Below are 56,441 nucleotides of genomic sequence, written 5' to 3'. Positions count from 1 at the left end.
TCGACGACGGGACCATCGCCGGCTCATCGCACTTCACGCCTGACGGCAAGATTCTCGTGACGGTGAAGGCCGGCGTGGAGATGTGGCTGTTCGATTCCGCGACGGGAAAGGTCATCGACGGCCCCCTACACGGGTACAACCCGCTGCCCGGGTACGACCTGGAGCCCGTGGTGCCGGTCGAAGGGAGCCGGTCCTACCTGATCCGCTGGAGTCGCCCGAGCGGTTCCCTGGCGGTCAGACGGCTGTGGGGAGACCAGCGCACCTTCATCTTCACCGGCGTGCTCGCCCAGCACATCGCCGGCGGTGTGCTGGCAGGCGTGCTCGCGAACGGGAAGATCCGGCTATGGAGCCTGGATGACGGCAGGCTGCTCGGCTCCATCGACACCGGTGCCCACGTGGCAAGCGTCGCCCTCAGCTCCGACGGGCGGAGCCTGCGCCTGGACAGGGGCGGCCCCAGCATCGAGTACTGGGACGTCAGGCGACGGGTCCGCGTGAGCTCCGTTGAGATGACGCAGGACGTGAGCACATGGTTCGTGCCCGGCGCGCGGACGGCGGTCGTCACGGAGACGAGGATCGACGGCGGCTGGATCATCACCCGCCTCATCGACCTCGACACCGGCGAGACGAAACCTGCCGCCATCCCCGCCGACCGGGGCACAATGAACTTTCGAGGGAACCAGGTCGCCGATCGATCCGCCGACAAACGGACAGTCGAGGTGTGGGATCTCGCCACAGGCCGGCGGTTCACCCTAACCGGCCACACCGGGGAGATCTTCAGCGTGCGCTACAGCTGGGACGACCGGCTGCTGGCCAGCCTGTCCGCGGACGGCACCATCCGCCTGTGGCCCGCCCCGGGCTGAGCGTCCTCCCGCCGTTCCAGATGACCCCGACCTGCTGGTGGTAGGCCCCGATCGCCGGCAGCCGGGTCGGCTCCTCGGTGGGTGAGTCGAAGAGGCGCAGCTCGAAGTCGCCCTCCTCGGGGCGAACGCCGCGCCCAGCTCAATCAGCTCGTCCAGGGCGTCAGGCTCGCCGAGCACGATCGACGGAAGCTGCCGTGGTGCGCCATCGGATGCCCGTTGACGGACCCGTTCGCCGGTGACGGCCCGGTAAGGGTCACGACCGCCAAGGGCATCCGCCGGCCGCCGGCGTCGCGTCCGCCTCCAGCCGGGTGCCTCACATGGCTAACGTGCCTTACAACCCCTGAATACTCGTCAGGCACGTTCCCGGACCACCCACTTGCCCAACATGCCTGACGGCTGCGAGCGACCCAAGATAACGATTGTCCCATGTGCCAGGCGCCCGCGGGCAGCGCCTGCCGGACCCGGGGCGGCAAGGTCGCCCCCAAGTACCACACGCCCCGCTTCATGCTGGCGCCCCAGCTCCGGGCCGAGCTGGAGGTGCGGACCCCGCCCGGGCGCGGGCCGGGCCGCGCCTGGCAAGCGGGCCCGGCGATCGAGGCCGCGCTGCCGACCGCCGCGGCGAAATCGACGCGGGTCGGCTACGCCCGCTGCAGCACCGCCCAGCAGGAGCTGCAGAGCCAGCTCGACGCCCTGGCCGAGGCGGGCTGTGAGCCGGTCTTCGCCGAGAAGATCAGCACCCGCGTCAAAGTGCGGCCGGAGTTCGCCAAGGCGTTGGAGTACGCGCGCACCATCAAGCGCGCCGTCCCGCACCAGCGGTTGATCTTCACCGTGCACGAGATGAAACGCCTGGGCTGCGGGGCCGCCGAACTGCTGACCATCGCCGAGGAACTGCGCCAGCACGACATCGAGCTGGAGCTGCTGACCGGCCCGCTGCAGGGCATCTACAACCCCTCCGGGCACGGGGCGGCCTTGTTCGCCTTCTTCGCCGGGATGGCCGAGTCCGAACGCGAGTACATCCGGGAAAAATCGCTGGAGGGGCAGGCCTCAGCGCGCGAGCGGGGCCGGCACGGCGGACGCCCGAAGGTGTTCGACGACGACATGATCGCCTACGCGCGGTCGCTGCGCGAGCGCGGCGTGGCCGTGCCCGACATCGCCCGCAAGCTGGTCATCCCCACGGGTAAGAACACGGGCAAGCACCCGTCCGTGGCCAGCGTCTACCGGGCGCTCGCCGACCGTCCGGCCCCGGGCGCGGGTTGACGCCCGTGGGCCTGGGCGGTGACGAACGGCCCGGGCATCCGGGGGCTACGCCGATGTGGCGGGAAAGTGGCGGTCCAGGATGTCGGCCAGCTCCGGAAGGGTCACGAACCCGCCGCCGCGGCGCAAGCGCTCAGCCCGGATGGCGACCAGTTCGGCCAGGGCCAGGGTGACGGGATGACCGGCCTGTTCGGCGGGCAGTGCCTGCAGGGCCGCCTCGAAGCGGGCCAGGACCCTGGGGAACACCTGCCGGGCCCGCTCCTCCTCCTGCAAGACGCGCTCGCCCCGACTGGAAGCGATGTTTCATAGGTGTTCGTTATGAAAGACCGCGCCAATCCACACAACCGAGAGCGTAGGCAGGACTGCTGACGAATTGAGGTCAGTAGGCGAGTTCTCCGATGCCGCCATCGACGCGCAGGACGGTGCCGGCGGTGTAGGCGGACTCGTCAGAGGCCAGGTAGACGGCCGCTTTTGCCAGTTCGGTGGCGGTGCCGATGCGATGCAAGGGCACGGTCCGCCGCAGCTCGTCGTACAGGGCGGCCTGCCGCTCGGGGCCGAGCGAGGCGAACGTGTCGGTGAGGGTCGGCCCCGGGCTCAGCCCGTTGACGCGGACGCCCCGCTCCTTCAGCTCGTAGGTCAGCCCGCGCGACAGGGACAGCAGACCGGCCTTGGCGGCGCCGTAGACCGCCGCGTGCTCGTGCCCGACGAAGGCGGAGACGGAGCCGACGAGGATGACGGACGCCTGCCGGGACAACAGCGGCAGCAGGGCCTTGATCAGGAAGAACGGCCCCTTGAGGTTGGTGGCGACGAGCCGGTCGAACGCCTCCTCGGTCCATTGCTCGATCGGCAGGTGGGTGACGTCGGCGGCGTTGCTCATCACGATGTCGAGCCGCGGCCACTCCTGCCGCAGCCGCGCCGCGAGCGCCGCCTGGCCGGGCACGTCTCCGGCGTCGCTGACGATGGACAACACCGGGCCGTCCAGCTGCCGGGCGGCCTCATCCAGCCGTTCCCGCGAGCGGCCGGTGATCGCGACAGCCGCTCCCTCGGCGAGGAACTGCCGGGCACTTTCCAGCCCGATGCCGCTCGTCCCGCCCGTGATCAGTGCGCGCTTTCCTGCAAGACGACCCATGGGACTCGTTCTCCTGACTCGCGCCAAGGCGCGTGATTGTGGTGATGGTGACGGGCCATCCCCGCCATCGTGAGACACCCGCCTGACGCCGGATCCCTCACCGCGGACGTGGCCCTGGCCGTCGTGTCGGGGGTCAGATGGCGGTACGGCCGCCGTCGGCGGCCACGACGGCGCCGGTGACGTAGCTGGCCTGGTCGCCGGCGATGAAGGCGATGACCCGGGCGACCTCGGCGGGGTCGGCGGCGCGCTTGAGCGCGGTCGTCAGTCCCATGCCGCCGAGGTCCGGACCCATGGCCGCCACCACCTTGGAGGTGGTCATCGGGCCGGGCGCCACGGCGTTGACGCGCACGTTGGAGGCGGCGAATTCGGCGGCCCAGGTGCGGGTCAGGGATTCCAGCGCTGCTTTCGTGGCGCCGTAGACCGCCATCGGCGGCATGCCCAGGCCGGCGGCGGTGGAGGTGACGTTGACGATGCTGCCGCCCCCGCCGGCGGCCATCTTCGGTGCGAGCCGGGCGACCATGATGAACGGTGCGCGCACGTTGACCGCGAAGGCGGCGTCGTAGGCGGTGAGGTCCTGGTCGGCGGTCGTGCTGAACGGGACGACGCCCGCGTTGTTGACCAGGATGTCCACCGCCCCGGCGTCGTCGGCCAGCCGCCGCACGGCCTGCGGGTCGGCCAGGTCGGCGCCGATGAAGCGCACGGTGCCGGTCGCGCTCTGCCGTACGTCGACCACGACCCGGGCGCCGCGGTCCGGGTCGGTGCCGGTAATGATCACGTTTGCCCCACTGGCGGCGAGAATCTTCGCCGTGGCGTGCCCGAGCCCGCCGATGGCACCCGATCCGGTGATCAGCGCCGTCTTGCCGTGGAAGTCCATGGGGTCCTGCCTTTCTCCGCTGGTGCGCGAGCGCGCCAGCAACTTCTATGCAACCGTTCAATAAGTCGCCCGGCCATCAACGTACAGACTTTTGTGTGAGCGGTCAAAAAGTCGTAACCTGGAGCTATGGCACGCACAGGACGCCCCCGCGCGTTCGACAAGGACCAGGCCCTGGAGCGCGCGCTGCTGCTGTTCTGGTCCCGGGGCTACGCAGAGACCTCCGTCCAGGACCTCGTCGACGCGCTGGGTCTGGAGCGAGGCAGCCTGTACGGCGCCTTCGGCGATAAGCGGCAGTTCTACCTGGCGACGGTCCAGCTGTACTGGGACACCTACGAGCGCGAGCTGATCACGGCTCTGGAGTCCGGGCCGGTGCTGCCCGCACTGCGCGAGGTCCTCGCCAACCCGGCCCGGGCACAGGAGCACGCCTCCGACGCCGGCGTTCCGCAAGGGTGCATGATCGGCAACACCACCGCCGAACTGGTCCCGCAGGACGTCGAGGCCCGCGACATCGTGGCCCGCTCGCACGCCCGTTTCACCCAGATCGTCGCCGACGCCCTGCGGCGCGCGCAGGCCGGCGGCGAGGTCACCCGTGCCGCCACCCCCGAGGCCCAGGCGCAGCTGGCGCTGTTCACCGTCCAAGGCCTGTCCCTGGTCTCCCGCGCAGGACTCGACACCTCCGCCGCGCTCGCCGCCGTCGACGCCCTGATCAACGCCCTTCGTGCTTGAAGAGCATCATTCCGGCGAGGTTGTTTTCATTCCGGGATCCACTGGTCTCGTCCGGTTCGACACCCCAGACCTGATCGCGGACGGTGGCCTAGGGTCGGTGGTGCGGTCTGCCCACGCTGGTCGGACAGTACGGTCTGGCTGCGGCCTCGAACGACGGCACCGGGGCCTTCTCCGCGGCGAAGGTGATGTCGCTGGTGGGCGTCATGGTCGCCGACAGCATCGATGACATGCACCGGCCACGGCATGCACGGTGCGATGGGCAGTCTGTTCTCCGCGCGGCTCGCTGATCAGCGGAACCGGATGGAACGCCGGATGCTGTTGCAGTATCCTCCGACACCGCGACGGAGGCTCGACGCGATGCGCGGCCATCGTCACCTCCGGAGCCCATCATCGTGTCCCCAAGTTGGCCACGGGGTGGGGATCGCCCAGGACAGAGGACGACTACCCCTTTGTCTGGTACTGCCCCGCCAACGCGCCGTGCCTGCGACGTCTCAGGAGGATGGAAGAGCGCGGAGTGATCACCGGCTACCGGGCAATCGTCACCCGCCGACGACATGGAAAGCGTGATCATCCCCGACCGCGGCCACTATCCGGCCGAAGAGGACCCGAGGAGATGCTGGCGGCCCTCAAACCATTCCTGATGGCCCCGCCGCTAGGCGATCTGCAAGGAAGGGGTGGCCCGGCCGACGCGGTCCTTGGCCGCGAACCTGCGCGCACGTCGCGGTTTCGCTGTCGTATCGGAGCGGTTCCGGAGCCTACGACTGCGCCTCGCGGCCGGCCTGGGCACGATTCGGCCGGCGGCTCCCGCGACCGGCGGCTGGAGGGGTGCGCAGCCGTAGGCGCTCCCCCTGCGGTCCGAACATGATCAGATACTCCACCGGTCCGCCGAGTCCGGCGTTCGCCACCCCGTGGGGGATGCGGGTGTCGAACTCGGCGACGTCCCCGGCGGTCAGGATGAGGTCTTGGTCGCCGAGCGCGAGCCACAGCCGCCCGTACAGGACGCACAGCCACTCGTGGCCGTCGTGGGAGACCTGACGGGGCCGCGCGGGCGGGTCCTCGAGAGCGGGCAGGACATGCTTGTGGGCGTGCAGGCCGCCGACGTACCGGGTCAACGGCAGCACCGCCTTGTCATCCCCGAAGCTCAGCGGCGCCCTAGCGCGCGGCTCGGCCGCGGGGGTGGGTGCCGTGCCGGCCAGCTCGTCCAGGGAGACGCCGTACTCCTTCGACAGCTGCAGCAGCACCTCCAGGGTGGGCTTGCGCCGGCCGGTCTCGATCCGGGACAGCGTGCTGGTCGAGATGCCGGTCGCGCAGCTGACACCGGCGAGCGTCGCGCCGTGGTGCTCACGCGCGGCCCGCAACCGTGGCCCGATCGCGGCCAGCGTGCCGTCCACGTCGTCGCCTGCCACCTTGCCCGCTCCTTCTTGCCGTGCCGCTCCACCGCTCTGTCCTGTGAGTTTGCCAGAATGGCAAGCCTGGTCGCGTCGGGCGGGTGCCGCGCAGCAGGATCGATGGGTAGCCGCACCCGCCCGCGAACCGAGGAGAAGCCCATGCAGCCCGAGCCGACCGCCGAGCTCCGCCACCGCACCGTCGAGGCCCCGGCCGGGCGCCTGCACCTGGTCGAGCAGGGCACCGGCCCGCTGGTCCTGCTCGTGCACGGCTTCCCCGAGTCCTGGTACTCCTGGCGCCGCCAGCTCCCGGCCCTGGCCGCGGCCGGCCACCGGGCGGTGGCGATCGACGTGCGCGGTTACGGCCGCTCCTCCAAGCCGAAGGCGATCGACGCCTACCGCATGCTCGATCTGGTGGAGGACAACCTCGCCGTCGTGCGCGCCCTCGGCGAGGAGAGTGCGGTGGTCGTCGGCCACGACTGGGGCTCCAGCATCGCCGCCGCCTCGGCCCTGCTCCACCCCGACGTCTTCCGCGCCGTCGGCCTGCTGAGCGTCCCTTACGCACCGCCCGGCGGCCCCCGCCCCAGCGAGATCTTCGCCCAGATCGGCGGCCACGAGCAGGAGTTCTACGTCTCCTACTTCCAAGAGCCCGGCCGTGCCGAGGCGGAGATCGAGCCCGACGTCCGGGGCTGGCTCGCGGGCTTCTACGCGGCCCTGTCCGCCGACACCATGCCTGCCCCGGGCGAGCCCGACCCGCACTTCGTCACCCACGGCGGCCGGCTGCGCGACCGCTTCCCCCCGGGGGTCCTCCCGGCTTGGCTGAGCGAGGACGACCTCGACGTCTACGCCGGGGAGTTCGAGCGCACCGGGTTCACCGGTGCGCTTAACCGCTACCGCAACATGGACCGAGACTGGGAAGAGCTCGCCCCGCACCGTGGAGCCCCGATCAAGCAGCCGTCCCTGTTCATCGGCGGCGCCCTGGACGCCTCCACCACCTGGATGTCCGACGCCATCGACGCCTACCCCGCCACCCTCCCCGGCCTGTCGGCCTCCCACCTCTTGGACGGCTGCGGCCACTGGATCCAGCAGGAGCGCCCCGACGAGGTCAACCGCCTGCTGACCGACTGGCTCGCCACCCTCCGGGGCTGAACCGGGCGGGCGGGAAGCACACACCCCCAGGAGCTTGAGCAGGGTCACAACCGCGCCCGGCGTACGCCAGGCGCAAGCGCCCAAGAGTCGGGGGTCAGAGAGATTTGGAACGGAATCCGGCGTTAACGGGGTTCTCCCAGGTCAGCGACTCCCTGCCGATGCGGTCCTCTGCACGTGGTTAACGCCGGATTCCGTTCCATCGCTGGTAGAAGGTTGGCGCTGATAATGATCATGGTGCGGGAGGCGGCCCTGAGTCTCGATGTGTTGAAGGTACGGCGGGCAGATGGTGCCGGTCTGGGACGATCTGAGGCATGGCGCGTGGTGATGGTGGCGGCAGGGACGGCCGGGGCGAGCCCGAGTGGCGGCCGGTGACCGACGTGGACATGATGACCGCGGTCGTCCTGGAGCAGCTGGGCGCAAACCGCGATCAGTTGCGGGCCTTGGAGCCGGCGCGGCTGCCCCGCATCTGCTGGACGACCACACCGTTGAGCGGATCAAGCAGGTGTTCGGGGTGCAGCGCGATGACATGTGGCTGTGGGTCGAGACCGGCGAGCGCTGGCAGGCCCAGGACCTGAACGCGGCCGAGGCCGCGAAGGTCGACCAGTACGTCGCTGCGGTGGATGCGTTCGCGGCGAGCTACACGGTCATCCTGGCGCTGGCCGATGAGCTGGCCGCGGGCACGATCGAGGCGACGCTGGCCAAGTCGGACCTGGAGCTGGGCGTGGAGGCATTGGCGGGAGCGCTGGCCCGGCAAGGCGAACCCGTTCCCGGACGCGTCGCCGGTGCAGGTCCGCCACCCGCTGACGGCCAGCGACACCGTTGAGACGTCGTGGCCGTGGCTAACGGGCCTGGTGATGGGAATGGTCGCCCCGGGCGAGTAGGACACCGTGGTGATCGATGACCGCTTGGTGGCGGGCTGGACGCCGGCGGGAACCCGGTGTACTCGGTCTGCCACCGGACGGCCGAGGCGATCCGCCTGCAATAGCTCCCGCGTTCAGTCGTTCCCGGCGTTGATGGGCCGGACCCGTCAGGTCGCGCTCTGCTGGTCGTGGTCGCGCAGCATGCGCAGGACGGTCGCGGCCGAGGGGTGACGGCCCCTCTTCTTGCCGCTGGTGATGACGAGCCGGGCGGCGATGTCGCGCAGGCTGAGGTCCTGGGCGCGCAGGTGCAGGGCCATGGACAGCATGTTCTCGTCGGTGACGGCGGCGCCGCCGATGTGTTTGCCGCGGGCGCGGGCGGATTCGTGGCCTTCCAGGGTGCGGTCACGGATGTACTCGCGTTCCATCCCCGACAGGGCCGCCAGTACGGTGAACACCACGCCCGAGGGATCATGGGAGCCTTGCAGTTCGCCGGTGAGGAACTCCAGCCCGATGCCGGCCGCCTTCAGTTGCTCGGCGAGGGCGGCCAGATCCAGGCCGCGGCCGAGCCGCTTGTGCTCGTGCACCACGAGGGTGACCGCCACCCCGGCCGCGCGCAGTTCCCGGGCCAGGGTGACGGCCTTGTCGAGCTCGGGCCGGATGGTGGCCCGGGTGGAGATCTTCTCGGCGAAGACGCGGGTGACGCCGGCGGTCTGGAGCGCGTCGAGCTGGGTGTCCAGGGACTGACGGACGGTGGAGGCGCGGGCGTAGCCGATCCGCGCGTGCCCGGCGGGCTCGGCGTCGGCCGCGGCCGGGCGGGGCAGCTGGGCCCACGCCGTGCCCGGTTTGCGGAGGGCAGGGGTGGGGACGTTGAGCGCCTTGGCGAACGCGGGCGCGAGCCGGAAGCGGGGGGTGTGGTACTGGATGGCCACCTTGCCCCGGCCGGTGCGGCAGGGCGATCCGGCGGGGGCGGCGCAGGAGGTCATCGGGCAGTCGTGGGCCTCTACGCGCAGGAAGTCATCGTCGTGCACCCTGAGATCGTTTCATAGGAGTGTTTCAGACCACCACCCGTTTGCATCGACTTATGAAACAGCGCTCGCCCTGGACGCGCCCGGCCGGACGCGGTGTTTCATAGGTGTTCGCCTATGAAACAGCCGCATGCGGACGGCTATCCCGCGGCGGGGCCGCGGCGCCCCCTAGGACGGGACAGACGTGTCGTCCACGGAAGTCGCGGTCGGGCGCGCCGTTGACGTGCCTGGCGGTGGCTTCGGTGATGCCGCCGCCTGGGATTGCTGCGGCAGTCAGCCGAGGTAGAAGTCCTTGCGGGCGGTGACGAACTCCTCGACGGTCAGGGGCCGTTTCCCGGTGATGCGTTCGACGTCGGTGGTCGCTCTGTCGTAACGGTTCGCGTGGTGCAGTTGTGCCATGGTCGCGATGTGCTGCTCGGTGTGCTGTGGCAGGCCCGCCTTGGCGAGTACCTCGGTGCGCCACTGTTGCAGGGGGACGTCCCGGTAGGTGACCGTGCGGCCGAGCGCTTTGGAGAATTCCTGGGCTACTTCGGTCATGTCGAGTGTTCGTGGTCCGGTCAGCTCGTACACCTTGCCGGAGTGCTCACCGGGATCGCGCAGGATGGTCGCGACCACCTGGGCGACGTCGTCGGCAGCGACCGGCGAGGTGCGTCCGGTGCCGAACGGCAGGGCGAGGGTGCCGTTGGCGCGGATCGACTCTGCCGCGAGGGCGGTGAACAGCGGGTTGTCGAGGAAGGTCGTCGGGCGTACGTGCACCACGGGCAGGCCCGACCAGTCCAGCACCTGCTCGGCCAGCCAGTGCAGCCTTTGCTGGTGGGATTCCTCAGTGCTGGTGGCGGTCATCTGCGACACCGTCATCTGCGACATGTCCACCAGCAGGTCGAGTTCGCCGTGCGCCTTCGCGACGGTGGCCATGACGGTCGCCGCCAGCAGGTGGTTTGGGGACACGCTGAGCCCGAAGTACGTCCGGCGGACGCCGTCGAGCGCGGCCGCCACCGTTTCGGGCCGGGTCAGGTCCCCGGTGACGACCTCGGCGCCCAGGGCCCGCACCTCGGCCGTGCGGTCGTTCTCGCGGCGGGTCAGGACGCGGACCGGCACGTTGTGCGCGCGTAGCCGTTCGGTGACGAGGCGGCCGACGCCGCCGGCGCCGGTGACGAGAACGAGGTCGTGGTCAGTCATCGGTGGGCTTCCTTTTCGGAGGTGTTCGCCTCGGCCAGGGCTTGGCCGAGGCGCGGGTGTGGTGCGTCCTGGTGCGCGAGGTCGCCGCTCGGGGTCTTTGCCGAGCCGCCGATGGTCTCGACGAAGGCCGCACTTGTGGGGTGGGGGGGAAGACCTGCGTGGCGCGGGTGATGGCTGTTGTCAGCGGAGGAAGAAGTTGAGGAGGGCATCGGTGCGCTTGTTGAAGGGGGCGCGCAGCAGGCGGGTGGCGTTCCAGCGTCCTTGTGTGTAGATGCCCTTGGGGTGGCTGAGGGTGCGGAATCCTTCGATGCCGTGGTATTTGCCCATGCCGCTGGCGCCGACGCCGCCGAAGGGCAGGTCGTCCTGGGCGACGTGCATGAGGGTGCCGTTGATGGTGACGTTGCCGGAGGTGGTGCGGTCGAGGACGTTGCGCCGGTCGGGGCCGTCGCCGCCGAAGTAGTAGAGGGCGAGGGGCCGGGGCCGGGCGTTGACGTAGTCGATGGCGTCGTCGATGGTGCGGTAGCCGAAGATCGGCAGGATGGGTCCGAAGATCTCCTCGTGGGCGATGCGCATGTCGTCGGTGACGCCGAGCACGACAGTCGGCGCGAGGGTGTGCGGACGGTCGGCGGCCTCGTGCGGCCGGTGGCCGACCTCGATCACCTGGGCGCCGTGGGTGCGGGCGTCGTCGAGCAGGCCGGTGAGGACTTTGTATTGCTTGTCGTCGACGATCGAGGTGTAGTCGTCGCTGGTCGGGCCGTCGGGGTAGGCGGCCTTGACGAGCCTGTCGAAACTGGCGATGAAGGTGTCGATCTCGGATTCGTGCACCAGGGCGTAGTCGGGGGCGATGCAGGTCTGCCCGCCGGACAGCAGTTTGCCGAAGACGATGTCGGAGACGGCCTGATCCGTTACGTGTCCCTTGGCCACGATGGTCGGGGACTTGCCGCCCAGTTCCAGGGTGACGGGGACGAGGTGCTCGCTGGCGGCCTTCATCACGGCCCGGCCGACCTCGGTGCTGCCGGTGAAGACGAGATGGTCGAACGGCAGGCCGGAGAATGCGGAGCCGTCGCCGCTGACCATGGTGACCTGCTCGGGCGGGAACAGCTCGGCGAGCATCGCCGCGAGCACCGCGTTCGTCGCCGGGGTGAGTTTCGAGGGTTTGAGCATCACCCGGTTGCCGGCGGCGATCGCGGTGACCACGGGCACCAGGGACAGGTTGACCGGGTAGTTCCACGGTGAGATGACCCCGACCACGCCCAGTGGCTGGTATTCGATGCGGTTGCTGCCGAAACGCAGCAGCAGGTCGATGCGGCGGCGGGTCGGGCGCATGAATCGGCGCAGGTTGCGCTGCAGGTAGTCGATGTTTTGCACGACGCCGACGATCTCCATGAACGCGGTCTCGTGGCGGGAGCGGTGTCCGAAGTCGGTGTTGATCGCTTCCTCGATCGCGCCGCGCCGGGCGATCAGCGCCGCCTTGAACCTGGCCAGATCGCTGCGGCGCGCGGCCAGGGAAGGTGCGCCGTCGCGCAGGTAGGCGGCGCGCTGCACCTGCAGGATGTGCTGGAAACGCTCCGCGTCGGTGGGCTGGGCGGTGACGTCGGTGACGGTCATGACGGTGCTCCTCAACGGTTGGTGCGGATGGCAGTGGAGGGCTGGGTGTGCGGGCTGTCCTCAGCGGTTGGTGCGGGCGGCGGCCGGCTGGGGGCGCGAGCGGCGGGCCGCCCAGCCCATGATCCGGACCATGGTGCGGCGGGGCAGGAGCTTGCTGGCGACGGCGAGCGAGCGGCTGTTGGTGATCACCGACGGCGGTGCGGAGCGGCGGTCGAGCGTGTCTAGGGCGATCTTGACGACCTGCTCGGGAGTGGCCCGTTTCGTGCCGTAGTCGGCGGACTGGCTGCCGGCGGCCTCGTAGAACTCGGTCTTCGTGGCGCCCGGGCACACCGCCAGGACGCGCAGGCTGGTGCCGCGGGCCTCTTCCCACAGCGCTTCGGTGAAGCTCAGGACGAAGGCCTTGGTGGCGCCGTAGACGCTCATGTACGGGTTCGGCTGGAAGCCGAGCAGGCTGGCGACGTTGATCAGGATGCCGTTGCCGGTGGCGGTCAGCGGGCCGACGTAGGCACGGCTGAGGTCGACCAGCGAGGCGATGTTCAGCGCGATCATGCTCTGCAGCCGGTCGGGGTCCTCGTCGGTGAACGCGTCATGGGTGCCGAACCCGGCGTTGTTGACCAGCCCGGTCGCGAAAATGCCACGGGACTCCAGTTCGGCGCGCAGGGTGCGGCCGGCATCCGGCAGGCCCAGGTCACGGGCGACGGTGGTCACCGTGACGCCGTGGGCCCGGGTGAGCTCGGCGGCCAGGCTCTCCAGGCGGTCGGCCCGGCGGGCGACCAGGACCAGGTTGGCGCCGCGACGGGCGAGCTGGCGGGCGAATTCGGCGCCGAGGCCGGAGCTGGCGCCGGTGACGATGACGGTCTGGCGGCGGTAGTCGATTCTGCTCATGCCGTTCACTCTACGCACCAAAATGCACGGAGTGCAAATAGCTGCATCGTGTGAGATGACGTACCATCGGTGCATGGCTCAGAAACCGACACCTCTTCGGGAACAGACCCGCTCCGTGGTCCGCTCGCTGCTCGCCCGGACCGCTATCGAGCTGTTCGCCGCCAAGGGCTACGACAACACGACCCTCGAAGAGGTCGCCGCCGCCGCGGGCGTCTCCCGGCGGACCCTGTTCAACTACTTCCGCAACAAGGAAGACCTCGCGCTCAGCAGCCTGGCCGAACAGGGTGAACTGATCGCCGCGCGCCTCGCCGAGCGCCCGGCCGGCGAGGATGCCTGGGCGGCGCTGCGCGCGGCGTTCCAGGTGCTTGAGGAGATCGACATGACAGCCGAAGGGCGCCTGGAGTTCATCACGCTGCTGTTCGGCAACGATTCCCTACGCGCCGGACACGCCGAGAAGCAAGCCCGCTGGCAAGACCTGTTCGCACCGCTGCTCGAGCCCCGGCTGCACGACTCCGACCGCCGCACCCTGCAAGCCCGCGCGATCGCGGCCGCGGCGATCGTCTGCCTGCAGGTGGCCAACGAGGAATGGGTACGCCTGCGCGGACAGGCCGACATGTTCGACCTCTACGACACCGCCGTACAGGCCATCCGCCGCCCCGCCTGAAACCGGCCGCATCCAGCTCCACCATGCCTCCGGCCCACCACCGCGTACCGCAGGAAACCCCACAACGGATCAGTGCCCGCGCACCGCGCGGACCCTGACCGCTTCCCGGGGTGCGCCGCAGCGTGCAGACCACTTCGCGCATCCGTGCAGACGACTTGGGAAACCGACAACCGGATTAACGATCTTGGTTGTGCTCTGGATATCGGGACCGTTTCAGGGACGTTGGTGTGCGGGTCGTGCAGTTCCCGCGTGGCGCGTTCCCGCTCGCGCGCCACCAGCCGGGTCAGCGTGCTGATCCCGGGCAGCAGCACGTCGTTCTGCCGCAGCCAGCGCACCGCGTACTGGAAGCACGCGGTGGGGCCGTCGCCGGTGTTCCAGGCGTGCGCCCGCACCTTGCCCGCCAGCTCGGCCTCGGCCGAGGCGAAGTCCTTCAGCCCGAACGCCTTGGCGATCTCCCAGGTGTGCTCCAGCCGCGTCTTGTCCCGCTCGGTGTAGCGCTTCACACAGGACGGATCCTCGATCTGCAGTTGGGCGGCGACGACGTCCAGGACCTCGTTCGGCACCTCCAGCGGGTCGGCCAGGAAGCACCCCAGGTAGCGGACGGTCACGAGCTGGAGGGCGAAGCCGCAGCGGATGTGCCGGCCGCGATGCCCCTTGATGAGGGCCATGTCCTCGTTGTCGAGAAAGAAGATCTTCTCCATCTCGGCCCGGGAGGGCGGACCGTCGTAACTGCCGTACTTCGCCGCTTCTGAGTCGCTCAGGAAGTCGACAGGCATGCACGCAACGTATGACTCATCACACACAGCGTCATCAGAGCAACACAATCGTTACTAAGTGCTACCTACCATGACAGTAAGTAGATCAATGTCGCGCTGTGAAACCGAACGGAATCCGGCGCGGGGCCGCGTTCGGAGGCAGGGAAACGCTCGGCTCGCTGACCAGCGGGAACCCCGTTAACGCCGGATTCCGTTCCAAATCTCTCTGACCCCCGTGACCAACCAGGTGCGCGCCTACGACCTGCTGCGCATGTTCGCCCGAGGCGGGCGCCCGACCCCGCTCGGGCAAGCGTTCGCCGAGTACGGCCGCATCGACAAGACCCTGCACCTGCTGTCCATCCTGGACCCGATCGACGACACCTACCGGCGCAGACTGAACAAGCAGCTCACCGTCCAGGAATCCCGGCACCGGCTGGCCCGCAAGATCTGCCACGGCAACGGCGGGAAGATCCGTCAGGCCTACCGCGAAGGACAAGAAGACCAACTGGCGGCTCTTGGTCTTGTCGTCAACGCCGTCGCGCTGTGGAACTCGAAGTACCTGTCGGCCGCCGTCGACCAGTTGCGCGCCCACGGCATCCCGGTCAAAGACGAGGACGCCGCCCGGCTCAGCCCGCTTGGTCACGCCCACCTCAACGTCCTGGGCCGCTACGCCATCGCCTCCTCCGCGCCGGCCGAAGGGCTGCGGCAGCTCGGCGAGAGACCCGACGTGCCTGAGGGCGACAGCGGAGTGGACGAGGAGGGGGTGTAGCGGCCAGGATCGCGGCCAACAGCCGGCGTCCTTGTCCTGAGGCTTTCCTCGAGCTGGACGGCGAATCGCCCGTCGTGCCCGGCCTGGCTGCGCGATCCTGTCCTTTTGGCCGCTCCTTCGAAGGACGCGTGGCTGGCTGAGGCGATGCCCCAGCGTGGGACGAGCCGCTCCAGCGGTGTCTGCGGGCAGATCCCGGCCGGTCAGTGGGTGTCTGGTCTGGGAATATGGATGCCCGCGGCGCGGAGCTTGGCCTCGACGATCGCGACCCCCTGGGCCGTGGCCGATCCCTGCTGTTCGCCGTGGTGGGCGATCAGGTGGTACCGGGACGCGGCGTCGGTGCGGGCTTGCAGGCCGGTCACGATCTTCAGGTGTGCGGGGTTGGCGAGGAGGTGGTCGGCAATGGCGGTGGCGAGTTCGGCCAGGCGTGGGTCGTCCGGCTCCCATGCCGTGGCTTCGGTGGCCTGCTTGCTCAACGCGACGAAGCGGGGGTCGTCGAGGGCGTGCTCGACATGGGTGAGGAAGTCGTCGAAGCCCTCGGGGACCAGGGCCCTGGCCAGTACCCAGCCCTCCCTGGTGGCCGCCACCTGCTCCGCGGGAAAGCCGAGGCCGGACATCCGCACCAGCAGCGCCACGGCGCGGTCGGGCAGCAGGGCCCGGTCTCCGTCGGCGAGCCGGTGCAGCATGTCACGGCGCGCGATCAGCTCCTCGATCCGTTCGGTGAGCTGCCGCTCGACGTCGGCGAGCGCGGCGGCGAACTGGGCGGCGTCGGCGTCGAGCAGGGGCCCGACTTCGGCCAGCGGCACCCCGGCGGCGGCCAGCGTCCGGATCTGCACCAGCCGCAACAGCTCGGCCGATCCGTACCTGCGGTAGCCGGAGCTGTCGCGTTCCGGCTCCTTGACCAGGCCGAGCTTGTGGTAGTGGCGCACCGTCTTGACTGTGACGCCGACGAATGCCGCCGCCTGCCCGATCGTGACTCCGTTCATCGGCAGAATTCTGCCTTGTGCCCGAGCTCGGCGACCAGGCGGACCGCAGCCGTGCATGTGGCCCCGGTTCACGTTCTCCCTGATGCATGACCCGGAAGGGGTCGCCTCTGGAGGTGTGCGGGTCACAGGTGTTCAGCGCGCCGGCCGGGCCGGATCGGCCTGCTTGCCGCAGAACACCTTGTTGACGAGCTTTTGCTGAGCGTTCGGGAACGCTGTCGCTATGGACATGGCGGCGTCGTCCACCCAGTTCAGTACGGCGGTCAGGGTCTTGCTGCCATCGGGCGTGCTGTACATCAGCGTCGCGGAGCCGACGTTGCCGCCGTTGTGGGTGATGACAGTGCCGCCGCAGTCGGTTTTCTGGACGAACACCCCCAGCCCGTAGTCCATGTTCGGGATGCCCGTGGCGTGCGGGGTGAACATCTCGGCCAGCAGTGCGGCCGGCAGGAGCTTGCCACCTACCAGCGCGGAGATGAACGTGTGCAGATCCTGGGTGGTCGAGATCATGTCACCGCCGGTGGAGACCCAGGAGGGGTTGTAGCGGGTGATGTCGATCGTCTTGTGCTGGCCGTCTTCCTCGTAGCGGTAGTAGATGTGGGCGTGCGGCGCAGGAATCTCCGGCGAGGCGTTCGGCACCACGGTGCCCGACAGCCCGAGCGGCCCCAGGATCAGCCGCTGCATCTCTTCGGCCAGCGAGCGGCCGGTGACCTGCTCGATCAGCAGCCGGGCCAGCACGTAGTTGGTGTTGGCATAGCTCCAGCCCGTGCCCGGCTCGAACCGGGCCGGCTTGGACAGCGCCAGACGTACCAGTTCCTCAGGCCGGTAGGTGTGGAACCGGTTGTCCACCCACTCCTTGCCCGTGGTGCTGTAGGGCACGGGGATCCCGTGCACGATCGCCCCATCGTCGTACACCTCGCCGGTGAAGTTGAACAGCCCGCTGGTGTGCTGCAACAGCATCCGCACCGTAATCCGCCGATCCAGCCCGAACTCGGGCAGGTAGTCGGCCGCCAAGGTGTCCAGCTCGATCTTGCCCTCGGCCACCAGCTGCAGCACCAGGGTCGCGGTGAAGGTCTTGGTGTTGCTGCCGATCCGGGCATGCCCGTTGACCGGCGGCTTGGCGGTCCCGCCCAGCTCGGCCACCCCGGCGCTGCCGACCCACTCGCCCCGCTCATCGTGTACGCGCAGCGACACCCCGAGGAAACCGGACTCGACGATCTCCTCGATCGCCTTGTGCAGCTCCGGGCGATCCTGCCCGGCCGCAGCTGCAGGCAGGGTGCTCTTGTCCTGATCGGAACGGGTGATCGTCATGGTGGTTTGCCCTTCGAAGTTGTTACATCCGGGTCGGCGTCTCGCCGCTGCGCCGAGCTTCCACCCTGACCCAAGGTCAACCTCAAGCGTGATCTAGCTCACAGCTGCATTGGGGTTCGAGACAGCTTTGGGAGCAGGACGCCGTCCCCCGCTGGGTGACAGTCGCATCTCGCGCGGGAGGTCCGGCGGGTGTTCCGTAAGGCGATCCCCCACCGGAACACCCACCGGCCGAGACAGCGCCCCCGGTCAGGGTGTTCCGTATAGGTGTTCCGCGAACTGTTCCGGTGAAGGCCCCCTATCCGGAACACTGGAGCGCGTGAACGGAACCCGCGTCGGCTACGCCCGCTGTTCGACCGACGAGCAAGACGTGATCATCCAGACCGAGCAACTCCTGGCCCTCGGCGTCTCCGATGACCGGATCTACATCGACCGCGGCTTCTCCGGCACCACCCGCCGCAACCGCGGCGGCCTCGACCAGGCCCTCGCCGCCGTGTGGGACGGCAGCGTCTTCACCGTGACCACGTTCGACCGGTTCGCCCGCAACATGGCCGAGGCCAACCAGATCCTGACCGACCTGTCCGGCCGCGGCGTCCTGTTCGGCCTGGGCGCGTCCGTCTACGACTGGACCGACCCGTTCGGGCGCCTGTTCCTGCAGACCCTCGCCATGGTCGCTGAGTTCGAGGCCAACATCGGGCACCTGCGCACCCGCGAAGGCATGGCCCTGGCCAAGAAGAACGGCAAGCTCAAAGGCAAGCAACCCAAACTGCCCGAACCTGCCCGCCGCTCCATCCGCCGTCGATACGCCGAAGGCGAGGTGTCCCTCGCCGACCTGGCCACCGAGTACAGCGTCGGACGCTCCACCATCCACCGCATCATCCACGGGCCGGACAGCCCCAGGTAGAACGCAGGATCACCATCTACTCTGCCCCTCGCCGTAGCTATAGGAGTTCCGGGCCGTTCCGGCGGCTCGCCGTTCCACCGGGTGCCGACCCTCGCGCGCTCTCGCCGCTGTGTGCCGGTGACCTGACCGGGCTGGCCTCGGCGCTGCTGTTGGTGCCGACCCATGACCCCCGTTGGCCGATCACGGCCGCCGGGACGCCCGCGCGGCTCACCGAATATCCCGGTGCGGGACACGCGTTCCTCAGCATGCCGGGCGTGGCGCCCCAGGCGGAGGCCGCGCGGACGGAGATCCTCGAGTTCCTCCGAGCCTCCCTCGCCGCGTGACCCGAAAGGGAGGACACCTCATGAGCGGCTGGCCGTCACCCCTTACCTGGTCGTGTTGTCCGTCGTCGGGGCGCTCGGCACAAGCGCCGGGCCGGCCGGGCTGCTCACCACGGACACCTCCGGCGACACCGGCCTGCCGCCGATGCTGGGCTGGGCCGGGATGGCTCCCTGCGTGGTAGGTCTTCTGGAGGTCATGTTGTTGTGGAGAAGGAGACACAGTGAAGCGCATCGGCATCATTGGGGTAGGCGAGATCGGCCGGGCCATCGTGGCGGGCCTGTGTGACGGGGCCGGCAAGCCCCCGGAGGTGTTCCTCTCCCCCCGGGGAGCCGGCACGGTCGCGGAGCTGTCCGAGCGCTACGAGAACGTGCAGGTGTGCACCGACAATCAGGAGGTGGTGGACCGCTCCGAGGTGGTGATCATCGCCGTACGCCGCCTGGACCGGCACGAAGCACTGGCAGGGCTGCGGGTGGACGGCGACAAGGTGGTGGTCAACGTGATGGCCGGCGTCGGCAACGACGACCTGCGCCGGACACTCGCCACCGACGCCCCGCTGGTACGGGCCATCCCCCTGCCCGCCGTCCGCGAACGCCGCTCCGTCACGGTGACGTACCCGTCGCACCCGGTGGTGGACTCGCTCTTCGAGCACCTGGGCGGGGTGCTCCCGGTCGCGGACGAGGCGGCCTTCAACGTCTTCTCCGCACTGACGGGAACGCTGACCACCCACTACTCGTATCTCGCCACGCTCACGTCGTGGGCCGTCGATCACGGCATCGACTCCGACGACGCGGACCGCTACGTTCGCGGCCTCTTCCAGGGGGTCGGCCGTTCCCTGAGTGACGAGACCCGGTCCCTGCACCAGCTCGCGGCCGACCACGAGACCCCGAAGGGCAGCAACGAACGCATCCGGACCACGTGGTTCACCCCTGCCAATTCCGGAGCCCTCAGCAGGGCCCTTGATGAACTCCTTGCCGATCTCTGAAGCAGTCCCGTGAGTTGACCGCTGCCCCGGATCACCCCTCAGCGCCGGTCGCCACCAGCTCGCCGGCGAAGTGGCACGCGGCCAGTTGCCCGCCCGGTGTCTCGGCGAGCAGCGGCTCCTGTTCGGCGCAGATCGTCCGCTCCGGATGGGTCAGCGGGCCGATGGGGCAGCGTGTACGGAAACGGCAGCCCGACGGCGGGCTCTTCGGGCTGGGCAGGTCGCCGGTGAGCACGATGCGTTCGCGGCCGCGCACCGTGGTGTCGGGCACCGACGAGGACGACATGAGCGCGACCGTGTACGGATGCTGCGGGGCCGCGTAGACCGCCTCGACCGGGCCGGTTTCGACGATCTTGCCGAGATACATGACGGCGACCCGGTCGGACAGGTGCCGCACGACCGAAAGGTCGTGGGCGATGAACAGGTAGCCGAGGCCGAGCTCGTCGCGCAGCGACTCCAGCAGGTTGATGATCTGCGCCTGGATCGAGACGTCCAACGCCGACACCGGTTCGTCGCAGATCAGCACCTTCGGTTCGACGGCCAGCGCGCGGGCGATGCCGATGCGCTGGCGCTGTCCGCCGGAGAAGGCGTGCGGGTAGCGGTCCAGGTGCGACTCGTTCAGGCCGACCCGCAGGATGAGCGCGTTCGCCTCCGCTGCCCGCTCGGCGACCGGCACGCCACGCATGTCGAGCGCCTCGTCGAGCGACTGCCTGATCGTGCGGCGCGGGTTGAGCGACGCGTACGGGTCCTGGAACACGTACTGCACCGTGGAGCGCAGCGCCCGGGCGCTGGCCGGGGAGAACGCGTCGACGCCGTCGGATCCGACGCGGACCGTGCCCGCGGCCGGCCGGTTGATCCCGACGACCGTCCTGGCGAGCGTCGACTTGCCGCACCCGGACTCGCCGACCAGGCCCAGCGTCTCTCCGCCGGCGACCGTCAGGCTCACCCCGTCCACGGCGTACACGGGCTCCGGCCGCCCGAGCAGGCTCCTGCGGCCGGAGGCGACGTCGACCCGGAGGTTCTCGACGCTCAGCAGCGGGGTTCGCGCCTGTTCGGCCCGCGCGGCCGGGTCGGCGGCGACGAGCGTGAGCGGAGGTATGGGCGCGCCCTCATGGGTCACCCAGCATGCGGCGGCATGCCCTGCCGTGGCCAGGGGCAGCAGCTCGGGAACCTCGGCGCGGCAGCGGTCCTCGGCCAGCCGGCAGCGCGGGTGGAAGGCGCACCCGGGCGGCAGCGCGGCCGGGTCCGGCGGGGCGCCGGGGATCGCCGGCAGCCGGTTCCCGCCTGCGGTGTCCATCCGCGGCATGGCCTTGAGCAGGTCGGCGGTGTAGGGGTGCTCCTGCCGCGCGAAGATCGTCTCGACCGGTCCCTGCTCCACGACCCGGCCGCCGTACATGACGACGACGTCGTCGCACATCTCGGCGACCACGCCCATGTCATGGGTGATCATGAGTACGGCGATGCCCAGCTCGTCGCGCAGCTGCCTGAGCAGGCGCAGGATCTGCGCCTGGATGGTGACGTCCAGAGCCGTGGTGGGCTCGTCGGCGATCAGCAGCGACGGCGAGCTCGCCAGCGCGATGGCGATCACGGCGCGCTGGCGCATGCCTCCGGAGAACTGGTGCGGGTAGTCGTCGATCTTGCGTTCGGCGTCCGGGATCCCGACCTGCCGGAGCAGTTCGAGTGCCCGTGCGCGGGCCGCGCGCTTGCCGGTGCCGTGCACGGTGAGGGCTTCGACGATCTGGGCGCCCACGGTCAGGACCGGGTTGAGGGCGGACTGCGGGTCCTGGAACACCATCGCGATCTCGGCGCCACGGATGCGGCGCATCTCCTCCTCGGACAGCCCGAGCAGGTCGCGGCCGCCGAAGCGGATCTCGCCGGCGGCGATCCGGCCCGGTTGGGGCACCATCCGCAGGATCGAACGGGCGGTCACCGACTTGCCCGAGCCGGACTCGCCGACCACGCCGAGGATCTGGCCAGGTCGCAGGGTGAGATTGACGTCGTTGACGGCGTGGACGATTCCCGCGCCGGTCGCGAACTCGGTGCGCAGCCCGCGGACCTCGAGCAGGGCGTCCGCGTCGGGACGCGCCGAGGCCGCCGGCGCGACGCCGTGGGGGTGGGTGGTCATTTCCGCAGCACCGCCTTGTTGAGCGCGTTGGACAGCAGGGTGAACGCCAACGCGAGGAGCAGCAGCACCAGGCCGGGCCCGAGCACGTACGCGGGGTGCACCTCGATGTAGCGCGCGCCGACGTTGAGCATCGCGCCCAGCGACGGGACGGGCGGCTTGATGCCGAGACCCACGATGCTCAGGCCGGACACGATGAAGATCGCGACCACCATGTAGACGGCGGCGCCGACGACGATCGGGTCCATGATGTTCGGCAGCACGTGCCGTACCAGCACGGTGCGCTTGCGCACGCCGAGCACCTTGGCGGCCAGCACGTACTCGCGTTCCTGCTCGACCTGGAGCCCGGCCCTCGACAGCCGCCCGAACCCGGGCAGGCCGCTGATCAGCACGGCCACGAACAGCGAGAGCCAGCCCGTGCCGAGCACGAGGACGACGCTCATGCCGAGCACCAGCCCCGGGAAGCCGAGGATGATGTCGAGCGCGCGCTGCATCGCGGCACCGAGCAAGCGCGAGACCACGCCGGTGAGACCCATGAGCGTCCCGACGACGGCGCTGACCGGCACCGCGGTCAGGATCAGGCTCAGATCCGTACGAAGGCCGTAGACCGTACGGGCGAGGATGTCGCGGCCCAGCTCGTCGGTGCCCATCCAGTGCGCGGCCGAGGCCCCGGCCAGCGAGTCGCCGCTCTGGGCGTCGTACCCGCCGGGGAACAGGACCGGCGCCAGGAGGGACACCGCGACGAGGGCCAGCAGCAGCCCGGCGCCGAACGCGCCGCGCGGGGTGCGCAGCGCCGTGAGGTACTGCCTCAGCGCCCCGCCGCCGGGCCGGCGCGGCACCGCCGGCACGGGTGTTTCGGGTGCGGTGACGGTGGTGGTCATGGTTTCACGCTCCCAACCTGACGCGGGGATCCAGGACCGCCATGGCGATCTCTGTGAGCAGCTGCACGACCACGGCGATCAGCACCGTGCCGACGATGATCACCTGTACGAGGTTGTAGTCCGCGCTGAGCACGCCCGACACCCCGAGTTGCCCGATCCCGTTCCTCGCGAAGATCATCTCGATGACGACGGCGCCGGCCAGCATGTCGCCGAACCGCATGCCGATCGTGACGGCGGCGGGCCCGAGGCTGTTGCGTACGACGTGGCGCAGGGTGATCAACCTTCGCGGCACGCCCTTGGCCACGGCGAGGTCGACGTAGTCCTGCCGCCACGCGTTGTCCATCGAGGACTGGACGAGCATGGCGACGTGGCCGCCCATCGGCACCGCCATCGCCACCGCGGGCAGTATCAGGTACTGCACGCCGATCACCGGGTCGTCCAGCACCGCGACCTCCCCGCTGATCGGCAGCAGGCGGAACACCACCCCGAACAGGATGATCAGCAACAGGCCGAACAGGAAGGGCGGCATCGCCAGGAGCACCGTGTTGCTCGCGTCGGCGGTGAACCGGGACAGCCGCGAACGCGCCGACCCGGCGAAGATGCCGAGCCCGAGCGAGACCACGACCAGGAGGATCGTGGCCGCGACGGTCAGCTCGAACGTGCTCTCCACCCTGCTGCCGATCAGCTCGGCGACCGGGCGCTTGAACTGCAGCGACTGGCCCAGATCGCCGGTCAGCAGCCCGCCCATCCAATGGACGTACTGCTCGGCCAGCGGTCGGTCCAGCCCCATCTCGACGCGGATCGCCGCGACCTGCTCAGCCGTGGCCTCCGGCCCCGCCGCGATGGCGGCCGGATCACCGGGAGCCAGGCGGGGCAGGAGGAACGCGATGGCGGTCGTCGCCACCAGGACGAGCAGGACCGACGGCAGGCGCCGGATCAGGAAATGGATCATGCTCGGCCCCGTTCACCGGGTGAGGTAGGCGGCGCGCATGGAGCGGCCGTAGCGGCTGACCAGGACGTCCCGCGCGGCGTCCGCGCGCACGACCGTGGCCGGCACGATGGCGATGGCCTGGAGGAACGCGGCATCGAGGAAGTACTGCGAGAGGTCCTTCAGCCGCTGTGCCGTCTCGCTCTCGTCGGCGCTGTCGATCAGCGCCTGCGCCCGCTCGCGGTAACCGGCGTCGGCGTAGTTCGAGGTGTTCTTGCCCGGCCGCAGGTCCGGATATCCGTACAGCGAGAGCGCCGGCGGCAGCTTGGCCACCGCGGTCCAGGTCAGGAACGCGGGCCCCAGCTTGCCGGCGATCCTGCGCGGCTCGAACTCCGCGGGCGGCAGCTCCAGCGCCGACGGTTGGAGCCCGACGTCCGTCAGGTTGCGGGTCACGATCTCGATCACGTTGCGCGGCACCGGCAGCGCGTGGACGGCGATCTCGACGCGGGCCCCGTTCGCGCCGGCGGCCTGGATCATCTGCTTCGCGCGGTCGGGCTGGTAGGCGTAGGTGGCGGCCAGCTCCGCGGGGTAGCCGGTCGCGTCCTCGCTCCACGGCAGGCTGGTCGTCGTGCCCACCCCGCCGAAGACCTGCTGGTTGATGCGCTGGCGATCGATCGCGTAGCCGATGGCCTGACGTACCTCGGGCTTGTCGAAGGGCGCCTTGGTGACGTCGAAGCCCAGCGCGTACACGAGCCCGTGGTTGAGGTCGAGGTGGAACTTCTTGTCGTCGACGACCGTCTTGGCGTCCTGGATGTTGAGCCCGTTCGCCAGGTGCGCGCGGCCTGAGCGCAGCGCCGCCAGCTGGGCGGTGGAGTCGCCGATGACCGTGAGCTCGATGCCGTCGAGGTAGGGCAGCCCCTGCTCCCAGTACGCGTCGTTGCGCGTCATCTTGATCTCGGTGCCGGCCTTGTAGCCGGACCACAGGAACGGTCCCGTACCGATGACCTTCGACCCGTCCACGATCCCCTTGTAGGTCTCGCGATCGATGATCGGCGTCGAGTCGAGGATGTCCAGCACCACTTCCTGCAGCGGCCGCGGCGAGGTGATCGTGACCTCGTGCTGGCCGGTGGCGCTCGCCTTCCAGCCCTTCATCGCGCCGGCGAGCGTGGCCAGGCCGTCGCCCGCCATCTCGCGTTCGATGGTGAACACGACGTCGTCCGCGGTGAAGGCGCGGCCGCTGTGGAACTTGACGCCCTCGCGCAGCGACAGCACCAACGTCCGGTTGTCGTCGCGCAGCTCCCACTTCGTCGCCAGCAGGGGCTGCGGCTTGTTGTCCTGGTCGACCATGACCAGCGTCTCCAGGACGTTGCGGTTCCAGAAGATGTTGCCGGGGCGGCCGGTGAAATAGGCCGCCGGGTCCGGCGGCGCGGCGACCGTGGCGACCAGGGTCCCGCCGCGGGCCGGGCCGCTCGTCGCGCCTGCCGTCTTGCTCTCGTTCACCGCGGAACGGCATCCGGCCAGGCCGGCCGCGCCGAGGACGGCCAGCCCGCTGAGGAGCGTCCGGCGCGACAGGGCCGAAGCGCCGGGGATGGAATCGACATGGTGATTACTGGGGTACATCGCTGCACCACCTCACTTACTTTCTCTCGGGCCGGGGGGAAGACCCGGTTGATCACTCCTCGTGAACCTTGATCGACGTCGTGCCACGGATGTCCGCGCAGGAGAATCCGATGGAGACATCGAACGTTCCAGGCTCGACCGCCCAGTCGTGTCGTGCCGCGTCCCAGTGCTGGAAGGCCTGGGGCGGCAGCGGGATCTCGGCGGTGAGCGTTTCGCCGGGTTCGCCGCGCACGACGGCGAATCCGGCCAGCCAACGGGCGGGGCGGTCGACGCTCGACCCGGGCCGCGCCAGGTAGACCTGCAGCACCTGCTTGCCCGGCCGCGAACCGGTGTTGCGCACGGAGACCCGTACGGCCATGTCCGGTCCGCTGTGGACGTCGACGAGCTCCCAGGTCGTGTAGCCGACGCCGTGCCCGAACGGGTACGCGGGCTCGGCCCCGGCGCGCAGCCACGCGCGGTAGCCGACATGGATTCCTTCGCCGTACTCCAGCCGGCCGTCGGCGGGGGTCGTGTCGAGCACCGGCACGTCTTCACCCTGGGCCGGCCACGTCATCGGCAACCTGCCGCCGGGCTCGGCGTGACCGAGGAGCACGTCCGCGAGCGCGGCGCCGGACTCCTGGCCGCCGAACCACGTCACGAGCACCGCCGCGACGTCATCGCGCCACGGCAGCAGCACGGGGGCGCCCGCGTTGACCACGACGACGGTGTTCGGGTTCTCCGCCGCGACCGCCCGCACCAGGTCGTCCTGCCCGTCGGCCAGCGACAGGTCCGCTCGGTCGAAGCCTTCGCTCTCGGTCTGCGAGCTGGTGCCGACCACGACGATCGCGACGTCCGCGGCCCTGGCCTGCTCGCGGGCGACGGCGAGCTCCTCCGCCGCGGAGCGCCGCGGCGCCCGGCAGCGGATCGCGACGGCCGAGCCGGCCTTCGGCATCCGCTGCCGCAGCAGCACGTCGACCGGTCTGCCTGCTTCGAGCGGTACGTCGAACGTGCGCATGGGCGGCGTGAGGATCTCCGCGCCCGGGCCGTCGTGCGACGGCCGCACGTCGTCGTCCAGCAGGGTCCGGCCGTCGATGGCGAACACGATCCGGCCCGCCCCGCTGAGGCCGAGCTGCCACGTGCCCGACACGTCCGGGACGATCCGGGTGGTCAGCTCGACAGTGGTCGCCCCCGCGGGCACATCGGCGCCGAGCCGTACGAGAGCGGCGCTCTGACGGTCCTCGCGCGCCACCTCGGCGCCAGCGTCGTCGCGCCAGCGGATCAGCACGGCCGAGCCGAGCATCTCCGGCGGCACGGGGGCGGGGTCGCCCTCCAGGTAGCTACCGGCGGTGTAGGTCACCTGTACGCCAGGGGGCAGCGCGGCTACGAGCCCGTCCAGCGGGGACACGACGTGGGTCGGCCGCACTTCGGCGCTGCCGCCGCCCTGGATGCGCGGGCTGCCGGCCAGCTCACCGAACACGGCGACGCGGCGCAGGCGCTCCGGTGTGAGCGGCAGCAGATCACCGGAGTTGTGCAGCAGCACGGTCGCGTCCGCGCCGGCCGCGTGCAGCTCGCGGCGTACGTCGACGGTGACGGGCGTACGGGTCACCGGCACCGAATCGAGAGCGCCGAGCCGGGCGGCGAGCCGCAGCAGGTTCTTCACCTTCACGTCCACCGCGGCCTCGCTGACCAGGCCGTCGGTGACGGCCTGCACCAGCGCGGCGCCCCACGGTCCGCCGGGCCCCGGCATGGTGAGGTCGAGACCCGCTGAGGCGGCGGCCACCGAGCGGGTGGCGTGCCAGTCGGACATGACGAGCCCGTCGAAGCCCCAGTCCGCGCGCAGCGGGCTGTCGAGCAGTTCGTGCTCGGTCATCGCGGTCCCGTTGACGGCGTTGTACGACGCCATGACCAGCCACGGCCGTTCGTTACGGACGATGTGCTCGAACGGGGCGAGATACACCTCGCGCAGCGTGCGCTCGTCGAGGCGGATGTCGACGGTGGCGCGTTCGGTCTCCGAGTCGTTGGCGACATAGTGCTTCACGGTCGCCGCCACGCCGTGCCGCTGGAGCGTTCCGACCAGCGCGCCGGCGAGTTGAGCGGTCAGGAGCGGATCCTCCGACCACCACTCGAAATGCCGGCCGGCGAGCGGGCTGCGCTGGAGGTTCGCCGTGGGGCCCAGCACCACGTCGACGTCCTTGCGGGTGGCCTCCGCGGCGAGCACGCGCCCGGCCGCGGCGGCGCGGTCGACGTCCCAGCTCGCCGCGATCGCGGTCGGGCACGGCAGGCACGCGGACGGGGAGCCGTTGTCCCATGCCGGGCCGCGCACTCCGGCGGGCCCGTCCGACACGTTGATCGCGCGCAGCCCGACGGCCGGCTCCGCGTACGTGCGCCAGTGGGACGACCCGGTCAGCAGCCGCACCTTCTGCGGGAGGTCGAGCTTGCCGACCAAGGTGTCGAGGTGCTCCTCGAGTCCGTCGTTCACCGGTCCTCCTTGATGATGAGTCGCTCGAGGTAGGCGGCCATGCGTCCGGGGAGGTCCATGGTGGGGTCGAGCAGCCACTGGATCTGCAGCCCGTCCATCACGGCGATCATCTCGCCCGCCAGGACGACCGGGTCGAGCGCGGCGGGAAGCCGGCGCAGCTCCTGGTCCCGGCGGATGCGCTCGGCCACGCGCTCACGGACCCGGGCGTAGCGGCGCAGGAAGAACTCGCGGGCGGGGTGGCCCGGCTCGATGCTCTCCGCGGACTCCACGGCGTACAGGCGCATCGCCGTCGGGTCCTCGACGTTGTGGCGGCACAGCGAGATCAGCGCGTCCACGACGGACATCTCCTGGAACATCGCGTCCATGTGGTCCCGGCTGTCCTCGTCACGCCGTTCGAGGGCCGCGAGCAGCAGCTCTTCCTTGTTCTTGAAGTGGTGGATCAGACCGGGCTGGGAGATACCGACCCGGGCCGCGATGTCGGCGAGCGAAACACCGCGGTAACCGCTGTCGCCGAACATCTCGGTGGCGACCCTGAGGATCTCCTCCCGCCGCACACCTGGCGGCCTGCGGTTACGCACCGACGGTGCCACTCCTGACAAGAGATTCTCCTTGCGTTCGCGGTTTCGGCAGACCTTACCGAGTACTCGGTAAGGTACGCTACCCCCCAATTCAGTAACGGGAGAATGACCATGACGTATCGCCCGAATTTCCTGGTGGTGGTCGCGGACCAGCTGAGGGCCGACGCAGTGGGCGCCTTCGGAAACCCGTCCGCGCGCACTCCGAACCTCGACCGCCTCGCCGCGACCGGCACCGCCTTCACCAACGCCTACGCGCAGCACCCGGTGTGCTCGCCCAGCCGCGCGTCGTTCCTGTCCGGCTGGTATCCGCACACGGCGGGGCACCGCACGTTCGGGACGCCGCTGCGCGCCGACGAGCCGAACTTCCTGCGCACGCTCAAGGAGAACGGCTACCACGTGGCCTGGGCCGGGGATCGCGGCGACACGTTCGGGGCCGGCGCCACCGAGCTCAGCGTCCACGAGCACGGCTTCGGCACGCGGCCGACCAGCGGCCGATGGGCCGGCGGCACCAGGCCGGCCACCGAGCTCCCGCGGCTGGGGTCCGACGTCGATCCGGACCTGTGGGACCGCCTCTACTACCACGGCCGCGTGGTCGACGACGGCGACATCGACTTCGACGAGGCCGCCGTGCGCACCGCCGAGGAGTGGCTCGCCGACCCGCCGGACGAGCCGTGGGTGCTGTTCGCGCCGCTGGTCGCACCGCACTGCCCGTTCCGTGCCCCCGAACCGTGGTTCTCCCTGCACGATCGCGACTCCGTGGGCGATCCCGTGTCGGGCAGCGGCCCGGAACCCGCCTACCTGCAGGGGATCCGCGACTACTACGGCACGGACCGCGCGACGCCGGAGGTGTGGCGGGAGCTCCGGGCCACCTACCAGGGCATGGTCTCGCGGCTGGACTCACATGTCGGCCGCCTGCTCGACGGCGTGCATCGTGCGGGCGCGGCCGAACGTACCGTGACGGTGTTCTTCTCCGACCACGGCGAGTACCTCGGCGACTTCGGCGTGGTCGAGAAGTGGCCGTCGGCGCTGCACAGTTGCATCACCCGCGACCCGCTGATCGTCAGCGGCGGCGGGCTGCCGGCGCGCGGCACGGTCGATGCCATGGTGGAGCTGATCGACGTCTTCCCGACCGTGCTCGATCTCGCCGGGGTCGAGCCGGAGCATCACCACTTCGGCCGCAGCCTGCTTCCGGTGCTGCGCGATCCCGCCGCGGGGCACCGCGAGTACGCGTTCAGCGAGGGCGGCTTCCTCGTCGAGGAGGAGCGGAAGTTCGAGCGCAGCGGTTTTCCCTACGACCGCAAGACGGCGCTGCAGCACGAGCGGCCGATGACCGTGGGCAAGGCCGCCGCCGTCCGCGACGGACGCTGGACGTACGTGTGGCGCCTGTACGAACCCGCCGAGCTCTACGACCGGTCGGCCGACCCGCACGAGGCGCACAACCTCGCCGGGCACCCCGACCTCGCCGAAGTCGAGGCCCGCCTGTCCGGCGTGCTGCTGCGCTGGCTGGTGGAGACCGCGGACACCCTGCCGGAGCAGGCGGACACCCGCATGCCCGACGTCGATCTCCCCACCCCGGGCGCCCGCTCGCGCGAGGCCGGATCCGCACGATGAGGGGAACACCGTCGCCCGGCAGGAAGCGCCGGACCCCGGGCGGCACGGCATGAGCGGCCGGGGATTCGGACCGGACAGCCTGCTCGCCGATGTCCTGGACCACGCCGAGGCCCGCGGCGTCATCCAGCGCACGCTGCCCGGCGTCGTGAACTCTCCCCTGCTCGTACAGCTGCGCCGGCGCACCCTCGGCAAGATCACGGCCGCCGGTCCGTACGCCCGGCTCTCCCCCGCACAGCTCGACGACCTGTGGCGCGAGCTCGCCGCGCTCGACGCCGGCGACCCGGGCGTACGCTCCGACCCGCCGGCGATCATGCCGGACCCCCACTACGAGCAGCCCGGCACGCCTCGCGGCTCGGCCGGCGTGCTCTCCGCACCCGCCGCGGGCGAAGTATGGGCGACCTGGGAGCTCGCCCTGTCCGGGCCGGACCATGGCAACCCGTTCGTCGACGTCGACCTGCGCGCACGCGCGACCGCCCCCGACGGGTCGACGCGCCGGCTCGGCGGCTTCTACGACGGCGACGGGATCTGGCGCGTCCGGCTGCTGCCCGACCAGCCCGGACGCTGGGTCGTCACGACGGAGGCGACCACGCCCTCCCTCGACGGCATCACCGTCGAGCTCACCGCGGCGGCCGGCGCCGGTCGAGGGCCGGTTCGGGTGGCGGACGGGTATCACTTCTCGTACGCGGACGGCACGCGTCATCTGCCGCTCGGCACGACCGCGTACGCCTGGACCCACCAGAGTGAGGCGCTGCAGGAACAGACTTTGCGTACGCTCGCCGAGTCGCCGTTCACCAAGATCCGGATGGGGATCTTTCCCAAGTCGTACCTCTTCAACGCCAACGAGCCGCCGCTCTATCCGTTCGAGCCGGACGGCGACGGCGGGTGGGACCACACCCGCTTCGATCCCGCCTACTTCCGCGCTTTCGAGCGCCGGGTCGCGGACCTCGCCGCGATCGGCGTCGAAGCCGATGTCATCCTGTTCCATGCCTACGACCGCTGGGGCTTCTCGGACATGGGCACCGCAGCGGACGACCGCTATGTCCGGTACGTGGTTCGGCGATTGTCGGCGTTGCCGAATGTCTGGTGGTCGCTCGCGAACGAATACGACCTGCTGTTCGCGAAGACCGTCGACGACTGGGAGCGGCTGGCCGCGATCGTCGTCGAAGAGGACCCGGTCGGGCACCTGCTCTCGATCCACAACTGTTTCCGGTTCTACGACTACGGCCGACCGTGGATCACTCACGCGAGCGCGCAGCGCATCGACGTGTACCGCACCGCCGAGAACACCGACCAGTGGCGCGAAGAGTGGGGCAAACCCGTCGTCGTCGACGAATGCGCCTACGAAGGTGACATCGACCAGGGGTGGGGCAACATCACCGGCGAGGAGATGACCCGGAGGTTCTGGGAAGGCGCGGTGCGGGGCGGCTATGTCGGGCACGGGGAGACGTACCTCAACGACCGCGAAGAGCTGTGGTGGTCGAAGGGTGGGGACCTCGTCGGCTCGAGTCCGGATCGGATCGCCTTTCTCCGGCGGATCATCGAGGAGTCGCCGACCGGCGTGCTCGACCCGCTGCCGGGCGACTGGGACACCCCCTGGGGCGGCGTGGCGTCGCGTTACCTGATCGCCTACTTCGGCTTCAACCGGCCGTCGTATCGCGACGTCACGATGGAGCCCGGCACGGTCTGGACGGTCGACGTGATCGACACGTGGAACATGACCGTCGAAACGCTGCCCGGCACGTACTCGGGCAGCTTCCGGGTGCCCCTGCCGGCACGCCAGTACATGGCGATCCGCTGCGTCGCCACCGACACGGAGCAGGAGGAGAGACCGCCGGACAGCGGGAGGTCGGTGAAGTGAGCGCTGCCCGGGCGCCGGCCACCACCACTGTCCAGGGCACTCCTCCCAGTCCCCGCGCGATACTGCGCTGGAGATGAACAATCCCTGGCACGGTGAGCTCCGCAGCCGTGGCGTGACCGGAGAGGACGAGCATGCGCGGGTGCCGGCAGGCTGACGTACGCATTTCGGTGCTGGACACCTCACCGATCGTGCAGGGGTCCACCCCCAGGCAGGCGCTGCACAACACGGTGGATCTCGCGAGGCTGGCCGACGAGCTGGGCTTTCACCGCTACTGGGTGCCCGAACATCACGGCATGCGCGGCGTCGCCAGCTCCGCCCCCGCCGTCCTCATCGGCCACCTCGCCAACGCCACGCGGCACCTCCGCGTCGGCGCGGGCGGGGTCCTGCTGCCCAACCACGCTCCGATCGTGGTGGCCGAGCAGTTCGGCACGCTGGCCGCCCTCCACCCGGGACGGATCGACCTCGGTCTCGGCCGCGCGCCGGGCGGGCCCCGGCCGGCCGTGGACGCGGTCCGCCCCGAGCGGGAGCGGACCGCGAAGACCTTTCGCGGGCAACTCGACGAGCTCCGGGCCTACCTCGACCCGACCCAGGATACGCAGGTCAGGGCGATTCCCGTCCTCGGCGGGAACGTACCGTCGATGTGGCTGCTCGGCTCCACGACCAGCAGCGCCGAACTCGCCGGCGAACTCGGCCTGCCCTATGCCTTCGCCCACCACCTCAACGCGGAGACGGCGGTGGACGCCATGCGCACCTACCGGGAAAGGTTCCGCCCCTCGGACCATGCCACGACACCGACGACGCTGGTCAGCGTGTCCGTCATCGCGGCCGAGGACGACGAACGCGCCGGATGGCTCGCCGGCTCCACCCGGTTGAAGGTGCTCAGCCGGATCCGCGGAAACCGCATCCTGCTGCCGAGCCCCGAGGAAGCGGCAGCGTACCCCTACACCGACGACGATCGCGCCGAAATCGCCGCCCGCTCCGGCGGCGTCCTCGTCGGAAGCCCGGCCACGGTGACCGAGCACCTGCAATCGGTGCTCGACGACACCGGCGCCGAAGAGCTCATGGTCACCACTCCGGTCTACCACCACGCGGATCGCCGCCGGTCCTACGAACTGGTCGCCTCCATCGCCGACCAGCTCCGCCCGAGCCCGAAACACTAGATCGACCGTTACGGCGCGCTGCCCCTCGTCGGCAGCACGCCGCCCACTCGATCGCGGGCACTGCTGATCGCCTCCGAAGTGGAAGACGACACCGCGACGTACGAGGTCAGCCGGACAGGGGCTTCAGCTCATCGGCGACCAGCTTGACCACCAGGTCGTCCAGGGCCAGCACGGCGTACTCCGACACGTGATGCCCGGTCTTGTCGCCCGGCGAGACGCCGTCGGCGCCGTAGGTGAGGAAGGTGAAGCGGCCCATGGTGAGCTGTGCGAGCTGGCGGTAGATGTACTCGCCCTGGTCGTCGAGGCCCGACGAGGCGATCGGCTCGATCTTGATGCCGCGTTCGGCGGCCCGGCGGGCCTCGGTCAGGTAGTCCGGCCCGTCGTAGTCGAGGTGCGGCGGGGCGTCGGCGATGAGGAAGACCAGCTTGACGGCGTCCTCGCGCCAGGCCGGCTTGGCCAGCGCCTCGGCGAGAGCCGCGTTCAGGTCCTCAGGGGTGTCACCGCCGCCTTCGGCCCGCACCGCGGTGAGTTGCTCGCGAAACGTTCCCACGTCGGCGGTGAAGTCGGTGGTCCTGGTGACGTATTCGTCGCCCTTGTCGCGGTAGAGCGTCATGCCGAGCTCCAGCTCGGGCTCCGACGACAGCTTGGCGATGCGCGCGGCGACCGAGTCGACGCTGGCGGTCAGGCGGCCGATCTCGTCGCCCATCGAGCCGGTGGTGTCGATGAGGAACAGCACCTGCAGCTTGGCCCGGCCTTCCGGCCCGGTGACGGGCAGCTTGACCTTGGGCGCGTGGCCAGTGGCCGCGGCGGTGGCTCCGCCGTACGAGACGGTGATCCGGCCGCCACCGAAGATCAGGGCGCGCCCGTCGGCGTAGGTGCGCGCCTGCTGATCTCCAGCCTGTACGGTGGCGCCGAACAGCGGCCGGCCGCCCCGGTCCGTCACGGTCACGATCCTGCGCCTGCTGACATCGGCGTCGCGCACCTGCTGGTCGGCGGCGGCGAACTTCTTGCGGTAGTCCAGGTAGGCGGTGAAGGCGGCGTTGTCGTCGACGCTGCCCGCGCGTAACCCAGGCTGCCCCTGGGCCTCGGACTTCGATTCGGGCGCACCGGCGGCGATCGTACCCGCTGCGCCGCAGGCGGTCAGGAGCATGGCGGACAACGGCAGGGCGGCGAGAAGTACACGGTGACGTGTCATGCCCTTTCCGACGGAATGATCGGTGCGGGCGTTCGACCTCGGGCCACACGGTGACCGTGCCGTGCCCGACATGTGACCTCGCCTCGTCCACGGCGCTGGGCGCGTCTACCCCGCCTGGCTGCTCGCCGTGTCCAACGGCCGCATCGTCTTCACCCTGCTGGCCTCGCTGACCGTCATCGTCCTGCTCCTGCTCCCCTCGGCCCGCGCCTACTTCCGCAAGTGACGCGTGCCTGGGACGCCACCGCGCCGGCTGGTCACCGTGCCAGCCGGCCCAGCAGCACGGACGCCGCCGTGATGCCGATCGCCGTGGCCGCGAACAGCACCGCGAAGTCCAGCGGCAGGTGCGACGGGACGCCGAGCAGCAGTCCGCGCAGCGCGTCGACCTGGTAGCTGAGCGGGTTGACCGCGCTGATGTACTGCAGCCAGTCCGGCATGGCCGTGGTCGGGTAGAGCGCGTTGGACGCGAAGAACAGCGGCATCGTGATCGCCTGCCCGATGCCCATCAGCCGGTCGCGAGTCAGGACGATCCCGGCGATCGTCACCGACAGGCACGAGAAGAACGCCGAGCCGAGCAGCACGGCCACGATCACGCCGGCCAGCCGCACCGGGTTCCAGGTCATGCTCACGCCCAGGAGCGCGGCGATGAGCATGACGACCACCGCCTGGATCATCGCCTTCACTCCGGCGGCGAACGCCTTGCCGGTGACCAGCGCGGCCCGCGGGGTCGGCGTGACCAGGAGCTTGGTCAGGACCCCCGAGTCGCGTTCCCAGATGATCTGGATGCCGTAGAAGATGGCGATGAACATCGTGGACTGGGCGATGATCCCGGGAGCCAGATAGTCCAGGTAGGGGATGCCGTCGCTCGGGATCAGCTTGATGCGGGTGAACGTCTCACCGAAGATCAGCAGCCACAGGGCGGGCTGGATCGCGCGGGTGTACAGCTCGGTGCGATCGTGGCGCAGCTTCTGCAGCTCCACCACGCACATCGCGGCGACCCTGGCGGGCAGCACGCGCCACCCCGTCCGCGCGCGCGGCGGAACGAGCAGCAGGTCGAGGCCGCCCGCGCCGGTGCTGTCAGCCGACACGGGAGGCGGTGTTGCGGGTACGGCGGACATCGCGGAACTCCCCTCCTCCTTCGTCGAGGCCGCTTCCCGCGACGTCGCGGAACACGTCCTCCAGCGTCGGGACCGAGCCGTCACCGCGCCGCTCGCGCAGGTCGGCGATGAGCCGCTCCGGGGTGCCGAGCGCCCGCACGCGTCCCTTGTGCATGAGCGCGACCCGGTCGCAGTACTGCTCGGCCTCGTCCATGTAGTGCGTGGTGACCAGGACGGTCATCCCGGTGGCGGCGCGCACCGCCATGATGTGCTCCCAGACGCTGGTGCGGGCGATGGGGTCGAGCCCGATCGTCGGCTCGTCCAGCATGAGCAGGCGCGGCGCGCTGACCAGGGCCTGGGCGAGTTCGAGGCGGCGTACCATGCCGCCGGAGTAGGTGCCGGCCATCCGGTCGGCGGCGTCGGCGAGCCCGACCGCCTCCAGCGCCTGGCCGACCCGCCCGGCGCGCTCGCGCCGGGGGACGTCGAACACGCGGGCGAACAGGGAGACGTTCTCACGGCCCGTGAGGCTCGCGTCCGCCGACAGCTGCTGGGGCACGTACCCGAGCAGGCGTCGCACCGCCATCTTCTCGGTGGCCGCGTCGTACCCGAAGACCCGCACCATCCCGGACGGGACGGGCAGCAGCGTGGTCACGCACCGGATGGCGGTGGTCTTGCCGGCCCCGTTGGGGCCGAGCAGGCCGAACACCTCTCCGGCGGCGACCGTCAGATCGACGCCGTCGACGGCCCTGGTCTGGCCGAACGAATAGCGCAGGCCGGAACAGGTGACCGCGTCACCCGTCGTCGGCGTATCGTCCCTCATGCCGTACTCACCTCCTCGTGCAGGCCCTCGGCGAGCCTGCGCAGCGCCGGGAGCGCGGCGGTCAGCGCGGCCCGGTCCTCCTCACTGAGCCGCTCCACCTGCTCGCGGACGAGCGCCGCGCGCCGCTCCTCCCAGGCGCGCAGCCGCGCCTCGGCCTCGGGGGTGGGCAGCAACCGGGCGGAACGGCGGTCGTCGTCGCTGGTCTCGCGGCGCAGCAGCCCGGCGGTCGTGAGCTGATTGACCAGCGTGGACACCGAGTTTCCCGCCAGGTACAGCTCCTTGGCCGCCGCCGAGACCCCGATGCCGGGGTTGGCGGAGACCAGCCGCAGCAGCTCGACCTGGGCGCCGCGCAACCGCGGCCCGGTCAGCCCCTTGCGCAGCCTGCGCCGCAGGAGCCGCTGGATACCGGTCAGGACGCCCGCGAGAGCGTCGGGAAGTTCCGTGCTGCCCATACCCAAAACATTAGCTCTGTTCACGAGCTAATGTGAAGTACCCAGCTCAGCACCGCCTGAGCTTGCTCACTCCGCCGGGCCCTGTCTCGGCGCCGCACGGACGTGTGCGCGTTCGCCTTGTTTCCCGATGAGGCTCAGGAACTCGACGGGCCCCGCGCTGGTGGCCCCGAACCAGTGCGGTGTACGCGTGTCGAACTCCGCGGCCTCCCCCGGATTGAGGATGAGGTCGTGCTCCCCGAGCACAAGGCGGAGTATTCCGTTAAGGACATAGACCCAGTCGTAGCCCTCGTGGGTGCGCAGGTCGGGTTCGGCGTCGTCGCTTCCGGTCGGGAGGACGAACTTGTAGGCCTGGATTCCTCCGGGCTTACGGGTCAGCGGCAGGATGATCGAGCCGTCGCCGCACGGGATGGGACGCAGATTGACGCGGGGGTCGCCGGTCGGCGGCGCGTCGACGAGCTCGTCGAGTGTGACCCCGTAGGCGCGGGCGAGCGGAAGCAGCTGCTCGAGCGTGGGACGTCGCAGGCCCGCCTCGAGCCGGGACAAGGTGCTGGTGGAAATGCCGGTCTCCGCCGCGAGGTCGGCGAGCGTGACGTCTCGATGCAGCCGAAGGCGCTTCAGCCTCGGTCCGACGGCGTCAAGAGTGCGGTCAATGGCTTCGTCCACTCCTCCATTTTGCCATTCGGCAACAACGTTTGCACATCCGCCTGCTCTGTCAGCACCATGACCATCATCGCGAACGAAGGGACGACCTATGACGTACGAATTCGACAAGGACTTCTGGGAGCAGCACTGGCAGCAGGGACGAGCTGGGAGTCCCGGATCCATGGGCGGCAACCCGCCGAACCCGTACCTCGCTCGTGAGACCAGCGGCCTGACACCGGGCACGGCGCTGGACGCGGGGTGCGGCGCCGGTGCCGAGGCGATCTGGCTCGCCTCCCGCGGCTGGCGCGTCACCGCGGCCGACATCTCGTCCGAGGCCCTCGCCCGCGCCGCCGAGCGCGCGGCGACGAGCGGGGCCTCTGAGCGCTTGCGGTGGGTTGAGGCGGATCTGAGCGTCTGGAACCCGGACGCTCAGTTCGACCTGGTCATGACCCACTACGCCCACCCGGCGATGCCCCAGCTGGAGTTCTACGACCGCATCGCCGGGTGGGTGGCTCCCGGCGGCACGCTGCTCATCGTGGGGCACCTGCACACCCCGGGCTCCACCGGCCACGGGCACCACCCTCCCGCCGAAGCGTCGGCCACCTCCGCGGCCGTCACCGCGCGCATGGACGACATGGAGTGGGAGATCGTCACCGCCGAAGAGCAGCTCCGCACGCTCACCGGCGACGGGGGTCGAGCGGTCCCTCTCCACGACGTCGTCGTGCGCGCCACCCGGCGCCGGTAATCCCTTGCTTGAAAGGAGTCCCATGCGTACGAACCCGACCATCCAGGACCCACGACAACGACGTACGATCTTGGCCGGGGTGTGCGTCGCGCTCATGGCGGTCATCGCTTCGGTGTCCGGGCTGAACGTCGCCCAGCCGGAGCTCGCCGTCGCGTTCGACGCCTCGCAGACCGAGGTCTTGTGGTTCATCAACATCTACACGATCAGCCTGGCCGCATTGCTCCTGCCGCTCGGCGCGATGGGCGACCGGTGGGGCCGCCGGCCGGTGCTGCTCGCGGGCCTGCTCGTCTTCGGGACGGCGAGCGCGGCAGCCGGCCTTGCCACGTCGTCCGAGATCATGCTCGCCGCGCGCTTCCTGAGCGGCGTGGGCGCAGCGATGATCATGCCTGCCACCCTCGCCGTCATCACCTCGACCTTCCCGGACGAGGAACGTTCCAAGGCGATCGGCGTGTGGACGGGCGTCGCCGGTGGTGGAGGCATCTTGGGGATGTACCTGTCGGCCGTCCTGGTCGACCTGGCGAACTGGCGGTGGCTGTTCGTCCTGCCGGTCGTGCTCGTCGTCGTCGCCGTCGTCATGACGCTGAGATCCGTACCGAACTCGCGAGAGGCGTCAGGCGACGGGTTCGACGCGGTCGGCTCGCTGTCGTCCGTGGTCGCGGTGGTCGGGCTCGTCTTCTTCCTCCACGAGGGCCCCGAACAGGGCTGGACGGCGCCCGCGACGCTTGTGGGCCTCCTCGTCGGCGTCGTCGCCGCTGTCGGATTCGTGGCCTGGGAGCTGCGCGTACGGGCTCCGCTCCTCGATGTACGCCTGTTCCGCGAGCGAGGTCTCGCGAGCGGTTCCGTGTCGCTCCTGACGGTCTTCGGCGTACAGGCAGGGATCTTCGTGGTCCTCTTCCCGTACTTCCAGGCGGTGCTCGGCTGGTCCGGCCTTCGCTCCACCCTGGCGCTCATGCCGATGGCGCTGCTGATGATGCTCGCCTCCGGCCTCGCCCCGCAGGTGGCCGCGCGCATCGGCAGCCGCTCGACGATGGCCTCAGGGATCTTCCTGGGCGGCGCGGGGCTGGGCCTCATGGCCACCTTCGTCTCCGTCGACGGCGGCTACCTCTCGATCCTGCCCGGCATGCTCGCCATGGGACTCGGGATGGGTTTGACGATGACGCCCTCCACCGAGGCCATCACCACCGCCTTGCCGCGTGAGCGTCAAGGCGTGGCGTCCGCGCTCAACGACGTCACCCGGGAGTTCGGCACCGCGCTCGGTGTCGCGCTGCTCGGAGCGGTCCTGACCGCCGGCTACCGCGCCGCCGTCGACTCCCGGCTCGACGGGGTGCCGGACGCCGCCGCCGACACCGCCCGCGAGGGCATCGCCAACGCCCTCGCGGCCGCCGACGGGGTCGGCCCCCAGGCGCAGGCGCTGATCCGAGCCGCCCAGGAGTCCTTCGTCGCCGGCTGGCAGCAGGCCATGTGGGCGGGCGCGGTGGTGATGGCGGTGCTGTTCGTCTACGTGCTCGCGCGAGGCCCGCAGCAGCGGCGATGAATCCATCGATGTAGCCGCCGACCTGCGCTGACACCCCGCAGGGGGTGCTATTTCCCGCCGGCGAGGGTGTGGGCGACCAGTGCGTTGGCGTGGCCGTGCCCGAGGCCGTGCTCGGACTTGAGCCAGCTGACAAGTTCCATGTGCTTGGTCAGGGAGGAGGAGTTGATGAGGTCGATCCATTCCTGGACGGGACGCCCGTACTTCTTCTCGATGGCTGGGAAGTAGCTGGCCGGATTGCCCTTGGCTGGTGCGGTCATGCAGCAAGCTTGTCTTTTGCAAGCATGCTTTGTCAATTGAAGTTCGCGGTAGGATCTGCAGCATGGCGGCTCGTGAGTACGGACAGTTCTGCGGCCTGGCCCGCGCGATGGAGATGATCGGCGAACGCTGGACCCTGCTGATCGTCCGCAACCTGCTCTCCGGGCCCCAGCGCTACACCGACCTGCACAAGGGCCTGCCCACCATCCCGACCAACATCCTGTCGGCCCGCCTCAAGCAACTCGAGGAGGCGGGACTGGCCGTACGCCGCGCGCTGCCACACCCCGAGCGCGCGGTCGTCTACGAGCTCACCGACTACGGACGCGACCTCGAACCGGCGCTGATCGCGCTCGGCCGCTGGGGCGCCCGGGCCATGACCGAGCCGCGCGCCGGCGAAGTCATCACCGCCGAGTCGGTCGCCATGGCCTTTCGCACCACGTACCGGCCGGAAGCAGCCCAGGGAGCAACCGCCGGCTACGAGATCCGCATGGGCGACTTCACCCTCCGCGTCCAGATCACCGACGGCACTCTGACGGTCGGCATCGGCCCGCACCCCGCCCCGGACCTCGTCGTCGAGAGGCTGAACGATCAGGGGATCCACGCTCTGATGACCGGCACCAAGACCCCCGACCAAGCGCTGGCCGACGGCAGCGTGCGGGTGGAAGGCGATCCCGCGCTTCTCCACCGGTTCGTCGAGGCGTTCCGCTTCTGACCGACCACCCACCGAAGGAGGTTTAAGGCGCCGGAGGGTGCCTGCCGGGCCGCACCCAGGGAGCAGGAGGAAAAGGACCAGGGGATCCGACGAACGCGTGACGGTAACTCCGCCCGCGCACCGCTTTGACGCAACCCGCGACGCCGGAGTCCGCTGCCTCCGGCGCCTCGTGGATCACGACAAATGTCGACCTGGACGCGAGCCCGGCGGTTGCCGATCTCAGCTGCCTGGCTGTGCTTCAGGAACGTGCGGCAGCCGTGCCGTCGTAGGCCCGGCGGGCCGCGGTGATGGCGGGGGCAGCGAGCCGGGCCCACGCCGTGAGCGCTTCCAGGGGCTCGCGTATGTCTTCGATCAACGGAGTGGTGGCGTACTCGACCCGCGGTGGGGAATCCGGATACACGGTCCGGGTGATGAGCCCGTTGCGTTCGAGGTCGCGCAAGCTCACGGTCAGCATCCGGCGGCTGATGCCTGCGATCGCGCGCTCCAGCTGGGTGAATCGGCGTGGACCTTCGCCCAGTTCGACCAGCACCTGAGCGCTCCACTTGCCGCCGATCAAGGCCAGGACCTCGGGTAGCGGGCAATCGTCGGGGCCTGGTCCCGACGTCTCGGGCCTGAGCTGGTCTGTTACCGCGGTGTTCCGTTGCGACAAGAAAGTGCCTTCTTTCGAGCTTTCTGAGCATGCGCCACGATTGGTCCCGTTACCAATCGTAACGGTCCTGCGTACAGGCGCAGGGTCCTCGCGAACAGGTGAGGGAACGACACGTGCCCATCGCGCGCAGCCACGGTTTCAAGATTTCGTACGAGGTATCCGGCGACGGCCCCGCGGTGGTGCTTCATCCGGGAATGTTCCAGGACGGGGCGCATTGGGCGTACAGCGGCTACACCTCCGCGCTGACGTCCGCCTACACCGTGATCGCCGTCGACCCGCTCGGCCTGGGTGCCAGCGACGCGCCGCACCAGGCCGAGGACTATTCGCTCGAACGGCGGGTGGACTCTGTCACCGCAGTGCTGGATGCGGTGGGCGTCGAACGGGCCGCGTTCTGGGGATACTCGCTCGGCGCCATGACGGGTTATGCGGTCGCCGCTCACGCGCCCGACCGCTTGACCTGCCTGGTGGCCGGCGGTTTCGATCCGATCGACGGCTTCCGCTCCGCGATCGGCCCCACGCTGAGCCTGCTCGGTCTGCCCGCCGACACCGACGCCTACCATCTGATGAAGCAGGGCGCCGCAGCCGATCGCTATCAGGCCGCGCTGATCGAGGCGGGCGACCCTGCCGGTTTCCGGGCCAACTACGAGGCGTTCTCCCGCGAACCCGGGCTGCAGCGGGAACTCGCCGATTCCGGCGTGCCGATACTGCTGTACGCGGGCACGGCCGACCCTTGGCACGAGCCGATGCGGACCTTCGCCGAGCGCTCTGGCGCCGACTTCGTGTCCGTCTCCGACGCGGATCACAAGGGCTGCTGGGACAGGTCGGCCGATGTGCTGCCTGCGGTGCTGCCGTTCCTGCGCGGCCCGTCGTCGAGAGGAGAGGGGCATACCGTGCCCGTCAGGAGCTCATGATCAGGGCCGGCCCGAGCGCCCCGCCGGCCGTCATGCTCGACGGGCTCCAGCCATAGGGAGACGACCCCGACGCGGCCGCTCCTCCAGAACGTGTTCGAGTCAGACCATGTACTGGTCGTGGCGGCGATACAGGTCGGTCCACTCCTCCTCGCTGAGTTGCCGCCCACTCCCCACGATCTCGGCGAGCTCCTCGAAGTAGGCCTCGCGAGGAGCGCCAGGGGTGAACAGCACCAGCATCGTGGCCGGCCCGTCCGAGTTGCGGAACGCGTGAATCCCGCCTGGGGGGACATGGAGGAAGTCGCCTGTCGAGCCGCCGGCCCAGTTTTCCCCGTTGTAGAGGCTGACCGTGCCGCTCAGAACGAAGAAGGATTCGGAGAAGGTCTTGTGGAAGTGGGCCCCTCCCCCGGACGGCTCGGCACCCATCTCCCACCGGTAGAGCCCGTACTGGCCGCCCGTGCTCGCGCCGGTGGCCAGGTAGTGCACCCTCGTACGCCCGCCGATCACCAGGTCCGGCGCGGTGTCCGCAGTCTGGAACCTGCCGGTGATCTCTCCCTTGTCACCCAGGTAGAGAGGGTCCGGATATGACATCCCATTCCTCCTCGTCGATTGAGAACCCTATAGGCCTGTTGACCACGCCACGCGCACATGACGCCGGTCTCCGCCGCTTGGTGACACGCGCGCCCAGTGGCGCACGTCACATCAGCGAGCTGTCACAAGGACCGGGTCGCCGGCATCTCCATGCCGTCAGGACGCCGCGCGAACGATCCGCGCGGTGTGCAACTCCACAAGTGAGGACGAAGTCATGGAAGCCCGTATGATCCTGAACGCCAACGAGCTCGGCGTCAAACTCGGCAAGCGGTTCTACAACGTCAGCCTGGCCATCGAGCAGTCGACGCTGCCCAAGTCCACCCAGAACCTGGTGATGCTGCGTGCCAGCCAGATCAACGGCTGCGGCTTCTGCGTCGACTACCACTCCAAGGACGCCGCGGCCGCCGGGGAAACCGCGGTCCGGCTCAACCTGGTTGCCGCCTGGCGCGAGTCCAGCGTGTTCACCGAGGCCGAGCGGGCCGCGCTGGCGCTCGCCGAGGAGGGCACCCGGCTCGCCGACGCCCACCAAGGCGTGTCCGACGAGACCTGGGCCCAGGTGCGCAAGCACTACGACGAAGACCAGACCGCCGCGCTGGTCTACCTGGTCGCCGTGATCAACGCCGCCAACCGGCTCGGCGTCATCGTGCGTACCCAGGGAGGCTCCTACGAGCCCGGCATGTTCGCCGGCACGTCGAACTGATCGACGGGAGGGCCCCGGCCCAGGATCATTCGATCCGGGCCGGGGCCGATTGGCGCCGCGCGGGCTAAGATCGGCGCCATGCCCTTGACCATGGACGACGTCGACCGGTTCGAGGCGTCCAGGCCGCGCCTGGAGGCCATCGCCTACCGCCTCCTCGGCTCCGCCGCGGAGGCCGAGGACGCCGTGCAGGAGACGTTCCTGCGCTGGCAGGCCACCGACGTCGACCGCATCGAGGTCCACGAGGCCTGGCTGACGAAGGTCCTCACCAACCTGTGCCTCAACCAGCTCACCTCCGCGCGGGCCCGCCGCGAGACCTATGTGGGCCGATGGCTACCCGAGCCGCTGCTCGCCGGCGACCCGATGCTCGGCCCGGCCGACACCGCCGAGCAGCGCGAATCGGTCTCGTACGCGGTCCTCACCCTCATGGAGCGCCTCTCCCCCAACGAGCGGGCCGTGTACGTGCTGCGGGAGGCCTTCGACTACCCGCACCGGGAGATCGCCGAGATCCTCGACATCACCGAGGCCGCCAGCCAGCAGATCTTCCACCGCGCCAAGAAGCACGTCGCGGACGGCAGGGCCCGTACCGAGATCGACGCGGCCGCCGCCCGGCGGATCGTCGAGGAGTTCCTGGCGGCCGCCACCAGCGGCCAGACCGAGCCGCTCGTACGCCTGCTCACCCAGGACGCCACCTCCATCGGCGACGGCGGCGGGAAGGTCCCGGCACACGCCAAGGCGTTCGAGGGCGCCATCGCGGTCGCGAAGTTCCTGCGGGGCCTGTTCAAGCCCGCCGAGGCCAAGCGCGCCATCGTCGGCGGCTCGCCCGCGATATACGCCTGGACCGCCAACGGCGACCCCGCCGTCGTGGCCGTCGTGGACGGCCGGGTCGTCGCCATCATGTGCCTGGAGGTCACCGCCGAGGGCATCACCGCGCTCCGCAACCAGGTCAACCCCGACAAGCTCGAACGCGCGACCGCGCAATGGGCGGCCGCCGACCACGGCGAGCCCCTGTTCGACGGCCTCTGATCGATATGTGAGGTGCTTCACACCGCGTTCCTGTCAGGAAACGGCGGGCTGCCCGGTTCAAGGGGCAACCGCACAAGACAGGAGCAGGAAATGCAGCACCGCATCGTCGTCCTCGGAGCCGGATACACCGGAGCCGTCGCCGCCGGCCGCCTCGCCAAGCGGCTGCGCCGCGAAGACGTCGCCATCACCCTCGTCAACGCCGAGCCCGACTTCGTAGAGCGCGTCCGCATGCACCAGCTGGCCACCGGCCAGGACCTCAAGCCCCGGCCGTTCCGCGAGATGTTCGCCCGCACCGGCGTCGAGCTGCGGCTCGCGCAGGTCACCGGCGTCGACGTCGACCGCAAGACCGTCGCCGTCACCGACGCGAACGGCGCCGAAGAACTCCCCTACGACACGCTCGTCTACGCCCTCGGCAGCCGCTGGAACGCCCAAGGCGTCCCCGGGACCGCCGAGCACGCCTATGAGATCGCCAGCCGCCCCGGAGCACTCCGGCTGCGCGAGCGTCTGACCCACCTCGACGCCGGGCAGAGCGTGGTCGTCGTCGGCGGCGGCCTCACCGGGCTGGAGGCCGCGACCGAGATCGCCGAGGCCCGCCCGGACCTCGACGTCGCCCTCGCCGCCCGAGACGGCCTCGGCGACTGGCTCTCCCCCAAGGGTCGCGAGCACCTGCGCAAGGTCCTCGGCAAGCTCGGAATCACCGTGCACGAGCACGCCGCCGTCACCGCCGTCGAAGCCGACCGCGTCGCCACCGCCGACGGCGAGGCCATCCCGGCCGCGGTCACCGTGTGGACCGCCGGCTTCGCGGTCCACCCGATCGCGAAGGCGACCGCCCTGGAGGTCACCGGCAGCGGCCAGATCGTGGTCGACGGGACCATGCGCTCGGTCTCGCACCCGGACGTGTACGCCATCGGCGACGCGGCCATGGTGACGGGCCCCGGCGACAAACCGCTGCGGATGTCGTGCGCCTCGGGAACCCCGACCGCGTGGCAGGCCGCCGACGCGATCGCGGCGCGCCTGACCGGCGGAAAGCTCCCGAACGTGTCGATCCGCTACTTCAACCAGTGCATCTCGCTGGGCCGCAAGGAAGGCCTGATCCAGTACGTCACCGCCGACGACCGCGCCGTGCAGGCGGTCCTGACCGGCCGGCTCGCCGCCGTCTACAAGGAGCTGATCTGCAAGAGCGCCGCCTGGGGCGTCGCCAACCCGACGCTCGGACTGCCGACCCGGCGCCGCCGCGTCACACAGGAGCGGGCCCGCGGGGACGTCCTCCATTCGGCTTGACCTTACCCTCAAGGGCAAGGTTCAGCGTTCTTCGAGGTGAGACATGCGGATCAGTGAGCTGGCCCGCCGGGCGGTGCTGATCGCGCACCTGCGGGAGGCCGCCCACCGCAACAGCCGCGTCTCACCGGCCGACGAAGGAGAGGACCTGATGACTGACTACGCCAGCCTGCCCGCTGACCTGCCCGTCCCCGAGGACGACGGCGCGGCCGCTCATCTGCCGGGCATGAAGGTGCCGCGTCTGGAATTCCAGGGCACCGGCGGCGCGACGATCCGCCTCGACTCGCTCGGCGCGGGCCGGACGGTGATCTACATCTACCCGCTCACCGGCCGCCCGGGCACCGACCTGCCCGATGGCTGGGACTCGATCCCGGAGCGCGCGGCTGCACCCCCGAGGCATGCGCCTTCCGCGACCACTACCAGGACCTGCTCGCCGCCGGGGCGGCCGGCGTGTTCGGCCTGTCGAGCCAGGACACCGACTATCAGCGCGAGGTCGTCGAGCGGCTCCACCTGCCGTTCCAGATGCTCTCCGACCCTGCGCGGAGCCTGGGCCAAGCGCTCGACCTGCCCACGTTCGAGGCCGGCGGGCGGACGCTGTACAAACGGCTTACTTTGATCATCCGGGACGACGCGATCGAGCACGTCTTCTACCCGATCTTCCCGCCGAACGAGCACGCCGGCCAGGTCCTGACCTGGCTACGGGACAACCCTTCGTAGTGTCGGTCAGGCTGTTTCTGCGCTGAGGGTCTGTGCCACGGGCCGCCGGGCCGCCAGGCGTGCGGGCAGGGCGGTGAGTGCCGCTGTTGCCAGAAGGGCTGCGAGTGCGGCGGCGAGCATCCAGGAGACGGGCGGTGTGGTCGCGTTCGCGAGAGCGAACAGCGAGTACAGGCCGATGCCCAGGGGGACGCCGGCGAGGGCGCCGGGCAGGGCGGGCAGGAGCTGGGCGGTGGACAGGCCCGCGGAGATCTGCCCGGGGGTGGCGCCGAGGGTGCGGGCGATGGCCATGTTCGCCTGGGCCTCGATGGCGGTGGTCCAGGTGAAGGTGATGGTGTTCACGACGGCGAGTGCGATCAGCAGGATGGTGACGGCGAGCATCAGTTGGCGGTCGTGTTCGCCTCGCAGGTTGGGCAGGGCGGAGGAGCCGTTCAGGCCGTAGCCTCTCTCCGGCTGGGCGTAGAGGGTCAGCAGGGCGATGATCGTGATCACTGTGGTGGCGGTGGAGCATGCCTGCAGCACGGCGCGGCCCGGCCTGCGGGCGGTCAGGCGCAGCCCGAGCAGCAGCGGGGTGGGCAGCAGCGCGGACAGCGCGGTCAGCCAGGGTCGGTGACGGGGCTGGTGGGCGGTGGCGGACAAGGCCGTGACGGTCGCGGTGCGCAGGGCCCGCAGTGTGGGGCGCAGGGTGGACAGCGCCGCCACCGCGACGGCGAGGACGGTCGTCGCGGCGATGGTGGCGCCGGTCGGCCCGGCCGCCTCGCCGATCCGGCTGGCGGTGGGGCTGGCGATGGCGGGCTCGGCCAGGCGGGCGAGCGCCAGCCCGAGTGCGTCGGCCAGCAGCGCCAGCGCCAGGTATTCGGTGAGCAGGACGGCGGCGATCAGGCCGGGGGTGGCGCCGACCGCCTTGAGCAGTCCGGCCCGGCGCGTCTGCTCGACGGCGCGTCCGGCGGCCAGCGCCGCCACTCCCGTGATGGCCAGGAAACTGAGTAGCCAGCTGCCGACGACCAGGATCGGCTGGCTGACCCTGAGGATGGCCATGTCCCGCTGGGCTCTGAACTGCCAGGAGTGGAAGGTGACTCTTACGGTGGAGAGGTGGTGCGCGTCGATGAAGGCCTCGGTGGCGGCGGGGTCGCGCAGCTTCAGATCCACGGCCAAGGTCACCGGGAGATCGTGGGACGAGGCCAGCGTCCGGGCATCGGATCGGGTCATCCAGGCCAGGCCGCTGTAGTCGCTGGGGCCGCCGCCCGGGCCGATCTGCGCCGCCCCGGGGTAGATGGAGGTGGCCGCGGTGACAGCGGTCCCGACCACGGGGAACGACCGGCCGGCGATGGTGACGCGGTCGCCGACGCCGACGCCCAGCGCGGTGGCGAAGCCCCGTTCGAGGACCGTGCCGCCGGAGCGTACCCAATGGCCCGAGGTCACCAGCGGCCGGTTGACCGCGCCGGGTGTCTCGGCGAAGCCGTGCACCACTACGTTGGAGGTGGCGTCACCTGCGGTGAGGTTGGCGTAGACGACGCGATAGGGGCCATGGTGGGCGACCACGTCGGGAGCGTCCGCCAGCGAGGCCAGGGCCGAGGTCACGGCGGGGCCCGTCTCGCCGGACAGTGCCACCACGTCCGGCCCGGCGGTGGCCACGCGGGTCTGCTCATACAGCGCGTCGCTCACGCCGGGCAAGGACAGACCCAACGCCAGGGTGGCGGTCGCCGCGGTCACCGCCAGCACCAGCATCGCCGCCTGAACCTGATGCCGGCGCACATCGGCCAGGACCAGGCGGACGACGAGCACGATACGTCCCACGCCGTTCAGCCCTCCAACCCGATCAGGTCGCCCAGCCGCCCCGTGCCGGTCCCGGCCAGCCGGGTATCGTCGACGAACATGCCATCACGCATCGAGACCAACCGGTCCGCGGTGGCCGCCACCCGCTCGTCATGCGTGACGATCACGAGAGTCTGGCCCGCCGAACGCAGCTCCTCGAAGATCCTCAGCACCTCGAGGGTCGCCGCGGTGTCGAGATTGCCCGTCGGCTCATCGGCCAGCACGAGCAGCGGGTCGTTGGCCAGCGCCCGAGCGACGGCCACCCGCTGACGCTGCCCGCCCGACAGCTGCGAAGGCAGATGCCGCGCACGGTCGGAAAGGCCGACCCGTTCCAGCAGCAGGCCCGCACGCCGCCTGGCCTCGCGCCGCGAACGCCCAGCCAGCAGCACCGGCAACTCCACGTTCTCGGCCGCCGACAACTCCTCCACCAGATGGAAAGCCTGAAAGACGAACCCCACCGACCGGCGCCGCAGCCGCGCCAGAGCCCGCTCACTCAGCACGTCGATACGCCGCCCGGCCAGCCACACCTGCCCACCAGTGGGCCGCTCCAGGCCCCCCAGCAGGTGCAACAGAGTCGATTTCCCGCAGCCACTGGGCCCCATCACCGCCAGCATCTGCCCCTGCGGCACCTCCAGGTCGACCTCATCGACCGCGCGAACCCGGCTCTGCCCCTGACCATGATGCTTGACCAGGCCACGGGTCTGGATCACGGCGTTCTCCACGTACTCCCCCCTTCAGACCAGGCCACGTCACAGGCCGCCAGCCAGCGCAGGTCCGCCTGCAGCCGCAACACGACCCCTTCCAGCAACAGAGCGGCGCCCGAACCCGCCGGCTCGGCCAGCACCGCCTGCTGCGCCTCACGCAACCGGCGCAGCAACTCACGACGCTGCGCCGCCACCAGCTCCACCGGGTCGGCCAGCCGGCCCGCGGCGGCCGCGACAAGCTTGAGATGAAACTCCGCCAGATCCGGCTTCGGCCAGCCCACCTCGGCCAGCCAGGCGGCCACCCGCCGCTGCCCGGCCGGCGTCAGCGCATACACCTTGCGCTCCGGCCGCTCAGGCAGGCCATCGGCCCGCTCACCGACCACCAGCCCCGCCTTTTCCAGCCGGGCCAACGTCACATAGATCTGACCACGATTCATCGACTCACCCAGCGGCCCGAGACTCCGCCGCAGCCGGGCGTGCAGGTGGTACCCGTGCGACGGCTCCTTGGCGAGCATCGCCAGCACTGCGTCCTGCACTCCACTCTCCTAACGCCGAAACCCTGTGGTGACGTCGTCCGTGGTCTCGTCTTCACCGTTGTCGAACGGGTCGTCGCCGACGTCGTCGTCGGCGGACGGGTCCTCTGCTGGCGGGTCCTCGGTGGACGGGTCCTGGGTCGGCTTGGGTGTCGGCTTCTGGACCAGGTCGTGCTGCTGGCCGCCGAAGGTGGGCGCCGGGAACTGCTCGACCGGCTTGCCGTCCATCGCGATCGTCATGAATTCGCGCCAGACCTTGGTGGGCGTTCCGGCGCCCTGGATGTTGCCCAGGGAGACCTCCTTGGGCAACGGGAAGCCGTTGGCGTCCTTCAAGACCTTCTTGGTCTTCGGGTCGGTCTGCGGGATCTCCTTGTACATCCCGACGGCCGCGGAGAGCTGCGGGGTGTATCCGACGAACCAGGCTTCCTTGTTCTCGTTGTTGGTGCCGGTCTTGCCGGCGATCGGCCGCCCGCCGGGCAGCGAGGTGCCCTCGGCGGTGCCGTTCTTGACCACCTGCTGCATCGCGTACGTGGCGTCGGCGGCGCTGTCCGGGCTGATGACCGTTTTGGGCACGCCGACCTCCTCCATGACGGTCATCCCCTTGAACGTCTTGACCGAGACGACCACGTGCGCGTCGTGGTGGACGCCGCCGTTGGCGAAGATGCCGTACCCGGCGGCCTGCTCGACCGGGGTGACCAGGCCGGCGCCGATGGACATGCCGTACGCGTGGTCCTTGACGGCGTCCGCCAGGTTCTTCTTGTTGATCCCGGCACCCTCGGCGATCCTCTCGACCTTCTTCAGGCCGACCTCCTGCGCCATCGTGGCGAACGCCGTGTTCACCGACTCGGCGGTGGCCCGGTCGATCTCCACGGCCGCGCCCATGTTGTGCGAGTTGCCGATCGGCTTGGTGCCCGGCAGCGTGACCGGGCCGTTGCCGGACACGTAGCTCTTGAGGCTGTAGCCGTTCTCGAGCCAGGCGGCCAGCACGTACGGCTTGAACGCCGACGCGGCCTGCTTGTAGGCGTCGAAGGCGTTGTTGGTGAAGCTCTTCAGGTAGTCGCGGCCGCTGTAGAACGCGATCACCCGGCCGTTGCGCGGGTCCACGGCGGCCATGTTCGCGCGGATGTGCTTGTCATTAAGGGCGGCGAGGTTGCTCTCCACCGCCTTCTTCGCGGCCTGCATGAGCTTCTTGTCGAACGTCGACGTGACCCGGAAACCGTCGCTGCGCAGCTTCTCGCGGGAAATCCCCCGCTGCTCCAGCTCGCGCTGCACGATGTCGACCATGTAGCCGTTGATGCCCTTGAGAGTCTCTTTCTTGTCCAGCTTGGCGAGCTTGGGGAACTTCGCCGTCTTGGGCAGCTGCCCGTACTTCGCCGGGTCGACGATCGCCATGCCGCCGATGACGTAGGCGAACCGCTCCCGGGTCGGCGCCCAGTTCTTCTTCGCCTCCGCCCTGTCGAAGGCGTCCGGGTTCTGGATCCGGCCCGCCAGGTAGGCACCCTCGGCGGGGGTCAGCTTGTCGACGTCCTTGTCGAAGAACGCCTGGGCGGCGGCCTGGATGCCGTCCGCGCCGCGGCCGAAATAGATGGTGTTGAGGTAGTTGGCAAGGATCTCGTCCTTCGACATCTCCTTGCTGGCGCGGATGGAGACGAAGATCTCCTTGACCTTCCGCTGGATCGTCCGCTCCTGGCTGAGGCCGTCGTAGTAGGCCCGCGCCATCTCCTGCGTGATCGTCGAGCCGCCCTGGACCTGCTGGCCGGTCACCGTGCTCCACGCCGCCCGCATGATGCCGGACACCGAGAAGCCCGGGTCGGTGCGGAACGTGCGGTTCTCGGCGGCGATGAAGGCGTCCTGGACATGCCGTGGGATCTTGGTGATCGGGACGATCTCACGCTTGGTGCCGAGCCGGGCGATCTCGGTCTTGCCGTCCCGGTAGTAGATGATGCTGCCCTGCTCGACGGCCTGCTGCTGAGTCGCCAGAGGGAGCGGAGTGTTGGCGTACGCGACCATGATCATGCCGAAGAGGCCCGCCGCCAGCACCGTGAAGGCGAGGACCACGACCTTCCAGCTGGGGATGAACCGCTTCCAGCCGGTCCGGCGCGGGCGGCCGCCGTCCTCGTCCGGCCGTCCACCCTGTCCCCCGGGACCGTCGTCACCCGGACCGCCGGGGCCGCCTTGCCCCTGGCCGCCGGATCTCCGTAACCTGTCACGGCCTGGCTGCGGGCGCTGGACCATCGCCTGGGCGCCGTCGGAGGCTCCGGTGCGGCGCCGCCTGCGCGGACTTTCCCCGGCACCGCTCCGGTCCGACTCGCCACTCTGCCGCGGCCGAGCATTTGGCAGCAATCCATCCCCCTAACGGTTAGCCAATAGATAGCGGTTACCCTAAGGGGTGTCAAAGCGCTACGCCTGGCGATCTGCTGGACTGAACGCCCACCGGTCAGGTATGGCCGTCGTAGCCGTTCCAGCCGGCGCTCTGCATCGGCTCTTTCCAGGTGGGCCAGGACTGCCCGGTCACCTGGCGGGAACGGCAGGTCCTCGCGTCCTCCCTGCTGTGGGTCGCGATCAAGCGCTGCCGTTGCCGATGCGGAGCGCTTCCTTCAGGAAGACACGGTAGACGCTCGGCGTGCCCTCGGTGGTGATGACCTCGATGATGGAGCGGACGTTGCGATCCTCGACGGCCTCGCGGATGAGCGCGTCGGCCAGGTCGCGGCGCGAGGTGAACCGGCCGACCATCTGCGGCGCGCCGACGGTGTAGCCGGTGACCGCGTCGCCGTCGAACAGGCCGGAGGGGCGGATGACGGTCCAGTCGAGGTCGGTTCGGGACACGAGCTCTTCCATGCGGGCGGCGTCCTCGTACAGCGGGCGCCCCATTCTGAGGAGCATGGGCACGATCACCTTGCGGTAGACGAGGGTCTCGCCGGGCGGGGGTTTCATCGGCACGCCGGTCGAGGTCACGCAGACCAGGCGCCGGACGCCGTGCGCGGCCATGGCCGCGACGATGTTCTCGGCGGACCGGGAGAACGGGGTGGGAACCTCGGAGCCGTACGGGACGCCGAGCGTCGAGATCACCGCCTCGTGCCCGGCCACCACCCGGTCCACCGCCTCGGGGTCCAAGGCGTCCGCCTTCGCGACGTCCAGCGCGGGATCGCTGAGGGGGAACGCCTCCGGGTGCCGGGTGACCGCGGTGACGGTGTGGCCCTCGGCGAGCGCCTGGGCGGTGGCGAGCCGCCCTGTCGGGCCGTTGGCCCCGAAGATCACGAGCTTCACAGGCTGTCCTCTCATAGTCGTTTTACGCATCCTATATTCATTATAAGTAGCGTAAAACGCCGCCGTATCGGTGACCGACGGGTGAGCACAGGATCCTGGCTGGAGCCACCCACAAGCGGGTGCGTCGAGGTAACCACGCCAGCGGTCGCCGATGTCCGTTAATGTCTGGCGGCGTGATCATTCCTGGCAAGCTCCCCGCGGATCCCGGCACGGCACTGGAGGTACTGGGTGCCGTCGACTGGTCCAGGTTCATGCCCGATCGCGACCTGCCGCCGCTTCGCGACGCGCTGACTGCGTTGGAACGGGCGCACGGCATCACCGAGGCGCACCGCTACGCGACCGCGAAGATCAAGGCGTACGGCGCCGTGCTCCGCCATGCCGACACGCACCGGGCCAACGTGCTGACGCACGCGCTCAGCCCCTGCGGCCGGTACCTGGCAGCCGGGAGCGCGGTCGGCGAGAAGTTCGACGACGGCGGCGTGCTGCAGATCTGGGAGGTCGCCACCGGCCGCTGCGTCAACGTCATAGACGGGATTCCGGGCGGCGTGGGCTGGGAGAGCGATCGGCACATGATCCAGTGGTCGGCTGACGCCTCCCGGGTCGCGGTGGTGCATGAGAAGTCGATGGTGGGGGTCTGGGAATCGTTCGGCGACCCGGAGGAGTCGGCGGGCGAGCCGATCGCCCAGGTGAACGTGAGCGATTCTCGACCGTGCTTCGCCTTCGCGCCCGACGGCGAGCGCGTGATGATGTGGGGCGGGTGGTACCGGGATGAGCAGCGGGGCCGGCTCGTCTCACTGGATGACGCCGAAGATGCCGAGGACGTCGAGGACCTGGTGCCGGTCGAGTCGCTGTCCGAGCAGATGCTCGCCGTGCTCGACGGGGAGCCGCTCTGCCTCGATTGGTCCGCGTGGTCGAAGGACGGCGAGCACGTCTACGGATACGCGTCGTCCGGCTGGTCATGCTCCATCGACGTCGCCGCGCGCAGGGTCGTCTGGCTGAGGCAAACCCACGATCTCGACGGCCCGCCGCCGGCCTGGAGCCCGGACGAACGGCACCTGGCCCACCAGCGGGACGGTCAGCTGATGATCAGCGACGCGGTGACCGGGGAGCCGGTGGCGGTGCACGCCTGCCCGAGTGCCGAGCTGCTGTCCTGGGGCCCGGCCGGACGGCTGGCGGTCGTGGTGCTCGACGACGGCGTGAGCATCGTCAAGGCGAACGGCGAGCGCCACTACGATCTGGATCTGGCGCTCAGCCCGACCGGGTACGACACGCCCGACCTCACCGCCTGGGCATGGTCGCCGGACGGCGGCCGCGCCGCCTGCCTGACCGACGAGGGCCGGGTCGAGATCTGGGATCTGGGTGAACGCCCCGAGCGACTGCGGGTGGTCGAGGTGCCGCAGGACGTGGACGGGGTGCTGTGGGGCGCGGACGACGTGCTCGTCATCGTCACCTCGCACGACGAGGGCAGCGGGACGATCCCGGGGCTGCGGTTCGTCAGGGCCGAGACCGGTGAGGTGGTCGGCGCGTTCCAGTTCCTGCGGCAGCCGCCCGGGGCGAATCCGCTGGCCGAGGACGATGTGGACTTCGAGCCCCATCCCGCATTCGCGCTGGACGCGCGTACCTGGGGAGTCGCGTTCGAGCCCGGACTGGTGATCGCCCCTCCCGGCCGGGAACGCGACCTCGACGCGCTGCTCACCTGGTCGGTGGAGGGCCGCTTCGCCTGGCCGGTGCGCTGGGGCGGCCTGGAGATCTTTCCGAACGCCGCCGCGGCCGCGGACGGAGCCACCCCTCCCCTCGACGAACTGGTCGAATCCTTCCGGGGCAGCACCCCGCGCCCGGCCGACCCGCCCGCGTGGCCGCCACCCGACACCGCGACCTTCGAGGACCTGCTCCGCCTCGCCGGCGAGGTGGTCGAGCGGGTGAGGGCGAGCGACCCCGAGGGCGTGCACGTCCCCGGGCTGTCACGCGAGATCGCGATCCTGTACGCGTGGCGGAACGAGGCGGACCGGGCGCGACGGTTCGTCGAACTCTGCCCCGACCGTCTCCGACCCCAGGTCGCCCCGCAGATCGAGCGGATCCTGAGAAAGGCCGGACGGCGGGACGCGGCCCCTCCGGCGCCGGAGCCGCCGACCCCGCAGGAGATCGCCGCTCTTGCCGAGGCCCACGAGAGGTTCCTGCGGACGCCCCGCGGTCGACGCTCGGGCGCGAACGCCGAACTCGTCCGGCAGGCCGCCCACGCGCGCCACATCTCCGCCGTCCTCGATCTGCTGAAGCAGGCGCCGCTGGAGACCTACCTCGGCCTCGGCTCGTACGACAGGCACTACCTGACGCTGTGCGCCCTGCGCATCGTGGCCACCGGCTCCGACAAGGAGATCCAGCGGTGAGAACGCCTCGGTGATGGCGCGACGAGCCCTTGTCAGGACCGGCGGATCGCGGCGACGTCGAACTCCAGCATCACCGTCGGGCTGACCATGATCGTGGTCGCGGCGTTCCAGTTCACGCCCCAGTCGTTGCGGTTGACCGTGAGGCCGCCCCGGAAGCGAACCCCATAGTCGTCCTCGACGCCCGTCAGCTCGACGTCCACGGTCACCAACTTGCTCACGCCGCGGATGGTCAGGGCACCGGTGACCCCGAAGCCGGTACACGTGCAGAACGTGCGGCGCAGGTAGTCGTCACGCTGCGCATTGTTGGTCTGGATGCTTCTGCCCTGATGGTGAGCCGGACGCGGGACTTCGACGGGTCGTCGCCGTCCAGGTACGCGCCGCCCTCGAACTCGCCGAACTCCCCGCGCACTCTGGTGGCCATCGTGTGCCGGGCGACGAACCCGATTCGCGTGCGGGCGGTGTCGAGGTACGACGACAAGGCGCCGTGGAATGTCAGGCGAGGCGCCGACCTGACATTTCACGGCAGTGTCTCGTCGTAGTGGTGAGAGCGGTTGAGACAAGGAAAGACGGCACATCATGACCACCCGATCCGAGCCAGGAGACGACCGGCTCGATCCGAGCCTGAGCGCGATCATGAGCGAGCGGCGTCAGCTGATCAATCTCGCCTACCGGCTGCTCGGCTCCCTGGCCGACGCCGAGGACGTCGTGCAAGAGACCTACACCCGCTGGTACGCCATGACCCGGCAGCAGCAGGCGGACATCGAGAGCCCCGGCGCCTGGCTGACCAAGGTCGCCGGCCGCATCTGCCTGGACCTGCTCGGCTCGGCCCGGGTCCGCCGCGAAAGCTACGTGGGCGAATGGGTTCCGGAGCCGCTGCCCGATCGTACGGAGTGGATCAGCGCGCGGCCGGGCGACCCCGCCGACCGGATCACCCTCGACGAGTCCGTCACCATGGCGTTCCTCGTCGTGCTCGAAGCGATGACCCCGGCCGAGCGCGTCGCGTTCGTCCTGCATGACGTCTTCCGCTACTCCTTCGCCGAGGTGGCCGAGGTCGTCGGCCGTACCCCGGCGGCCTGCCGCCAGCTCGCCTCCTCGGCCCGCCGCCGCATCCGCGAGTCGCAGAAGTCCGTGACGCCGGAGCCCCGGCAGGCCGACATCGTCAGGGACTTCAAGCGGGCCTGGGAGATCAAGGACATCGACGCCCTCATCGGCCTGCTCGCCCCCGACGCCAGGGGGATCGCCGACGGCGGCGGCCTGGTCAGCGCCATGCTTCGCCCGATGGAGGGCGGCGAGCTGATCGCGCGCTACCTGGTCGAGATCGCCGACCTGGCACCCGACCTCGTGATCCTGGAGCGCACGGTCAACGGTCAGCCCGGCCTGGTGGGCCAGCAGGACGGCGAGACGGTGGCGGTGATGGCGTTCGAGGTCGAAGGCGATCGGATCAAGCACCTGTGGGCCGTACGCAATCCCAACAAACTGCGGCCGTGGACGGCCTGACACGCGGCCAGGGCCGATGCGTTCTCATGTTGTGAGCCCGAGTAGCTGCAGTCCGTCGGTGGGGTGGCTGCGGTAGTGGTCGGTGGCGGCTGCGATGTTGGT

Annotated in this window: 52 protein-coding genes and 2 pseudogenes (1 of these 54 running past the window's edge); 23 read left to right on the top strand and 31 right to left on the bottom strand. The window is 70.1% G+C overall.

Going from position 1 to position 56,441, the window contains the following annotated elements:
- The coding region annotated (locus ACIBI9_RS63375; RefSeq protein WP_397238053.1) for a WD40 repeat domain-containing protein crosses the window boundary (this coding region is incomplete at its 5' end): on the top strand, positions 1-860 show 860 of its 1,632 nt. 772 nt of the annotated region lie to the left of the window's left edge.
- Between the two features lie 426 nt (positions 861-1,286).
- Positions 1,287-2,117: a recombinase family protein gene (locus tag ACIBI9_RS63370; RefSeq protein ID WP_397238051.1), complete on the top strand. Its 831-nt coding sequence runs from the start codon at positions 1,287-1,289 to the stop codon at positions 2,115-2,117.
- A 45-nt stretch (positions 2,118-2,162) separates the two neighbouring features.
- Here ACIBI9_RS63370 and ACIBI9_RS63365 read toward each other — a convergent pair whose 3' ends face one another.
- The 3 genes from ACIBI9_RS63365 to ACIBI9_RS63355 form a co-directional block, all read right to left on the bottom strand.
- Entirely contained in the window at positions 2,163-2,387 is a 225-nt protein-coding gene (locus tag ACIBI9_RS63365; protein WP_397238049.1) for a hypothetical protein, read from the bottom strand.
- A gap of 106 nt (positions 2,388-2,493) precedes the next feature.
- The gene (locus ACIBI9_RS63360; RefSeq protein ID WP_397238047.1) at positions 2,494-3,243 is read right to left on the bottom strand and encodes an SDR family oxidoreductase; all 750 of its coding nucleotides are present in this window, start codon (positions 3,241-3,243) and stop codon (positions 2,494-2,496) included.
- Positions 3,244-3,376: 133 nt separating this feature from the next.
- Positions 3,377-4,117, bottom strand: coding sequence for an SDR family NAD(P)-dependent oxidoreductase (locus tag ACIBI9_RS63355; RefSeq protein ID WP_397238045.1), 741 nt, complete (start codon positions 4,115-4,117; stop codon positions 3,377-3,379).
- A 126-nt stretch (positions 4,118-4,243) separates the two neighbouring features.
- Here ACIBI9_RS63355 and ACIBI9_RS63350 point away from each other — a divergent pair, with 126 nt between their 5' ends.
- Positions 4,244-4,843 (top strand): TetR/AcrR family transcriptional regulator, encoded by a 600-nt coding sequence (locus tag ACIBI9_RS63350; RefSeq protein WP_397238043.1) that lies wholly within the window; start codon positions 4,244-4,246, stop codon positions 4,841-4,843.
- Positions 4,844-5,598: 755 nt separating this feature from the next.
- On the opposite strand, the gene ACIBI9_RS63345 is transcribed toward ACIBI9_RS63350, so the two are convergent.
- Positions 5,599-6,249: a helix-turn-helix domain-containing protein gene (locus ACIBI9_RS63345; protein ID WP_397238041.1), complete on the bottom strand. Its 651-nt coding sequence runs from the start codon at positions 6,247-6,249 to the stop codon at positions 5,599-5,601.
- 141 nt (positions 6,250-6,390) lie between these two features.
- Between ACIBI9_RS63345 and ACIBI9_RS63340 the strand changes: the two genes are divergently transcribed.
- On the top strand, positions 6,391-7,377 hold the full coding sequence (locus ACIBI9_RS63340; RefSeq protein ID WP_397238039.1) for an alpha/beta fold hydrolase: 987 nt from the start codon (positions 6,391-6,393) through the stop codon (positions 7,375-7,377).
- 511 nt (positions 7,378-7,888) lie between these two features.
- Positions 7,889-8,200, top strand: coding sequence for a hypothetical protein (locus tag ACIBI9_RS63335; RefSeq protein WP_397238037.1), 312 nt, complete (start codon positions 7,889-7,891; stop codon positions 8,198-8,200).
- A gap of 204 nt (positions 8,201-8,404) precedes the next feature.
- Here the strand turns inward: ACIBI9_RS63335 and ACIBI9_RS63330 are convergent, their stop codons facing one another.
- The 4 genes from ACIBI9_RS63330 to ACIBI9_RS63315 form a co-directional block, all read right to left on the bottom strand.
- Positions 8,405-9,265, bottom strand: coding sequence for a recombinase family protein (locus ACIBI9_RS63330; protein WP_397238035.1), 861 nt, complete (start codon positions 9,263-9,265; stop codon positions 8,405-8,407).
- Positions 9,266-9,535: 270 nt separating this feature from the next.
- Positions 9,536-10,441 (bottom strand): NmrA family NAD(P)-binding protein, encoded by a 906-nt coding sequence (locus ACIBI9_RS63325; RefSeq protein WP_397238033.1) that lies wholly within the window; start codon positions 10,439-10,441, stop codon positions 9,536-9,538.
- 180 nt (positions 10,442-10,621) lie between these two features.
- Positions 10,622-12,049, bottom strand: coding sequence for a coniferyl aldehyde dehydrogenase (locus tag ACIBI9_RS63320; protein ID WP_397238031.1), 1,428 nt, complete (start codon positions 12,047-12,049; stop codon positions 10,622-10,624).
- Positions 12,050-12,109: 60 nt separating this feature from the next.
- Positions 12,110-12,934 (bottom strand): SDR family NAD(P)-dependent oxidoreductase, encoded by an 825-nt coding sequence (locus ACIBI9_RS63315; RefSeq protein ID WP_397238029.1) that lies wholly within the window; start codon positions 12,932-12,934, stop codon positions 12,110-12,112.
- Positions 12,935-13,049: 115 nt separating this feature from the next.
- On the opposite strand from ACIBI9_RS63315, the gene ACIBI9_RS63310 reads away from it, so the two are divergent.
- Entirely contained in the window at positions 13,050-13,598 is a 549-nt protein-coding gene (locus ACIBI9_RS63310) for a TetR/AcrR family transcriptional regulator (protein ID WP_397238027.1), read from the top strand.
- Here ACIBI9_RS63310 and ACIBI9_RS63305 read toward each other — a convergent pair.
- Positions 13,559-14,374: a DUF4158 domain-containing protein gene (locus ACIBI9_RS63305; protein ID WP_397238025.1), complete on the bottom strand. Its 816-nt coding sequence runs from the start codon at positions 14,372-14,374 to the stop codon at positions 13,559-13,561. The genes ACIBI9_RS63310 and ACIBI9_RS63305 overlap by 40 nt on opposite strands.
- Positions 14,375-14,588: 214 nt before the next feature.
- Here ACIBI9_RS63305 and ACIBI9_RS63300 point away from each other — a divergent pair.
- Positions 14,589-15,122 (top strand): annotated as a pseudogene (locus tag ACIBI9_RS63300) (Tn3 family transposase); the annotation flags it as partial.
- Between the two features lie 200 nt (positions 15,123-15,322).
- On the opposite strand, the gene ACIBI9_RS63295 reads toward ACIBI9_RS63300, so the two are convergent.
- Together ACIBI9_RS63295 and ACIBI9_RS63290 are read right to left on the bottom strand one after the other, a co-directional pair.
- On the bottom strand, positions 15,323-16,105 hold the full coding sequence (locus ACIBI9_RS63295; RefSeq protein WP_397238023.1) for a MerR family transcriptional regulator: 783 nt from the start codon (positions 16,103-16,105) through the stop codon (positions 15,323-15,325).
- A 132-nt stretch (positions 16,106-16,237) separates the two neighbouring features.
- Positions 16,238-17,410: a serine hydrolase domain-containing protein gene (locus ACIBI9_RS63290; protein ID WP_397238021.1), complete on the bottom strand. Its 1,173-nt coding sequence runs from the start codon at positions 17,408-17,410 to the stop codon at positions 16,238-16,240.
- Between the two features lie 316 nt (positions 17,411-17,726).
- On the opposite strand from ACIBI9_RS63290, the gene ACIBI9_RS63285 reads away from it, so the two are divergent.
- The 3 genes from ACIBI9_RS63285 (at position 17,727) to ACIBI9_RS63275 (ending at position 19,614) form a co-directional block, all read left to right on the top strand.
- Entirely contained in the window at positions 17,727-18,311 is a 585-nt protein-coding gene (locus tag ACIBI9_RS63285; protein ID WP_397238019.1) for a recombinase family protein, read from the top strand.
- Between the two features lie 152 nt (positions 18,312-18,463).
- Positions 18,464-18,634 (top strand): hypothetical protein, encoded by a 171-nt coding sequence (locus ACIBI9_RS63280; protein WP_397238017.1) that lies wholly within the window; start codon positions 18,464-18,466, stop codon positions 18,632-18,634.
- Positions 18,635-18,852: 218 nt separating this feature from the next.
- Positions 18,853-19,614 carry an NAD(P)-binding domain-containing protein gene (locus ACIBI9_RS63275; RefSeq protein ID WP_397238015.1) on the top strand — a complete coding sequence of 254 codons (762 nt, stop codon included), beginning with the start codon at positions 18,853-18,855 and terminating at the stop codon, positions 19,612-19,614.
- Positions 19,615-19,645: 31 nt separating this feature from the next.
- Here ACIBI9_RS63275 and ACIBI9_RS63270 read toward each other — a convergent pair whose 3' ends face one another.
- From ACIBI9_RS63270 to ACIBI9_RS63245, 6 genes are read right to left on the bottom strand one after another with little or no spacing between them, the layout of a single operon-like run.
- A complete protein-coding gene (locus tag ACIBI9_RS63270; protein WP_397238013.1) occupies positions 19,646-21,736 on the bottom strand; it encodes a dipeptide ABC transporter ATP-binding protein in 2,091 nt (696 codons plus the stop codon).
- Positions 21,733-22,614, bottom strand: coding sequence for an ABC transporter permease (locus tag ACIBI9_RS63265; RefSeq protein WP_397238011.1), 882 nt, complete (start codon positions 22,612-22,614; stop codon positions 21,733-21,735). Before ACIBI9_RS63265 ends, ACIBI9_RS63270 begins: the two co-directional genes overlap by 4 nt.
- A 4-nt stretch (positions 22,615-22,618) precedes the next feature.
- A complete protein-coding gene (locus tag ACIBI9_RS63260) occupies positions 22,619-23,566 on the bottom strand; it encodes an ABC transporter permease (protein ID WP_397238009.1) in 948 nt (315 codons plus the stop codon).
- A gap of 12 nt (positions 23,567-23,578) precedes the next feature.
- Positions 23,579-25,162, bottom strand: a complete 1,584-nt coding sequence (locus ACIBI9_RS63255; RefSeq protein WP_397238007.1) for an ABC transporter substrate-binding protein — start codon at positions 25,160-25,162, stop codon at positions 23,579-23,581.
- Between the two features lie 52 nt (positions 25,163-25,214).
- On the bottom strand, positions 25,215-27,620 hold the full coding sequence (locus ACIBI9_RS63250) for a beta-glucosidase (RefSeq protein WP_397238005.1): 2,406 nt from the start codon (positions 27,618-27,620) through the stop codon (positions 25,215-25,217).
- On the bottom strand, positions 27,617-28,210 hold the full coding sequence (locus ACIBI9_RS63245) for a TetR/AcrR family transcriptional regulator (RefSeq protein ID WP_394499102.1): 594 nt from the start codon (positions 28,208-28,210) through the stop codon (positions 27,617-27,619). The genes ACIBI9_RS63250 and ACIBI9_RS63245 overlap by 4 nt, the downstream gene beginning before the upstream one ends.
- 99 nt (positions 28,211-28,309) lie before the next feature.
- Between ACIBI9_RS63245 and ACIBI9_RS63240 the strand changes: the two genes are divergently transcribed.
- From ACIBI9_RS63240 to ACIBI9_RS63230, 3 genes are all read left to right on the top strand, one after another.
- Positions 28,310-29,809, top strand: a complete 1,500-nt coding sequence (locus ACIBI9_RS63240) for a sulfatase-like hydrolase/transferase (RefSeq protein WP_397238003.1) — start codon at positions 28,310-28,312, stop codon at positions 29,807-29,809.
- Positions 29,810-29,858: 49 nt separating this feature from the next.
- Entirely contained in the window at positions 29,859-31,667 is a 1,809-nt protein-coding gene (locus tag ACIBI9_RS63235; protein ID WP_397238001.1) for a DUF5605 domain-containing protein, read from the top strand.
- 131 nt (positions 31,668-31,798) lie between these two features.
- Complete coding sequence (locus tag ACIBI9_RS63230) at positions 31,799-32,827, top strand: LLM class flavin-dependent oxidoreductase (protein ID WP_397237999.1); 1,029 nt, start codon at positions 31,799-31,801, stop codon at positions 32,825-32,827.
- A gap of 106 nt (positions 32,828-32,933) precedes the next feature.
- Here ACIBI9_RS63230 and ACIBI9_RS63225 read toward each other — a convergent pair whose 3' ends face one another.
- The 5 genes from ACIBI9_RS63225 to ACIBI9_RS63205 form a co-directional block, all read right to left on the bottom strand.
- A complete protein-coding gene (locus ACIBI9_RS63225) occupies positions 32,934-34,022 on the bottom strand; it encodes a VWA domain-containing protein (RefSeq protein ID WP_397237997.1) in 1,089 nt (362 codons plus the stop codon).
- Positions 34,023-34,276: 254 nt separating this feature from the next.
- Positions 34,277-35,107: an ABC transporter permease gene (locus ACIBI9_RS63220; RefSeq protein ID WP_397237995.1), complete on the bottom strand. Its 831-nt coding sequence runs from the start codon at positions 35,105-35,107 to the stop codon at positions 34,277-34,279.
- Positions 35,097-35,936: an ABC transporter ATP-binding protein gene (locus ACIBI9_RS63215; RefSeq protein WP_397237993.1), complete on the bottom strand. Its 840-nt coding sequence runs from the start codon at positions 35,934-35,936 to the stop codon at positions 35,097-35,099. Before ACIBI9_RS63215 ends, ACIBI9_RS63220 begins: the two co-directional genes overlap by 11 nt.
- Positions 35,933-36,388, bottom strand: coding sequence for a MarR family winged helix-turn-helix transcriptional regulator (locus tag ACIBI9_RS63210; protein ID WP_397237991.1), 456 nt, complete (start codon positions 36,386-36,388; stop codon positions 35,933-35,935). Before ACIBI9_RS63210 ends, ACIBI9_RS63215 begins: the two co-directional genes overlap by 4 nt.
- A gap of 66 nt (positions 36,389-36,454) precedes the next feature.
- On the bottom strand, positions 36,455-37,051 hold the full coding sequence (locus ACIBI9_RS63205; protein ID WP_397237989.1) for a helix-turn-helix domain-containing protein: 597 nt from the start codon (positions 37,049-37,051) through the stop codon (positions 36,455-36,457).
- 88 nt (positions 37,052-37,139) lie between these two features.
- Between ACIBI9_RS63205 and ACIBI9_RS63200 the strand changes: the two genes are divergently transcribed.
- Positions 37,140-37,775, top strand: a complete 636-nt coding sequence (locus ACIBI9_RS63200) for a class I SAM-dependent methyltransferase (protein WP_397237987.1) — start codon at positions 37,140-37,142, stop codon at positions 37,773-37,775.
- A 22-nt stretch (positions 37,776-37,797) separates the two neighbouring features.
- Entirely contained in the window at positions 37,798-39,309 is a 1,512-nt protein-coding gene (locus ACIBI9_RS63195; RefSeq protein WP_397237985.1) for an MFS transporter, read from the top strand.
- A gap of 47 nt (positions 39,310-39,356) precedes the next feature.
- Here the strand turns inward: ACIBI9_RS63195 and ACIBI9_RS63190 are convergent, their stop codons facing one another.
- Positions 39,357-39,566, bottom strand: coding sequence for a DUF4287 domain-containing protein (locus tag ACIBI9_RS63190; protein WP_397237983.1), 210 nt, complete (start codon positions 39,564-39,566; stop codon positions 39,357-39,359).
- Between the two features lie 62 nt (positions 39,567-39,628).
- Here ACIBI9_RS63190 and ACIBI9_RS63185 point away from each other — a divergent pair, with 62 nt between their 5' ends.
- Complete coding sequence (locus tag ACIBI9_RS63185; protein WP_397237981.1) at positions 39,629-40,276, top strand: winged helix-turn-helix transcriptional regulator; 648 nt, start codon at positions 39,629-39,631, stop codon at positions 40,274-40,276.
- 238 nt (positions 40,277-40,514) lie between these two features.
- Here ACIBI9_RS63185 and ACIBI9_RS63180 read toward each other — a convergent pair whose 3' ends face one another.
- A complete protein-coding gene (locus ACIBI9_RS63180; protein WP_397237979.1) occupies positions 40,515-40,832 on the bottom strand; it encodes a winged helix-turn-helix transcriptional regulator in 318 nt (105 codons plus the stop codon).
- Between the two features lie 206 nt (positions 40,833-41,038).
- Between ACIBI9_RS63180 and ACIBI9_RS63175 the strand changes: the two genes are divergently transcribed.
- The gene (locus ACIBI9_RS63175) at positions 41,039-41,836 is read left to right on the top strand and encodes an alpha/beta fold hydrolase (RefSeq protein WP_397237977.1); all 798 of its coding nucleotides are present in this window, start codon (positions 41,039-41,041) and stop codon (positions 41,834-41,836) included.
- Positions 41,837-41,935: 99 nt separating this feature from the next.
- Here the strand turns inward: ACIBI9_RS63175 and ACIBI9_RS63170 are convergent, their stop codons facing one another.
- Entirely contained in the window at positions 41,936-42,424 is a 489-nt protein-coding gene (locus tag ACIBI9_RS63170; protein ID WP_397237975.1) for a cupin domain-containing protein, read from the bottom strand.
- A gap of 214 nt (positions 42,425-42,638) precedes the next feature.
- On the opposite strand from ACIBI9_RS63170, the gene ACIBI9_RS63165 reads away from it, so the two are divergent.
- The 4 genes from ACIBI9_RS63165 to ACIBI9_RS63150 all read left to right on the top strand — a co-directional run bounded on the left by ACIBI9_RS63165 (position 42,639) and on the right by ACIBI9_RS63150 (position 46,142).
- Positions 42,639-43,124: a carboxymuconolactone decarboxylase family protein gene (locus tag ACIBI9_RS63165; protein WP_397237973.1), complete on the top strand. Its 486-nt coding sequence runs from the start codon at positions 42,639-42,641 to the stop codon at positions 43,122-43,124.
- Between the two features lie 78 nt (positions 43,125-43,202).
- Positions 43,203-44,147 (top strand): RNA polymerase sigma-70 factor, encoded by a 945-nt coding sequence (locus tag ACIBI9_RS63160; protein WP_397237971.1) that lies wholly within the window; start codon positions 43,203-43,205, stop codon positions 44,145-44,147.
- Between the two features lie 90 nt (positions 44,148-44,237).
- Positions 44,238-45,428: an NAD(P)/FAD-dependent oxidoreductase gene (locus ACIBI9_RS63155; protein ID WP_397237969.1), complete on the top strand. Its 1,191-nt coding sequence runs from the start codon at positions 44,238-44,240 to the stop codon at positions 45,426-45,428.
- Positions 45,429-45,671: 243 nt separating this feature from the next.
- Positions 45,672-46,142, top strand: a complete 471-nt coding sequence (locus tag ACIBI9_RS63150) for a peroxiredoxin (protein ID WP_397238055.1) — start codon at positions 45,672-45,674, stop codon at positions 46,140-46,142.
- A gap of 6 nt (positions 46,143-46,148) precedes the next feature.
- Here ACIBI9_RS63150 and ACIBI9_RS63145 read toward each other — a convergent pair whose 3' ends face one another.
- The 5 genes from ACIBI9_RS63145 to ACIBI9_RS63125 all read right to left on the bottom strand — a co-directional run bounded on the left by ACIBI9_RS63145 (position 46,149) and on the right by ACIBI9_RS63125 (position 52,458).
- A complete protein-coding gene (locus tag ACIBI9_RS63145; protein WP_397237967.1) occupies positions 46,149-47,936 on the bottom strand; it encodes an FtsX-like permease family protein in 1,788 nt (595 codons plus the stop codon).
- Between the two features lie 5 nt (positions 47,937-47,941).
- Positions 47,942-48,676, bottom strand: a complete 735-nt coding sequence (locus tag ACIBI9_RS63140; RefSeq protein ID WP_397237965.1) for an ABC transporter ATP-binding protein — start codon at positions 48,674-48,676, stop codon at positions 47,942-47,944.
- Positions 48,661-49,194 (bottom strand): PadR family transcriptional regulator, encoded by a 534-nt coding sequence (locus ACIBI9_RS63135; RefSeq protein WP_397237963.1) that lies wholly within the window; start codon positions 49,192-49,194, stop codon positions 48,661-48,663. Before ACIBI9_RS63135 ends, ACIBI9_RS63140 begins: the two co-directional genes overlap by 16 nt.
- A gap of 9 nt (positions 49,195-49,203) precedes the next feature.
- The gene (locus ACIBI9_RS63130; RefSeq protein WP_397237961.1) at positions 49,204-51,426 is read right to left on the bottom strand and encodes a transglycosylase domain-containing protein; all 2,223 of its coding nucleotides are present in this window, start codon (positions 51,424-51,426) and stop codon (positions 49,204-49,206) included.
- A 327-nt stretch (positions 51,427-51,753) separates the two neighbouring features.
- Positions 51,754-52,458, bottom strand: a complete 705-nt coding sequence (locus ACIBI9_RS63125; protein ID WP_397237959.1) for an NAD(P)-dependent oxidoreductase — start codon at positions 52,456-52,458, stop codon at positions 51,754-51,756.
- Positions 52,459-52,631: 173 nt separating this feature from the next.
- Between ACIBI9_RS63125 and ACIBI9_RS63120 the strand changes: the two genes are divergently transcribed.
- Positions 52,632-54,842: a WD40 repeat domain-containing protein gene (locus tag ACIBI9_RS63120; RefSeq protein WP_397237957.1), complete on the top strand. Its 2,211-nt coding sequence runs from the start codon at positions 52,632-52,634 to the stop codon at positions 54,840-54,842.
- 32 nt (positions 54,843-54,874) lie between these two features.
- Here ACIBI9_RS63120 and ACIBI9_RS63115 read toward each other — a convergent pair.
- Positions 54,875-55,263 (bottom strand): annotated as a pseudogene (locus ACIBI9_RS63115) (YceI family protein).
- 155 nt (positions 55,264-55,418) lie between these two features.
- Here ACIBI9_RS63115 and sigJ point away from each other — a divergent pair.
- Positions 55,419-56,339, top strand: a complete 921-nt coding sequence (gene sigJ / locus ACIBI9_RS63110) for an RNA polymerase sigma factor SigJ (protein ID WP_397237955.1) — start codon at positions 55,419-55,421, stop codon at positions 56,337-56,339.
- Positions 56,340-56,441: the final 102 nt, after the last annotated feature.

The organism is Nonomuraea sp. NPDC050451, assembly GCF_044458585.1.
This window is presented reverse-complemented; position numbering and strand designations above follow the sequence as displayed.

Excerpts from the sequence above, each read along its gene's own strand:
- ACIBI9_RS63210 (WP_397237991.1), bottom strand. The coding sequence starts at position 36,388 with ATGGGCAGCACGGAACTTCCCGACGCTCTCGCGGGCGTCCTGACCGGT.
- ACIBI9_RS63360 (WP_397238047.1), bottom strand. The coding sequence starts at position 3,243 with ATGGGTCGTCTTGCAGGAAAGCGCGCACTGATCACGGGCGGGACGAGC.
- ACIBI9_RS63255 (WP_397238007.1), bottom strand. The coding sequence starts at position 25,162 with ATGTACCCCAGTAATCACCATGTCGATTCCATCCCCGGCGCTTCGGCC.
- ACIBI9_RS63325 (WP_397238033.1), bottom strand. The coding sequence starts at position 10,441 with ATGACTGACCACGACCTCGTTCTCGTCACCGGCGCCGGCGGCGTCGGC.
- ACIBI9_RS63235 (WP_397238001.1), top strand. The coding sequence starts at position 29,859 with ATGAGCGGCCGGGGATTCGGACCGGACAGCCTGCTCGCCGATGTCCTG.
- ACIBI9_RS63165 (WP_397237973.1), top strand. The coding sequence starts at position 42,639 with ATGGAAGCCCGTATGATCCTGAACGCCAACGAGCTCGGCGTCAAACTC.
- ACIBI9_RS63225 (WP_397237997.1), bottom strand. The coding sequence starts at position 34,022 with ATGACACGTCACCGTGTACTTCTCGCCGCCCTGCCGTTGTCCGCCATG.
- ACIBI9_RS63290 (WP_397238021.1), bottom strand. The coding sequence starts at position 17,410 with ATGACGATCACCCGTTCCGATCAGGACAAGAGCACCCTGCCTGCAGCT.
- ACIBI9_RS63340 (WP_397238039.1), top strand. The coding sequence starts at position 6,391 with ATGCAGCCCGAGCCGACCGCCGAGCTCCGCCACCGCACCGTCGAGGCC.
- ACIBI9_RS63270 (WP_397238013.1), bottom strand. The coding sequence starts at position 21,736 with ATGACCACCCACCCCCACGGCGTCGCGCCGGCGGCCTCGGCGCGTCCC.
- ACIBI9_RS63355 (WP_397238045.1), bottom strand. The coding sequence starts at position 4,117 with ATGGACTTCCACGGCAAGACGGCGCTGATCACCGGATCGGGTGCCATC.
- ACIBI9_RS63160 (WP_397237971.1), top strand. The coding sequence starts at position 43,203 with ATGCCCTTGACCATGGACGACGTCGACCGGTTCGAGGCGTCCAGGCCG.
- ACIBI9_RS63370 (WP_397238051.1), top strand. The coding sequence starts at position 1,287 with ATGTGCCAGGCGCCCGCGGGCAGCGCCTGCCGGACCCGGGGCGGCAAG.
- ACIBI9_RS63130 (WP_397237961.1), bottom strand. The coding sequence starts at position 51,426 with ATGGTCCAGCGCCCGCAGCCAGGCCGTGACAGGTTACGGAGATCCGGC.
- ACIBI9_RS63295 (WP_397238023.1), bottom strand. The coding sequence starts at position 16,105 with ATGAACGGAGTCACGATCGGGCAGGCGGCGGCATTCGTCGGCGTCACA.
- ACIBI9_RS63195 (WP_397237985.1), top strand. The coding sequence starts at position 37,798 with ATGCGTACGAACCCGACCATCCAGGACCCACGACAACGACGTACGATC.
- ACIBI9_RS63185 (WP_397237981.1), top strand. The coding sequence starts at position 39,629 with ATGGCGGCTCGTGAGTACGGACAGTTCTGCGGCCTGGCCCGCGCGATG.
- ACIBI9_RS63155 (WP_397237969.1), top strand. The coding sequence starts at position 44,238 with ATGCAGCACCGCATCGTCGTCCTCGGAGCCGGATACACCGGAGCCGTC.
- ACIBI9_RS63230 (WP_397237999.1), top strand. The coding sequence starts at position 31,799 with ATGCGCGGGTGCCGGCAGGCTGACGTACGCATTTCGGTGCTGGACACC.
- sigJ (WP_397237955.1), top strand. The coding sequence starts at position 55,419 with ATGACCACCCGATCCGAGCCAGGAGACGACCGGCTCGATCCGAGCCTG.
- ACIBI9_RS63215 (WP_397237993.1), bottom strand. The coding sequence starts at position 35,936 with ATGAGGGACGATACGCCGACGACGGGTGACGCGGTCACCTGTTCCGGC.
- ACIBI9_RS63200 (WP_397237987.1), top strand. The coding sequence starts at position 37,140 with ATGACGTACGAATTCGACAAGGACTTCTGGGAGCAGCACTGGCAGCAG.
- ACIBI9_RS63240 (WP_397238003.1), top strand. The coding sequence starts at position 28,310 with ATGACGTATCGCCCGAATTTCCTGGTGGTGGTCGCGGACCAGCTGAGG.
- ACIBI9_RS63265 (WP_397238011.1), bottom strand. The coding sequence starts at position 22,614 with ATGACCACCACCGTCACCGCACCCGAAACACCCGTGCCGGCGGTGCCG.
- ACIBI9_RS63170 (WP_397237975.1), bottom strand. The coding sequence starts at position 42,424 with ATGTCATATCCGGACCCTCTCTACCTGGGTGACAAGGGAGAGATCACC.
- ACIBI9_RS63350 (WP_397238043.1), top strand. The coding sequence starts at position 4,244 with ATGGCACGCACAGGACGCCCCCGCGCGTTCGACAAGGACCAGGCCCTG.
- ACIBI9_RS63315 (WP_397238029.1), bottom strand. The coding sequence starts at position 12,934 with ATGAGCAGAATCGACTACCGCCGCCAGACCGTCATCGTCACCGGCGCC.
- ACIBI9_RS63320 (WP_397238031.1), bottom strand. The coding sequence starts at position 12,049 with ATGACCGTCACCGACGTCACCGCCCAGCCCACCGACGCGGAGCGTTTC.
- ACIBI9_RS63190 (WP_397237983.1), bottom strand. The coding sequence starts at position 39,566 with ATGACCGCACCAGCCAAGGGCAATCCGGCCAGCTACTTCCCAGCCATC.
- ACIBI9_RS63260 (WP_397238009.1), bottom strand. The coding sequence starts at position 23,566 with ATGATCCATTTCCTGATCCGGCGCCTGCCGTCGGTCCTGCTCGTCCTG.
- ACIBI9_RS63305 (WP_397238025.1), bottom strand. The coding sequence starts at position 14,374 with ATGCCTGTCGACTTCCTGAGCGACTCAGAAGCGGCGAAGTACGGCAGT.